This window comes from Streptococcus didelphis DSM 15616 (assembly GCF_000380005.1).
GTDB classification, from domain to species: domain Bacteria; phylum Bacillota; class Bacilli; order Lactobacillales; family Streptococcaceae; genus Streptococcus; species Streptococcus didelphis.
On sequence record NZ_KB904198.1, the window covers coordinates 1 to 57,671 of the forward strand.

The 57,671-nt window shown below is 38.5% G+C and carries 52 protein-coding genes and 3 pseudogenes (1 of these 55 running past the window's edge); 17 read left to right on the top strand and 38 right to left on the bottom strand.

Annotation, left to right across the window (positions count from 1 at the left end):
* A pseudogene (locus A3GU_RS10110) lies at positions 1–582 on the bottom strand (IS3 family transposase); the annotation flags it as partial.
* 128 nt (positions 583–710) lie between these two features.
* Here A3GU_RS10110 and A3GU_RS0107740 point away from each other — a divergent pair.
* Positions 711–1,283: a hypothetical protein gene (locus tag A3GU_RS0107740; protein ID WP_018366973.1), complete on the top strand. Its 573-nt coding sequence runs from the start codon at positions 711–713 to the stop codon at positions 1,281–1,283.
* A gap of 97 nt (positions 1,284–1,380) precedes the next feature.
* Complete coding sequence (locus tag A3GU_RS0107745) at positions 1,381–1,890, top strand: phosphatidylglycerophosphatase A family protein (protein WP_018366974.1); 510 nt, start codon at positions 1,381–1,383, stop codon at positions 1,888–1,890.
* Between the two features lie 133 nt (positions 1,891–2,023).
* On the opposite strand, the gene A3GU_RS0107750 is transcribed toward A3GU_RS0107745, so the two are convergent.
* From A3GU_RS0107750 to A3GU_RS0107765, 4 genes are read right to left on the bottom strand one after another with little or no spacing between them, the layout of a single operon-like run.
* A complete protein-coding gene (locus A3GU_RS0107750; protein ID WP_018366975.1) occupies positions 2,024–3,082 on the bottom strand; it encodes a HAMP domain-containing sensor histidine kinase in 1,059 nt (352 codons plus the stop codon).
* Positions 3,069–3,758: a response regulator transcription factor gene (locus A3GU_RS0107755; RefSeq protein WP_018366976.1), complete on the bottom strand. Its 690-nt coding sequence runs from the start codon at positions 3,756–3,758 to the stop codon at positions 3,069–3,071. The genes A3GU_RS0107750 and A3GU_RS0107755 overlap by 14 nt, the downstream gene beginning before the upstream one ends.
* Before the next feature lie 45 nt (positions 3,759–3,803).
* Positions 3,804–4,478, bottom strand: coding sequence for an ABC transporter ATP-binding protein (locus tag A3GU_RS0107760; RefSeq protein WP_018366977.1), 675 nt, complete (start codon positions 4,476–4,478; stop codon positions 3,804–3,806).
* A gap of 1 nt (position 4,479) precedes the next feature.
* Entirely contained in the window at positions 4,480–5,571 is a 1,092-nt protein-coding gene (locus A3GU_RS0107765; protein ID WP_018366978.1) for an ABC transporter permease, read from the bottom strand.
* Between the two features lie 249 nt (positions 5,572–5,820).
* On the opposite strand from A3GU_RS0107765, the gene A3GU_RS0107770 reads away from it, so the two are divergent.
* A complete protein-coding gene (locus A3GU_RS0107770) occupies positions 5,821–6,876 on the top strand; it encodes an aldose epimerase family protein (RefSeq protein WP_018366979.1) in 1,056 nt (351 codons plus the stop codon).
* Between the two features lie 249 nt (positions 6,877–7,125).
* Here the strand turns inward: A3GU_RS0107770 and A3GU_RS0107775 are convergent, their stop codons facing one another.
* Complete coding sequence (locus tag A3GU_RS0107775; RefSeq protein ID WP_018366980.1) at positions 7,126–8,418, bottom strand: adenylosuccinate synthase; 1,293 nt, start codon at positions 8,416–8,418, stop codon at positions 7,126–7,128.
* A gap of 365 nt (positions 8,419–8,783) precedes the next feature.
* On the opposite strand from A3GU_RS0107775, the gene A3GU_RS0107780 reads away from it, so the two are divergent.
* Entirely contained in the window at positions 8,784–9,635 is an 852-nt protein-coding gene (locus A3GU_RS0107780) for a hypothetical protein (RefSeq protein WP_018366981.1), read from the top strand.
* A 19-nt stretch (positions 9,636–9,654) separates the two neighbouring features.
* Positions 9,655–10,905 carry a toxic anion resistance protein gene (locus A3GU_RS0107785; protein ID WP_018366982.1) on the top strand — a complete coding sequence of 417 codons (1,251 nt, stop codon included), beginning with the start codon at positions 9,655–9,657 and terminating at the stop codon, positions 10,903–10,905.
* Between the two features lie 61 nt (positions 10,906–10,966).
* Here A3GU_RS0107785 and A3GU_RS0107790 read toward each other — a convergent pair whose 3' ends face one another.
* Both A3GU_RS0107790 and A3GU_RS0107795 read right to left on the bottom strand, forming a co-directional pair.
* Complete coding sequence (locus A3GU_RS0107790) at positions 10,967–11,524, bottom strand: DUF6036 family nucleotidyltransferase (RefSeq protein ID WP_018366983.1); 558 nt, start codon at positions 11,522–11,524, stop codon at positions 10,967–10,969.
* Positions 11,517–11,801: a hypothetical protein gene (locus A3GU_RS0107795; RefSeq protein WP_018366984.1), complete on the bottom strand. Its 285-nt coding sequence runs from the start codon at positions 11,799–11,801 to the stop codon at positions 11,517–11,519. Before A3GU_RS0107795 ends, A3GU_RS0107790 begins: the two co-directional genes overlap by 8 nt.
* Before the next feature lie 256 nt (positions 11,802–12,057).
* Between A3GU_RS0107795 and gshAB the strand changes: the two genes are divergently transcribed.
* Entirely contained in the window at positions 12,058–14,328 is a 2,271-nt protein-coding gene (gene gshAB, locus A3GU_RS0107800; RefSeq protein ID WP_018366985.1) for a bifunctional glutamate--cysteine ligase GshA/glutathione synthetase GshB, read from the top strand.
* 168 nt (positions 14,329–14,496) lie between these two features.
* On the opposite strand, the gene A3GU_RS0107805 is transcribed toward gshAB, so the two are convergent.
* Positions 14,497–15,621 (bottom strand): Fic family protein, encoded by a 1,125-nt coding sequence (locus tag A3GU_RS0107805; protein ID WP_018366986.1) that lies wholly within the window; start codon positions 15,619–15,621, stop codon positions 14,497–14,499.
* Between the two features lie 284 nt (positions 15,622–15,905).
* Here A3GU_RS0107805 and A3GU_RS0107810 point away from each other — a divergent pair, with 284 nt between their 5' ends.
* Positions 15,906–16,463, top strand: a complete 558-nt coding sequence (locus A3GU_RS0107810; RefSeq protein WP_018366987.1) for a RelA/SpoT-related domain-containing protein — start codon at positions 15,906–15,908, stop codon at positions 16,461–16,463.
* 132 nt (positions 16,464–16,595) lie between these two features.
* Here A3GU_RS0107810 and A3GU_RS09750 read toward each other — a convergent pair.
* The 4 genes and pseudogenes from A3GU_RS09750 to A3GU_RS10605 form a co-directional block, all read right to left on the bottom strand.
* A pseudogene (locus A3GU_RS09750) lies at positions 16,596–17,692 on the bottom strand (HigA family addiction module antitoxin).
* Positions 17,685–18,025, bottom strand: a pseudogene (locus A3GU_RS10630) (type II toxin-antitoxin system RelE/ParE family toxin). Before A3GU_RS10630 ends, A3GU_RS09750 begins: the two co-directional pseudogenes overlap by 8 nt.
* Positions 18,026–18,191: 166 nt before the next feature.
* Complete coding sequence (locus A3GU_RS10520; protein WP_018366988.1) at positions 18,192–20,162, bottom strand: transglutaminase domain-containing protein; 1,971 nt, start codon at positions 20,160–20,162, stop codon at positions 18,192–18,194.
* 124 nt (positions 20,163–20,286) lie between these two features.
* Positions 20,287–21,585, bottom strand: a complete 1,299-nt coding sequence (locus A3GU_RS10605; RefSeq protein ID WP_018366989.1) for an LPXTG cell wall anchor domain-containing protein — start codon at positions 21,583–21,585, stop codon at positions 20,287–20,289.
* A 447-nt stretch (positions 21,586–22,032) separates the two neighbouring features.
* Here A3GU_RS10605 and A3GU_RS0107835 point away from each other — a divergent pair, with 447 nt between their 5' ends.
* The 4 genes from A3GU_RS0107835 to A3GU_RS0107850 are packed head-to-tail and all read left to right on the top strand — an operon-like array spanning position 22,033 to position 26,073.
* A complete protein-coding gene (locus A3GU_RS0107835; RefSeq protein ID WP_018366990.1) occupies positions 22,033–23,529 on the top strand; it encodes an AcpB/EbpR/MafR family transcriptional regulator in 1,497 nt (498 codons plus the stop codon).
* A 48-nt stretch (positions 23,530–23,577) separates the two neighbouring features.
* The gene (gene hslO / locus A3GU_RS0107840) at positions 23,578–24,450 is read left to right on the top strand and encodes an Hsp33 family molecular chaperone HslO (protein ID WP_018366991.1); all 873 of its coding nucleotides are present in this window, start codon (positions 23,578–23,580) and stop codon (positions 24,448–24,450) included.
* Positions 24,437–25,414: a tRNA dihydrouridine synthase DusB gene (gene dusB, locus A3GU_RS0107845; protein ID WP_018366992.1), complete on the top strand. Its 978-nt coding sequence runs from the start codon at positions 24,437–24,439 to the stop codon at positions 25,412–25,414. The genes hslO and dusB overlap by 14 nt, the downstream gene beginning before the upstream one ends.
* Positions 25,415–25,431: 17 nt before the next feature.
* Positions 25,432–26,073, top strand: coding sequence for a deoxynucleoside kinase (locus A3GU_RS0107850; protein WP_018366993.1), 642 nt, complete (start codon positions 25,432–25,434; stop codon positions 26,071–26,073).
* A gap of 374 nt (positions 26,074–26,447) precedes the next feature.
* Here the strand turns inward: A3GU_RS0107850 and A3GU_RS0107855 are convergent, their stop codons facing one another.
* Complete coding sequence (locus tag A3GU_RS0107855; protein ID WP_018366994.1) at positions 26,448–27,377, bottom strand: albumin-binding GA domain-containing protein; 930 nt, start codon at positions 27,375–27,377, stop codon at positions 26,448–26,450.
* Between the two features lie 554 nt (positions 27,378–27,931).
* Between A3GU_RS0107855 and A3GU_RS09765 the strand changes: the two genes are divergently transcribed.
* Positions 27,932–28,882 (top strand): DNA/RNA non-specific endonuclease, encoded by a 951-nt coding sequence (locus tag A3GU_RS09765; protein ID WP_018366995.1) that lies wholly within the window; start codon positions 27,932–27,934, stop codon positions 28,880–28,882.
* A gap of 143 nt (positions 28,883–29,025) precedes the next feature.
* On the opposite strand, the gene A3GU_RS0107865 is transcribed toward A3GU_RS09765, so the two are convergent.
* The 6 genes from A3GU_RS0107865 to A3GU_RS0107890 form a co-directional block, all read right to left on the bottom strand.
* Positions 29,026–29,421, bottom strand: a complete 396-nt coding sequence (locus A3GU_RS0107865; protein WP_018366996.1) for a single-stranded DNA-binding protein — start codon at positions 29,419–29,421, stop codon at positions 29,026–29,028.
* A 235-nt stretch (positions 29,422–29,656) separates the two neighbouring features.
* Positions 29,657–30,478: a hypothetical protein gene (locus A3GU_RS0107870; RefSeq protein WP_018366997.1), complete on the bottom strand. Its 822-nt coding sequence runs from the start codon at positions 30,476–30,478 to the stop codon at positions 29,657–29,659.
* Entirely contained in the window at positions 30,460–30,978 is a 519-nt protein-coding gene (locus A3GU_RS0107875; RefSeq protein WP_018366998.1) for a Panacea domain-containing protein, read from the bottom strand. The genes A3GU_RS0107870 and A3GU_RS0107875 overlap by 19 nt, the downstream gene beginning before the upstream one ends.
* A gap of 240 nt (positions 30,979–31,218) precedes the next feature.
* Complete coding sequence (gene ytpR, locus A3GU_RS0107880) at positions 31,219–31,839, bottom strand: YtpR family tRNA-binding protein (protein WP_018366999.1); 621 nt, start codon at positions 31,837–31,839, stop codon at positions 31,219–31,221.
* A 19-nt stretch (positions 31,840–31,858) separates the two neighbouring features.
* Entirely contained in the window at positions 31,859–32,176 is a 318-nt protein-coding gene (locus A3GU_RS0107885; RefSeq protein WP_018367000.1) for a thioredoxin family protein, read from the bottom strand.
* Positions 32,173–32,457 carry a DUF4651 domain-containing protein gene (locus A3GU_RS0107890; protein WP_018367001.1) on the bottom strand — a complete coding sequence of 95 codons (285 nt, stop codon included), beginning with the start codon at positions 32,455–32,457 and terminating at the stop codon, positions 32,173–32,175. The genes A3GU_RS0107885 and A3GU_RS0107890 overlap by 4 nt, the downstream gene beginning before the upstream one ends.
* Positions 32,458–32,695: 238 nt before the next feature.
* Between A3GU_RS0107890 and pepA the strand changes: the two genes are divergently transcribed.
* Positions 32,696–33,763: a glutamyl aminopeptidase gene (gene pepA, locus A3GU_RS0107895; protein ID WP_018367002.1), complete on the top strand. Its 1,068-nt coding sequence runs from the start codon at positions 32,696–32,698 to the stop codon at positions 33,761–33,763.
* 18 nt (positions 33,764–33,781) lie between these two features.
* Positions 33,782–34,552 carry a pyrroline-5-carboxylate reductase gene (gene proC, locus A3GU_RS0107900; RefSeq protein ID WP_018367003.1) on the top strand — a complete coding sequence of 257 codons (771 nt, stop codon included), beginning with the start codon at positions 33,782–33,784 and terminating at the stop codon, positions 34,550–34,552.
* A 100-nt stretch (positions 34,553–34,652) separates the two neighbouring features.
* Here proC and A3GU_RS0107905 read toward each other — a convergent pair whose 3' ends face one another.
* A complete protein-coding gene (locus A3GU_RS0107905) occupies positions 34,653–35,303 on the bottom strand; it encodes a CPBP family intramembrane glutamic endopeptidase (protein ID WP_018367004.1) in 651 nt (216 codons plus the stop codon).
* 137 nt (positions 35,304–35,440) lie between these two features.
* Here A3GU_RS0107905 and A3GU_RS0107910 point away from each other — a divergent pair, with 137 nt between their 5' ends.
* The gene (locus A3GU_RS0107910) at positions 35,441–36,205 is read left to right on the top strand and encodes a CPBP family intramembrane glutamic endopeptidase (protein ID WP_018367005.1); all 765 of its coding nucleotides are present in this window, start codon (positions 35,441–35,443) and stop codon (positions 36,203–36,205) included.
* A 220-nt stretch (positions 36,206–36,425) separates the two neighbouring features.
* On the opposite strand, the gene A3GU_RS0107915 is transcribed toward A3GU_RS0107910, so the two are convergent.
* The 13 genes from A3GU_RS0107915 to pbp1b form a co-directional block, all read right to left on the bottom strand.
* Positions 36,426–37,622, bottom strand: a complete 1,197-nt coding sequence (locus A3GU_RS0107915) for an acetate kinase (RefSeq protein ID WP_018367006.1) — start codon at positions 37,620–37,622, stop codon at positions 36,426–36,428.
* Between the two features lie 55 nt (positions 37,623–37,677).
* The gene (locus A3GU_RS0107920; RefSeq protein WP_018367007.1) at positions 37,678–38,634 is read right to left on the bottom strand and encodes a class I SAM-dependent methyltransferase; all 957 of its coding nucleotides are present in this window, start codon (positions 38,632–38,634) and stop codon (positions 37,678–37,680) included.
* 44 nt (positions 38,635–38,678) lie between these two features.
* A complete protein-coding gene (gene comGG / locus A3GU_RS09770; RefSeq protein WP_018367008.1) occupies positions 38,679–39,062 on the bottom strand; it encodes a competence type IV pilus minor pilin ComGG in 384 nt (127 codons plus the stop codon).
* Positions 39,049–39,495 carry a competence type IV pilus minor pilin ComGF gene (gene comGF / locus A3GU_RS0107930; RefSeq protein ID WP_018367009.1) on the bottom strand — a complete coding sequence of 149 codons (447 nt, stop codon included), beginning with the start codon at positions 39,493–39,495 and terminating at the stop codon, positions 39,049–39,051. Before comGF ends, comGG begins: the two co-directional genes overlap by 14 nt.
* Entirely contained in the window at positions 39,455–39,754 is a 300-nt protein-coding gene (gene comGE / locus A3GU_RS0107935; protein WP_018367010.1) for a competence type IV pilus minor pilin ComGE, read from the bottom strand. Before comGE ends, comGF begins: the two co-directional genes overlap by 41 nt.
* Positions 39,726–40,154 carry a competence type IV pilus minor pilin ComGD gene (comGD, locus tag A3GU_RS0107940; protein WP_026216491.1) on the bottom strand — a complete coding sequence of 143 codons (429 nt, stop codon included), beginning with the start codon at positions 40,152–40,154 and terminating at the stop codon, positions 39,726–39,728. Before comGD ends, comGE begins: the two co-directional genes overlap by 29 nt.
* Entirely contained in the window at positions 40,114–40,440 is a 327-nt protein-coding gene (gene comGC / locus A3GU_RS0107945) for a competence type IV pilus major pilin ComGC (protein ID WP_018367012.1), read from the bottom strand. Before comGC ends, comGD begins: the two co-directional genes overlap by 41 nt.
* Positions 40,441–41,526: a competence type IV pilus assembly protein ComGB gene (comGB, locus tag A3GU_RS0107950; RefSeq protein ID WP_281167242.1), complete on the bottom strand. Its 1,086-nt coding sequence runs from the start codon at positions 41,524–41,526 to the stop codon at positions 40,441–40,443.
* A complete protein-coding gene (comGA, locus tag A3GU_RS0107955; protein ID WP_018367014.1) occupies positions 41,408–42,349 on the bottom strand; it encodes a competence type IV pilus ATPase ComGA in 942 nt (313 codons plus the stop codon). The genes comGB and comGA overlap by 119 nt, the downstream gene beginning before the upstream one ends.
* Before the next feature lie 81 nt (positions 42,350–42,430).
* A complete protein-coding gene (locus tag A3GU_RS0107960) occupies positions 42,431–42,796 on the bottom strand; it encodes a DUF1033 family protein (protein ID WP_018367015.1) in 366 nt (121 codons plus the stop codon).
* 119 nt (positions 42,797–42,915) lie between these two features.
* Entirely contained in the window at positions 42,916–46,536 is a 3,621-nt protein-coding gene (rpoC, locus tag A3GU_RS0107965) for a DNA-directed RNA polymerase subunit beta' (protein ID WP_018367016.1), read from the bottom strand.
* An 87-nt stretch (positions 46,537–46,623) separates the two neighbouring features.
* Positions 46,624–50,193, bottom strand: coding sequence for a DNA-directed RNA polymerase subunit beta (gene rpoB, locus A3GU_RS0107970; RefSeq protein ID WP_018367017.1), 3,570 nt, complete (start codon positions 50,191–50,193; stop codon positions 46,624–46,626).
* 261 nt (positions 50,194–50,454) lie between these two features.
* Positions 50,455–52,770, bottom strand: coding sequence for a penicillin-binding protein PBP1B (pbp1b, locus tag A3GU_RS0107975; protein WP_040805668.1), 2,316 nt, complete (start codon positions 52,768–52,770; stop codon positions 50,455–50,457).
* Between the two features lie 86 nt (positions 52,771–52,856).
* Between pbp1b and tyrS the strand changes: the two genes are divergently transcribed.
* Complete coding sequence (gene tyrS, locus A3GU_RS0107980) at positions 52,857–54,113, top strand: tyrosine--tRNA ligase (protein ID WP_018367019.1); 1,257 nt, start codon at positions 52,857–52,859, stop codon at positions 54,111–54,113.
* A gap of 72 nt (positions 54,114–54,185) precedes the next feature.
* Here the strand turns inward: tyrS and A3GU_RS0107985 are convergent, their stop codons facing one another.
* Genes A3GU_RS0107985 through ispE form a run of 4 tightly spaced genes read right to left on the bottom strand, consistent with a single transcriptional unit; the run spans position 54,186 to position 57,056 of the window.
* Complete coding sequence (locus A3GU_RS0107985; protein WP_018367020.1) at positions 54,186–55,001, bottom strand: metal ABC transporter permease; 816 nt, start codon at positions 54,999–55,001, stop codon at positions 54,186–54,188.
* A complete protein-coding gene (locus tag A3GU_RS0107990) occupies positions 55,001–55,702 on the bottom strand; it encodes a metal ABC transporter ATP-binding protein (protein ID WP_018367021.1) in 702 nt (233 codons plus the stop codon). The genes A3GU_RS0107985 and A3GU_RS0107990 overlap by 1 nt, the downstream gene beginning before the upstream one ends.
* Before the next feature lie 4 nt (positions 55,703–55,706).
* Positions 55,707–56,150 carry a zinc-dependent MarR family transcriptional regulator gene (locus tag A3GU_RS0107995; protein WP_018367022.1) on the bottom strand — a complete coding sequence of 148 codons (444 nt, stop codon included), beginning with the start codon at positions 56,148–56,150 and terminating at the stop codon, positions 55,707–55,709.
* Positions 56,151–56,210: 60 nt separating this feature from the next.
* The gene (gene ispE / locus A3GU_RS0108000) at positions 56,211–57,056 is read right to left on the bottom strand and encodes a 4-(cytidine 5'-diphospho)-2-C-methyl-D-erythritol kinase (RefSeq protein WP_018367023.1); all 846 of its coding nucleotides are present in this window, start codon (positions 57,054–57,056) and stop codon (positions 56,211–56,213) included.
* 211 nt (positions 57,057–57,267) lie between these two features.
* Between ispE and A3GU_RS0108005 the strand changes: the two genes are divergently transcribed.
* Positions 57,268–57,671, top strand: partial view of a polyprenyl synthetase family protein gene (locus tag A3GU_RS0108005; protein ID WP_018367024.1) — the 5' end (the start) only. The gene runs 574 nt beyond the window's last position; 404 of the gene's 978 nt are visible here — the first part of the coding sequence; its start codon is at positions 57,268–57,270; its stop codon lies beyond the right edge, outside the window.

Sequence of the window (57,671 nt, forward strand, 5' to 3'; positions counted from 1 at the left end):
TGCCTCTGGAATGTGGTTTGAAGGTGGCTTTCTGATAAACAGAAACCAAATTGAGTCGCTTCATAATGCGTCGAATCCGACGACGTGAAAGTGTAATACCTTCGTTATTCAAGCATATTTTGATTTTTCTGGATCCGTATCTGGCCTTACTTTCGAGAAAAATAGCTTTGATATTTTCTTCAAGTTTCGCTTCAGATACTGGCTCTACAGCTTTGTAATAATAGCTAGAACGAGGAATGTTCAACCAACGACACATGGCTGAAATGCTATATTTATCCTTGTTTGCAGTGATTACTTGTCTTTTCGTGCCATAATCACTGCCGCTTGCTTTAGGATGTCTAATTGCATTTCGAGTTCTTTATTGCGTTTTCTGAGTTGAATCAGTTCCCGTTGTTCATCTGTCATATTATCAACAGACTTGAAGGAACCCGTTAGTTTGGCTTGTCTAACCCACTTATCGAAGGTTGAGGGCGTTAACTCATATTCTTTGATAAGCTCACTTCGTTTCATTCCAGCATTGTGGAGGTCAACAATTTGTTGCTTAAAATCATCGGTGAAGTGGCGACGTATTTTTCTAGACATATCTGTTCTCCTGTTTTCTTTAGTGTAGAACACTTTATAAATTCTGTCTAGTTTAGTGTAACCGATTCATTAATAACAATTTTGTCTTTACCAATTCTTATATTTTTCTACAAAAAGAAATCCCTCACTTGGCTGACAAGCTAAGCATCCACCTCTACAATCAACAACTCTTAATTAGTAAAATTCACAACGGAACCTTTCTTTTTCCTTTTAATGTTACCCACAACAGCAATCTTTTAGAGTCAAAAAAGTTTCGTTTTATCACAAAACAAGAAAGTTACCTACCCCTTGATACTAAGAGTATTATTTCTTTTTTAGAAAGTTATTTATACTACATTGATAAAGCCCAAGATGAACTACTCCTTGATCATCTTATGTTTATTATCCTTTCGGTTTGGGAGGATTTGCTCTTTCAAGCTTCCTTGAAAATAAGCATTTCAATTGGAGTTATCAGCACCCTCGGCTATTTCCACAGCAAGATGTTAGCTGATTACTTGAAACTCTTCTTTAATTCTAACCAGATCAAAATTAGAGATGTCAAAAACAGAAGCGATTTGGCTGGAAATTTTAATATTGTTATTTCTAACTGTTCTATCCCAGAAAATGCCCTAAATGCTAACCAGGTTAGCCTTGTTATTAATAATTTCCCAAGTAAACAAGACATTAAACAACTACAAAGTATCATCTTAGATCTTTTGTAAGTCTTGCAAATATAGATGAGACAGGTCCCTTAGGCCTGTCCTTCTTTTTATAGCTTTCTAATCAGTATGGTATAATAAGTCTAAAAGGAGGTTCTTTATGAAGAGTAACTTACCATTACAAGAGGTGGCCTATCAGCTTTTAAAAGAGCGTGGTATTGGCTTAGCTGACATGGCTGATTTGGTCATGTTTTTACAAAATAAATATATTCCTCATTTAACCATTGAAGAATGTCAGGATAATATCTTAGCTGTCTTAAAAAAACGTGAAGTCCAAAATGCCATCATCACAGGTGTTGAATTAGACAAATTAGCTGAAAAAAATCAACTATCACAACCTCTCCTCGACATCTTAAAGACAGACCAAGGCTTATATGGTATTGATGAAATCCTAGCCCTTTCAATTGTCAATCTGTATGGCTCTATTGGTTTCACCAATTATGGCTATCTAGATAAGGTAAAGCCAGGCATTATTGCACAATTAAACCTAAAAGATGGCAAAGCCTGCCACACCTTTTTAGATGATATCATCTGTGCCATAGCAGCGGCAGCAGCCAGCCGACTTGCCCATAACGACCCCGATAAAAGTGCCATCACCAATAAAAAATAAGCAGCTTTTTATACTGCTTAGACTGAAGAAATCTTTTATTTAGAGCTAGACCTCAACAATTAGGTAGAGAACAACTAATTGTCGAGGTCTTTTTTATGAAATTATCTGACAATATCACTCCAGCCCCTAGTTTTTATGTTTTTAGGTTGGGAAGATAGATGGCAAAGCTAGTACCTTGATTAAGTTGGCTGTCAACTTTTATTTGACCACCAAGTAAGTCTACTATCTTTTTAACAATAGCAAGTCCTAGGCCATTGCCTTCTTGTAAATGGGAGTGATCACTTTGATAGAATTGTTCAAAGATTCTTCTTTGAGCTTGTTCTGAGATACCATATCCCTTATCTTTAATAGTGACTAGGGCTCCATCTTTTCTGTCTTCCAAGCTTATTTTCAAGCTGACTTGTTGAGGGGAATACTTGATGGCATTATCTAAGATATTCAGCCAGACCCGCATGGTCAAGTCAGCCTCAGTTAATAGGGTCAGACTTTGACTATTATAGTCTAAGCTAATAGCCTTATCCTTCCATTTCTCAGTCAGTAAAATAACTGCTTGTCGCAGCTGCTCATCAATCCTAACAGGACTTGGACTGATGTTTTCTTGCTTATCCAGACGAGATAAGTTCAAAATATCATCACAGAGCCTGCTTAGGCGCATAGTTTCAGCCTGCATAATGTCCAGCAAGTCAGCTTCTTCTTCATTGCTTAATTGGTCTTCTAATAAGAGTTCACTAATTCCTGCCAGAGAAGCAACTGGTGTTTTTAATTCATGGGAAACATTGGAAATAAAGTCTTGGCGTAGTTGAGCAATAGTTTGCAGATCTTCTGCCATTTGATTGAAATTTTGTGACAATTCATCAATTTCATTATGATAGAGACCCTGATCTTTGGGATAGGCTTTTCTACTTATTTTAACTGAAAAATCTCCTGAAGAGACCCGCTTAACAGCCTCATTTAGGTCACTGATAGGCTTGGTTAGGTGAATAGATCCCTGCCACATCATCAGGCCCCCCATACACATAATAAAAAAAGTATAAAGAGCAATCCAAAAAACAAGGCCAGCCTTTATCCCTACTAGTTCTTTTAAGAAAGCAAGGAGTAAAAGCCCTAGCAAACACGTCACAGCTAAAATGCCAATAAACAAGACCACAAAATAAGAACGAAGGGAATAGTGTAGCTGTCTAGTCTTCTTCATTTTCTATTCTTCCTTTATAACCTAGGCCCCTAACAGTAACGATGTCAAAGTCTTTATTATCCTTAAACTTATGCCTAATTCTTTTAATGCAGGCATCCACCAGTCGCTCATCACGCTCATCTTCCATCCCCCAAATCTCATCTAATAAATCAAGACGGGTATAAATTTTTTCCGGATGGTTTAAGAGCTTATAGAGGACGTAAAATTCTTTTGGGGGTACCTGGGTGACCTCTTGGGTCTCCAAATTGGTCAAGGTCAAGGCTTGGTAATCAAGCTTGCTTGTCTTTAAAAACAAGATGTGGTCTGCTTCAAGCTGAGCCCTCCTTAAAAGAGCCTGAACCCGCAGAAGAAGTTCTGATAGACGCAGAGGCTTAACCAAATAATCATCAACACCTAGCTTAAAAGCCTGCTCCAGTGACTCCATTTGTGACCTTGCCGTGATCATTAAAACAGGCAATTGATAACCCGCTGCTCGTAGATCAGACAAGGTTTCATAACCATCCTTACCAGGCATCATAATATCGGTAATCAACAAGTCAATATGCTGCTCAGCCATTAAATCTAAGGCTTCTTGACCATCAAAAACAGAAAAAACCTGATAATGAGCCTGCTTTAACTTGGTGGATATGATTTTATTCAAAGACTTATCATCTTCTGCGACCATTACTTTAAACATAATAACTCCTTTTGCCCTATTATATCACAGCTAAAGACACTAGACTCAAAGTTTAAGCAAGGCCCCATCCTTTAATTCATAAACAGTATCAACAAATTCTAAAATATTGCGGTCATGCGTCACCATGAGGGCGGCCTTTTCTTTACTCTTGACTTCTTTTTGAATAAGCTGCGCAATAACTTTACCTTTTGCAGGGTCCAAGCTAGCTGTCGGCTCATCAGCGAGAATCAACTGAGGGTCCCCGATAAATGCACGCGCAATAGCTGCCCTTTGTTTTTGCCCTCCTGACATATGATTAGGATGCTTATCCTGACAATTACTAATGCCTAACTCTGACAAGAGCCTGTCAATTTCCTTATCCATTACTGCCTTAGACATACCTTTCATCTTAGCAACCATTTGTAATTGCTCTTTGATTGTCATAAAGGGTAAGAGTTGATGGTCTTGAAAAATAAAGCCTAATAATTCCCGACGTTTCTTGGTCCACTCCTGTTGCTTCAAGTGCGACAAGTCCTGATTAGCAATCTTAAGCTGTCCACTATCAGCTGAAAGGAGTAAACCGGCAATAGATAAAAGAGTAGACTTACCTGAGCCAGATGGTCCTAAGATTGCCACGAATTCATTTTGCTCAAGACTTAGGTTTAGATTATTTAGTACCTCTTGATAGTCTTGACCATCTTGAAATTTTTTTGTAATACCTTGTAATTCTAAAATTGCCATCTTACTCTCCATTTCCACCAATTACTTCTATCGGATCAACCTTGCGAACTTTCACTAGTGACAAAGCGCCACACACTACTGCAATGACTAAAAAGCTGATAAGAACCAAGATAATCTTATCCAGACTTAAAAAGAAGGGCATGCTGGCTGGTAGAATACTAGTTAAAAGAGTAGTTATTGCCAGTGCAAGCACTGCACCTAAAATAGCCAAAATAGAAATTTGTGACAACTGAATAGCTGCTATCTTTGTCATGGACATACCAATAGCCTTTAAGAGCCCAAATTGTCTTAATTTTTGAAGGGTTAAGATATAGAAGAAAACTCCCAAAATAGCTGAAGAAACAATCAATAAGACCCAAGTTATCATTGATAAGGTCATGTGTTCTGCCTGATAGCCCGGAATTTTCTCAATGATTTGCTTTTGATTATAGGCTTTTAGTGAATCTTTCAGGTGACTTTTTGCCAGCTTATCATCTTCTGTTACATAGGCTTGGGGACGCCATTTGTAGCTAGGCATATTGACTTGACGGATGGCTTCAAAGGTCTTAGGGCTAATAAAGCCTACAGAACTGTGACCATATTTAGCATCTGGGGCAAAGCCTACTACTTTTAATACTTTTTCTGACCCATTATCCCTAATGCTATCTCCTTTTTTAATGCCCTTATCTTTAAAGGAAGCGTCAAGAATAATCTCAGCCTTGTTGCCAGACAAGTCAGTTCCTTCTACTAATTTTGGCTTTAATAGTGAACTGTCTTCAATGGCAAAGTAGGTAATATCTTTGCTTTCTGCGTCAGCATTTTCCTTGATAGCTGATCTTTGAATGCTGAGGCCTGCCTTGTTTTTTAAGTCTAAGGACTTTACCTCTTTTAAGGATTGATCTGTAAGGTTGGAAAAGCTAATCACTCCTTCTGCATCATCTGATAAGAGATAAGTGACCTTGCCATAGTTTTCAATCTGAGCACTCACTGCCCGACCCAAACCATTGGTTAGGCCTGTTAAAAAAATGACCATAACCATCATCAAGATAATCAATAATTCAACCAAGAAAAATTTTTTTGGTTGGAACCTTATTTCACTCCATGCAATTTTCATCTGTTTCACTCCTTTTTTATTCTTGACCAGTATACAGCTCAATTGTGACCTCAATGTGACCTCAAGAAGAAAAGGTGACAATCTGCTAAGTTTTTGTCACTAAAAAGTAGCACAGCCTTGGTTTAAGCTCACCAAATAGCTTAAGCATAGACAAAATAATGAAAAGGTTTTACAATACTGTGTGATAGGGTAAGGCTTATCAGCTTTGCTTTTTATAACTAATAATAAAAAAGAATAAGGAGAGATTCTATGGCGCTTGTAAGGACAAGTCAGCTCTGTTCAAAGGGCAGGCTAGAAACCTATAGTCTTAGTAATGATTCTGGTCTGCAAGTGGAGATAATCAATCTTGGAGCTAGTATTAGGCGCTTTTTGGTGCCTGATAAAAATGGCGACTTAAGAGATATCGTTTTGGGCTATGAGCAGGCCCAGGATTATTTTCAAAATACAGAGACCTTTTTTGGAAGTACGGTGGGACGAAGTGCTGGGCGTTTGGCTGGGGGCCGTTTTTCCCTGCATGGTAAAACCTATCAGCTAAGGCAAAATCAAGGGGAAAACAATCTCCACAGTGGACCTAATGGCTATCAAATAAGGCTCTTTCAATTAGTCCCTGAAGAAACAAGTGAGACCCAGTTGACCTTGTCTCTAGAGAGTCCTGATGGAGACCAAGGCTATCCTGGCAATCTGACATTTTCAGTAAGCTTTGAACTTAATCAGACGAATGAATTGACCATTACATATAAAGCTATCAGTGACCAGGACACCCTCTTTAATGTTACCAATCATAGTTACTTTAATCTTAATGGTCATGAAAGTGGCTCTATTGAGGCCCATTCTTTGCAGCTTAAGGCTAAAACCTTTACCCCGCTTGAGAATGAGGCTGCTATTCCTAGTGGAGAGATTAGAGAGGTTACAGGAAGTGCCTTTGATTTCCAAGAGGCTAAGCCTATTGGCCGTGATATTAATGCTAAGGAGCAACAAATCCTCTATGCTGGGGGCTATGACCACAATTGGATTCTGACAGAACCTTCCTTACTTAAACCCTTTGCTAGAGCTATAGGAGACCAGACTGGAATCCAATTAGAAGTCTTTACTGACTTGCCAGGAGTACAAGTCTATACAGGTAATTTCATTGACAATGAAAAAGGAAAAGACGGGACTATTTATGGAAAAAGAGCTGGCTTTTGTCTGGAAACTCAGTTTTATCCAAATGCTGTCAATTTCCCTCACTTTCCCTCTCCGATCATCAAGGCTAATCAGGAAGTAAGACATAAAACCAAGTATCGGCTAAGTTTAAGAGAGTTATAAAAAGATATCAATCAAAAGTGATAATGTCCTAGCTAGGTTGAAAGCAAGCCTGCATGATATAATGATAAATGCTGAAGCTAGCCCGACACTGAAAAAAAGCCCCTAGGGAAGTAGGCTTCCTTAGGGGCTTCAGTGTGCTTGTGCACTATATTTTCGTAAGTTCATTCTATCATGCGAGATATTGAATGTCAATTTTATGAGTAAGTGCGAGAAAAATCTAACACCTGAGACGTCTTTTCTTTTACTTTTTTAAATATTTGCCCAAACGCTTTCTAAGATGTTTGTTTGTTCTCTTCCTGGTCCTACTGAGAAGGTTGAGATACGAACACCAACGAGTTCACCAACACGGCGGACATAGTTACGGGCATTTTCAGGAAGGTTTTCTAGGCTACGGACACCTGTAATATCTTCTTGCCAACCTGGTAATTCTTCATAGATTGGTTTACAACGGTTTAAGGTTTCTAGACTTGCTGGGTAGTAATCAATACGCTCACCATCAAGGTCATAGGCCACACAAATCTTAACGGTATCAAGGCCTGAAAGAACATCAATCGAGTTGAGAGATAGGTTGGTGATTCCTGATACACGGCGGCTATGGCGCATAACAACTGAGTCAAACCAACCAACACGGCGTGGACGGCCTGTGGTTGTGCCATATTCATGACCAACTTCACGAATACGCTCACCAACTTCATCAAAAAGTTCAGTCGGAAATGGTCCATCACCAACACGGCTAGTATAGGCCTTACATACACCAACAACCTTGTTAATCTTGCTTGGACCAACACCAGAACCGATAGTAACACCACCAGCAACTGGGTTAGATGAGGTTACAAATGGGTAAGTTCCTTGGTCAATATCTAGCATAACCCCTTGGGCGCCTTCAAAAAGCACACGTTTTCCACCATCAAGGGCGTCATTTAGGATAACAGAAGTGTCTGTGACATATTTTTTAATCTCTTGACCATAAGCATAGTACTCTTCAAAAATGCTGTCAAAATCAAGAGCTGTGCTATCATACATTTTTTCAAAAAGACGGTTTTTTTCAGCTAGGTTAATTCTAAGACGTTCAGCAAAAATATCCTTGTCTAACAGATCAGCAATCCGAATACCAACACGCGCAGCCTTGTCCATATAAGCTGGACCAATCCCTTTGATGGTAGTTCCAATCTTATTGTCACCTTTAGAATCTTCCTGCAACTGGTCTAGTTTGATATGGTAAGGCAAGATAACATGGGCACGGTCAGAAATTCTAAGATTATCTGTTGTAACCCCTTCTTCATGCAAATAAGCCAATTCCTTCACCAAGGATTTAGGGTTAACCACCACACCATTACCAATAACTGAAATCTTCTCTGGGAAGAAAATCCCTGATGGGATCAAATGCAATTTAAACTTCTTACCATCAATAACGATAGTATGGCCAGCATTATCACCACCTTGATAACGTGTAATCACCTCTGCATCTGCAGATAAAAAATCAGTGATCTTACCTTTACCTTCATCACCCCACTGGGTACCAACAACTACTACTGATGTCATAATAATTTACGATAGGACTCGCCTTTCAAAGACTGAAAGCTGGTCCTCACCTTTCTTGAAAAACATGGCAGGAATCTCACCTACGAGTTTGTCTTACAACTTATTATAGCAAAAAATGATAATTCTTTCCATATTTAGACCAAATATTAAGAAAAGAATCAGGCTCTTATTTTATTTTTAGTCAAAAAAATACAAAAACCGAACAATCAGGCTAGCAAGTTTAGAAAACCATAATTTCTGAAAACAGGCCCAAACAAGCTAGCTGAAAATCAAGATAAACCCTTTAAGAATCAGCAATTTTAAGGTAAAATAAGAGTAGATAAAAGACCAAAACCCACCCAAGACTAGCTATAGAAAGAGAAACGATGTCATCAAAATTTGATACTATTATTCAGCACCTTCCAAAACTCCCCCCTTGGACCAGCCTATGGACCTTCTTCCTTGCTTTGATTTTCTTTCAATCCTTCCTATCGGAAGAAATAGCCCTGCTCTTAGCAATTGCCCTAGGCATAGGAGGGCGTCGAGTGAAAAAAAGACAGCTAGAACTTTACAGCCAAGAAAGAGCTAAGCGCATCCAGAATTTAAAAGATACTGTCCACCTAGCAGACAAACAAAGCCAGTTGCTGAGCAAGTACCTGCTTGAACAAGATATCCAGAATTTCCAGCTACTTGCCCAACAGCTTTTACCCAAAATCCAGTTTATCAAGGAAGAATCCTACCAACTAAAACCCTACATTCCTCAAGATGTTTATAAACGTATCAACCAAAAAGCTGATAACGTTAGGGTTGATACCGTCTTGCAACTAGAACAAGCTCAAATAGACAGCAAGATGAGCCAAGAATTGGTCCTTGATAAACTTGTCAGTCAAGATGCCCCAGAAGTAACCAAAATCTATAAAAGTGTCCTCAAGGATAGCGAGGCCATCATTGAAAAAATTAAGCTTGCCGACAATAGTGCTGAACTAGCAGCTATCCATGAAAGCAGCATGCAGCATTTTTATGACATCCTAAATGGTTACCTGAAAATCAAGGCCTCTCCTAAAGACTATTACAATGCCCAAGAAAGGCTAGACCAAGCTCTTGAAGCTCTGAAAGAATTTGATTTAGACCTTGATGAAACCTTGAGAAAATTAAACGAAAGTGACCTCAAAGATTTTGACATCAGCCTACGCATAATACAAAAACAGTCACAAAATCCTGACACAGACCTAGAGTAGTAGAATAAAGGAGTTTCCCATGTCTGATTTTAATTTTGATATTGACCAAATAGCTGATAGTACCATCAGTAAAAGCGACAAGACCACTGAAATCCTAAAAAATGAGGCTGATCCCTCAGGCAAACCTATTTCCTTTTTTGCCAAGTTAAGCCCTGAGCAACAAGCTAAGATTAGCTCTAAAGTGCCAGCCTTAGTGGACTCTTTCATGACAGATCAAAACAAACTGCTTGATTTTGGCCAATCAGCCGTAGAAGAAGTTAACAGCACTGTCAACCATATCCTCAAGGAGCAAAAGAAAATCCAAATCCCCCAAGTAGATGAGCTCCTGAAAAAAACCAATCAAGAACTCAAAGGCTTTGTGGCCAAGTACAAGGATGTGGGCCCTGCTGATTTGCAAAAGAAACCCAACCTCCTACAAAAACTCTTCAAGCAAGGGAAAAATACCCTTGAGGAATTCTATTTTGATGCCCAAAGCATTGAACAAAAGATGGACGCAATGGCTGCTGCTGTTGTTAAGCAAGAAGATACACTAGCCCGTAATATTGTTTCAGCAGAACTCCTTATTGAAGACAATAGCAAGTCTATTGAAAAATTGGTGGGGGTTATTGCCTTTATTGAAGCTAGCCAGAATGAGGCTTCTCAGCGAGCCCAGCTTTTACAAAAAGAATTGGCTAGGCTAGACTCAACTACACCAGATTATCAAACAAAGAGCAACCAGCTAGCTAGAACCACTGAAGTGGTCAATACCCTTGAGCAGCAGCACACAGAGTATGTCAGTCGTCTTTATGTCGCTTGGACAACAAGTCCTCAGATGCGCAACCTCGTCAAGGTTTCTTCTGACATGCGTCAAAAACTGGGAATGTTACGTCGCAACACCATTCCAACAATGAAATTATCCATTGCCCAGCTTGGTATTCTGCAACAATCTGTCCAGTCGGGTCTGACAGCTGACGCTATTGTAGGAGCTAATAATGCTGCCCTAGAGATGCTTGCTGAAACTAGTAAAGAAGCTATACCTGTTATTGAAAGATCAGCCCAAAATCCAACCCTATCTATCCAGTCAGTAACAGCCCTCGCAGAAAGCTTGGTCCAACAAAATAATGGCATTATTGAGGCCATTGATGCTGGCCGAAACAAACGAGCACAATTAGAAAACACCATTATCCAATCAGCCCAAACCATTAACGACTCTGTCAAACTAAGAGACAAAAAAATAGTCCAGGCACTCCTAGACCAAGGTCTTGAGACACAGGAGGAAATGGAGAGGTAGCCACAAAAAAAGATAGCTTCTAAATTAATGGGAAGCTATCTTTTTTATGGTCGATTGATTATCAGTAATAGTGACTCAGTTGATCTTGGTTTTCTTTAAAAAATTCTTCTAGCCACCTTATACCATAGGCATAACTAAAACCTTCTAGAAGGACAGAAAAATCAATATTTTCAAAACCCTGCTTTTTTAAACTATCAAAAGTATTAAAAGGGGAATGGAGATGCTTATACTTAATAATAGCAGCAATATCTTTTAAATCTTGTTCTCTACTACTTACCATTTTCATTCCCAAAACATATTCAATTGGAGCTATTAAAACAATTAGGTTCTCAAAGTAATATACGGTTTCACATAACTCAATTGGTGGCTGTCTATTCATATTAGCCACATTATTATTTAGCCACAGTTCTTCATGAGTATTGAGGCTAAATTGTTGTCCTACCTTAGCTATAATCTCATTAATTTTTTGATTCTCTTCATAAAAAGCATCTACATCTTGGGTGGCTCGTAAACCATGATATTCTAAGACATAACCACCCACACAGATAATTGTTAAGTTCAAATTAGCTGCTATCAATTCCTTGTTTAAGGCTTCAAAAACAGGTTTCATTTTATCCATGCTTATATTTCTCCATCATTTTTTGGACATTGCTTAATTTTGCAGGCTTGTTTAAAGAAACTACGTAGGCATGTGTAGGGGTATGCTCTTGAACAGCATATTTCAAACTGACTTTTTGAAAGTCTGTTAATTCTTCCGAAGCTAATAGACGTCTGACATCATCATCCGTTAAATAAGAAGAGTCTTCAAAAATAACTTTTCTCAAGTAACGAAACCAATGACTGGCATTGAAACGTGATTGTTCAGAAGCATTTATCATATAATCATACCAATCCATTTGTCCCTTCCTCCTTAAAGATTTATATACCTTACTATTAATAGTCATCTCTTTTTCCCTTCATTATAACCTAACCATTCACTAGTGTAAAGCTAGACCAAGGTCTTGAGACACAGGAGGAAATGGAGAGGTAGCCATCTTAATTGAAATCACTTCCAATACAAGTGATTTTTCTTTTTTTGCGTGTTTTAAAATTGTATTTTTAGGGCTGAAACTGTAAACTGGAACAAAAGAAAGACAGTTAAGGAGACTAGTAATGGTCCTAGATTTTTTACTACAAAAATTATCACGAACAACTAATATCTTAGATGCAAGCTTTGGTCTTGAAAGAGAAGGCCTTAGGATCACAAGCAGAGGGAAAATTGCCTCAAGTGACCATCCCCAAGTGCTGGGTTCTCGTTCCTTCCATCCTTATATTCAGACTGATTTTAGTGAGCAACAAATGGAATGCATCACCCCTGTTTCTCAGTCTACCACAGAAGCAAGGCGCCGCCTCATGGCTATTTTTGATGTGGCACAGAGTTCCCTAGACAAGGACCAGTATATCTGGCCCCTTTCCATGCCACCCCATGCTAAGGAAGAGGATTTTCAGATTGCCAAGCTAGAAGATCCCGCTGCCCTTAGCTATCGAAAGAAAATCAGCCGCTCATATGGCGTCTTGCGTCAAGCTATTTCAGGCATTCATTATAATTTCGGGCTAGGTGATGACCTCATCCAAAAACTTTTTGAATTAAGTGATGAAGAAGATAAAATAAACTTCATTAACCTTCTTTATATGAAACTAGCCCGCCAATACCTCCGTTATCAGTGGCTATTAACCTACCTTTTTTCTGCCAGCCCCTTGGCTGAAAAAGGATTTTATGAAAACGGTCCCCAGAAAATCGTGCGTGGTTTGCGTTCTAGCCAAGCTTATGGCTACATCAATAAAAAGTCCGTCCAGGTCTCCTATGACTCCTTAGAGGCTTATATAGACAGCTTAGAAAAGGCCATAGCAAGTAAAGAGCTCTCACGGGAACGTGAATTTTATTCAGCTGTCAGATTGCGTGGCAGTCAGCACAGTCGTGACTATTTAACAAAGGGAATTACCTATTTAGAACTTCGCAATTTTGACATTGACCCCTTTGATGATCTGGGGATTTCCCAAAAAACCCTTGATAGTGTTCATTTAATCCTACTGGCCCTACTCTGGTTAGATGATAGTAAAAGTGATCACCAGTACCTTGAGGACGCAAAAACTTTAAATGAGGAAGTTGCTCTTTCTGACCCTCTTGAAAAGCTGCCCCACCCTGCTAAGGCAGCTGAGCTTATGGAGGCTATGACAGCACTTATTGAGCATTTCCAATTGCCTGACTACTATCGTGAGCTCATACAAGCTATGGCGGAGGCTATTTCTGACCCCAAACTAACCATTGCTGGCAAACTATCCACCCAGATCACTGATCATTCTTTGGCCGCCTTTGGCCTTTCAAGAGCCCAAAAAATCCACTTGCAAAGCACCTCAGCTCCCTATGCCCTAGCTGGCTATGAAAGCATGGAACTATCCACCCAGATGATCATGTTTGATGCCATCCAAAAAGGGATTAATCTGGAAATTTTAGATGAAAATGACCAGTTTCTAAAGCTCTGGCATAAAAAACACCTGGAGTACCTCAAAAATGGCAACATGAGCTCCAAGGACAGCTATATCGTCCCCCTAGCCATGGCCAATAAAACCGTCACCAAAAAAATCCTCCATCAAGCTGGCTTTCCAACTCCTAAGGGACAGGAATTTGCCAAGAAACAAGAAGCCCTCAACTACTACCCCCAACTAACCGACAGCCCCATGGTGGTCAAACCCAAATCCACTAACTTCGGCCTAGGCATTTCTATCTTCCCCAAACCAAGTAGCCAAAGCGACTATGAAAAAGCTCTCGATATCGCCTTTGCGGAAGATTCCCATGTCTTAGTTGAAGAATATATAAGTGGCACCGAGTACCGTTTCTTTATCCTAGATGGCAAATGTGAAGCCGTCCTGCTGCGCCTAGCAGCCAATGTCGTTGGTGATGGTATCCACACTATCAAAGAATTAGTCGAGATCAAAAACCAAAACCCTCTCCGAGGCAGAGATCACAGATCACCCCTTGAAAAAATCCAACTAGGAAAGATTGAAAAACTCATGTTGGCCCAAGAAGGCTACACTGAAAATAGCTTGCTGGAAAAGGGCAAACAAGTTTTCCTTCGTCAAAATTCTAATATCTCAACAGGAGGAGATTCTGTCGATGTCACCGACCAGATGGATCCTTCTTACAAAAAGCTAGCCGCTCAGATGGCCGAAACCATGGGAGCCTGGGTCTGCGGTGTGGACCTGATTATCCCTAATATTCAGCAAAAAGCTAGCCTTAAAGAGCCAAACTGCCATTGTATCGAAGTTAACTTTAACCCCTCCATGTACATGCACACCTACTGCCAAGAAGGCCCCGGACAAGTCATTACTCCAAAAATCCTCCAAGCCCTCTTCCCTGAAGTCCCAATCTATAAAGAGGATTAAAAAAGACAAACACAAGTGATAAGTTTATTACTTGTGTTTTTTATCTCCACTTAAATCAGGAAATTACTCTAGTAGGCTCTGTTTTCACTTAGTCTGGATATTTTTAGTCTTGTACATTTTTTGTTAAAAGCTAAAAAACTATCCAGATTTAACTGGGCAGAATTAGGGTTAATAATGTTGTATGGCACGAATCAAATCATAATTGTAATAGGGTACATTTCTTTTCACTGAATTGTCTTTATCCAGAAGTCCTTTTCCAACTAAAAAGTCCAAGGCTTTTTTTACCGTTGCTGGATGGAAATTAGTTGCCTCTGCTAATTGTTTGGCAGTTGACACAGGCAAGCTAAAGGTACTAAGCCAAACTGTTTTTTGTGTTTGCGTAAGACAAATAGAAAGCCCCTTTTTGGCATGTTCATCTGCACTTTGAATTTTTGTAAGAATATTATTAGCCATTTGTTCACTAGCATTCAAAAAGAGATTAAGCCATAGGTTCCAATCTGGATTTTTTCCTCTGGTAGCATTAAGTGCATTATAGTATCGAATCCTCTCCTTCTCTAGTTCTTCACTAACGAAAAAGATTGGATGCTTTAGAAGTCCTTCTTTAACAGACATTAAGGCAATAAGAATACGCCCAAGGCGACCATTCCCATCTAAAAAAGGATGTATTGACTCAAATTGTGCATGCGCAACTGCAATTCTTAATAAAGTATCGCTATCAAAGGTAATCACTTCTTGATTGTCTTCACATGCTAAGCTGGAATGATACTCACCATTGATAAAAAATTCAAGATTAGTCATAAAGGCGCCAATTTCATTTGCTGAGACTGGGATATAAGAAGCATTTTCGATATTCTTATCTGGTCCAATAACATTTTGAATCTTCCTGAATTCTCCTCCGTTAGAAGTTGTTCCCCTAGCCTCATCAGACATCAAAAGGTGGTGCAATTCTTTTATTAAACGTGTCGATATGACCTCACCTTCCTTAATTTTATGAAAACCAAAGTCAATGGCTCTTTTATAATTAAAAACTTCTCTTTGTTGCCAATTTTTGGCACCTAGCTTAGCAGTTTCCATGATTTCATGAAAAGTGACTTGAATTCCTTCTATTCTTGTCGATTGCACTGATTCATTATAAGAAAGTAAACTAAGAATAGACGAGTTAATAATAGATGACTCCAAGACAGCATCTAATTTCCCTAAAACCTTATTTACTCTTGCCAGTCGCTTATAGAGACTCAAGGCTTGCTTATCTTCCAGCAAGACTGGTAATTTTTGAAGACCCTGTAATGCCATAGCTCTACTCCTTATACTATTTTTTAGACTTTTCTATATTATAAAGATTTTTATTTCAAAAAACAAGGAAAATTATAATATAATATCCCTAATTAGATTTTTATCTTACTTTTTAGAGTAGATACATATGACCTGTCCTATTTTATATTGTGTCACTATATTTTTTACTATATAATAGCATTGTAGGGTGGCTTCCTCTGACAGAATAAGAAAGCATGTAAGTAGTCACAAAAATAACTCTAGAATTATCAGAAATGATATTAGAATTTCTAAGGAGAAATAATATGCTAGAAAAAGTTGAACGATTAATTTCAGAAATTAATAGAATCCACCTTGCTTATTCACAAGACTATTTTGAAACTGGTAAGGTTGAAAAAATTAACCTAAAACATACTTTTTCAAAAGTGCCTGTTCAAGCTATTTTAGACTATCGCTTAAACTTACATGAATCGATCAACGACTATTTGATGAAAGCAGATATTAAAGACATACCATATGTCTATCGTGTTAAGACTTCAGAAAGTATCCTAGCTAAAATTGAGCGTTTTTCAAAAAGACAAGATGGTTATCCCGTGAATTCTATTCTCAATGACATTTTTGGAGCCCGTATCATTCTATCATCAGAAGATATCGCAAAAGTGATGGAAGAACTTGACAATTGGAAAGAGACCTTTGACCTCAAAAACTGGTATTTACGAGATAAAGACAACTACACAGGAATACATATTTATTTCAAGAACAAGAGTAATCACTACTATCCTTGGGAACTACAAATCTGGGATGAGAAAGATCTTGACCACAACATTGAAAGTCATAAATTATTTAAACGTAACTTTGTCTAAAAAGCCTCTATTTCATCCCTCTAGAAAATTCCTATAAATATATCCTAAAATACATAACCCCCTTAATCAAATGACCTGTCAATCCCATTAAAGGAACAGTTCAAAAGATTAGGGGGTTAATTGTTTTTAATCTTATTCTTCTACTTTAGTAGCTTGTTTTATCATCATATTATAGTTAATCTTTAGTTCTGAATACTTATGATAGTCTACTAGCTTTTCTTTTTGTAATCTGCCAAGGACGATACTAGCATGAATCTTTATTTCTTGTGCAAATGTTTCAATAGCATGCTTGCTGAAGTCTCCTTTTTCTACAAACTCCCTATAGGAATCGACAGGAATCAATAGGTTCTGAGCAAAAATATCTGCTTTGTCTTCCTTAGCTCTGTAGGCTTCCTTATCTTCAATATCTGAATGGAAATCACCATGGATAATATGTCCTAGTTCATGAAAGAGGGAAAACCAAAAAATATCTGAGCGTTTATTTCTATCTGTTAGTAACAATAAGATACTCCCGTTTTTAAAACGTCTTGTAGCACCATTTAAGCTGGCATTCTTTAAAGCGGGTAAGCCAACAAGTATAATACCACAAGCTAAGAGTTTCTCTTGTAATTCCTTATAAAAATAACTATCCTTACTTTGGGTCATAGCTCTTAAGTCAGGTAATATGTTTAAGAGTTTTGCCTCGTCATATTTTTTTCAGTCTTATTCTTGGCATAGTTAGCTGCAAGCTGTAGCATAATATTAGAATTAATAATAGCTGTTTCTGAAAAACCTTGCGTATTCCGATAACTTACAGAGTTCTTAAATGTTAACAAATAGGTTAAGCTAGAAACTTTTAGAAGCTTTCTTAATTCTTGAATTTTCTCTTTCATCCTATATGTCTTATTAACTACAAAGCCATTGTCCTTAAAATATTTAAAATGGATCTGCTTACAAATAGCTTCTTCATCATCTTGATCTTGATTTCCCATTTCAATAACTTTTAAGTCATAGGCTTTTTGAAGATTTATCCAAGTTGAAACAGATACCCCCGTAAGTTTAGAAAGCTTATTTGCAGTTTCATTACTAATTGATTCTTTTCCATTAACAAGTTTACTAATAGTCTTAGGTGAAACCCCTAATCTCTCAGCAAACTCTTTTTGCGTTATATTCAGATCTTCAATAATGTCTTCAATATAAGATCCTGGATGAAAGGCAATTAGGTCTTTATAGATAAGATTATTACTCATAATGTTTACTGACCTCCTCAATTCCTATTACATTTACAGATGTGGATTGTGAAAAAATAAGCTCAGAATCTTCATCACGAAACTCAACAATTAACCTGTAAGAACCTTTTCTTCCATCTATATCTAGGGAATACTGTCCCCCTTCTTTTACCTTTTAGAGCATGAAAATGATAGAATTTAAGTGCCGTAAGGTCCGATAAACTCTCTGCACATTCAATAAAATTTATCAATTTATGTAACTTTTTGGCAACTTTGTCAGAAAAATCTTTTTTTTGCTCTTTTAAAATCTGTACATTGCTTTTTAACAGTAGTATTACCAAACTTTATTAACACCAAGACCTCCAACAAATTACCTTTTTGGTAATTTTATGATAGAGATACATTTGCTTTTTGTCAACTTTTAAAAGCCTCAATATAAAGACATCAAGCTAAGGTAAGACTGATGTAACTTACCACCCACCAAAAAAACAAGTAGTGCTTGGCTACTTGTTTTTGTTTTTTAGGCAACTCTTCGTCTTGCTTGTTTGAGCCACTCATCTACGGGGCTTTTACGGTAGGTTGAGGTGTTGCTTGTGTTTCGGTTTACACCTTGTCTTCTTGCTGCTGGTGCTTGGTAGCTTTCATAGTTTACTGGCACTGGGCGAGAAGCTGTGCTTGGTGCTCGTCTTGTGTAAGGAACCGTGCTTGGTCGGCTGTAGCTAGCTGGACGTGAATAGCCTGGATAATCCACATCAGAAATCTCATAGTCAGCTTTCCAACGGTGAGTCTTGTGCATAAAGTTATTCCCACGTAGGGTATAGGTGCGGTTCTTACTTGTTGCGTCAATGGTATCGTTCCAGGTTAGGTCGATATGGTAGAACTTACCACCCACTTTAACAATATTCCAAGCGTGCAGACTGTTGCTGCCCATATAAGGGTCGCCAAAGCCTTGGATATAGTAAACATCTAGACCTGCCTGATGTCCCATGTCCTTAAACATCTGAGCATAGGCCTGACAGACAGCCTCACTATCCTTCAAGAAGGCATAAGGGGTCTGAACGGAAATACCTTGCTTAGTATAACCACCAACACCTGCTGTACGGGCATAGTGATAGTTGGTCATGATATAATCTTGAATCTTTTCAACTTTTTCAAGGTCTGTATCCGTTGAATAGATATTTTCACGTGTCCACTTTTGAATATGCTGTAAATATTCTGTATACTGGTCACCTGTCATGTAATATTTAGGAGTCAAGGTAACTGTTACTTCATCTTCTCCTTTAAACCCTTGCATACTCCACGAGAAAGCTTGAGAGACGCCACGGGCGTTAGGGGTTTCTGTCACATTGAGGTTGATAAAGCGGGTGATACCAGCTGAAATATCCTCACCCATTTCTGAGAGCTTAACCGTAAAGAGGATCTGCTTAGCTCTGAGACGATAAGCCTCATCTGTACGCTTTAATAGCTCCTCTTTATCACTAATACCCGTCAGATTAACGGAATCTTCATAATAACCAGTGAGGTTTGTAAACTTGTAGTTCTTACTCTCAGAGTTATAGCCACTGTTTTTAAACTCCTCTAAAGTTGGGCCTTGGCGGCTTGATCTTGGTTGAGGCAGGTGGCGTTTAACCCTTTTTGCCTCCTCACGTCTGCGAAGATCTTCCTGAACGATTTCCAGGTTTTTCCTAATATTTTGCTCAGAGTCTACCAATATCTGAACATTGTTATTGTTGGTGTAGGCGTTTTGGTTAAGGTGTTTTACCAAGTCCGAGTTTAAGCGCTGAATACCATCTGTTAAGCTTTCTAGAGTAGTGTTAATCCATCTATAATCTCTTGAATAGCTGTTTTGGAGCTGGCTTTTACGCTCCTTATCTAGCCTATCTAAGTCCTGAAAAGTGTAATAATGTTTAACTTTAAAGTCTTCTGGTATATCAATCTTACTGAGGTTTTCCTGATAGGTAGAAAACTGTTCTTTAAGCTTAGCAGAATTTCCATGATAATCTTCTGTATACTGACTTGTAGCTTGGTTAACTTGCTCTCCTAAGTCAGCAGCCTCTGATTTAAGCTTTTCTAACTGTTGACTTGACTCTGGGGTCAGTTGGCGTTCCTCATTGATGGTTTTGAGGCGTTTGTACTCTGTGATGAGGGCTTTGCGGTTAGCTTCTAGTTGCTGATAACGTGCAAGCTCTTGGCTATTATAATTTTCTCTATAAGGAGAGCTACTATAATAATCCCTATTAGAACTTCTATAGCTATCTTCATATGAAGGGGTTTCTCTATAGTTTCTTCTACTATAAGTATAAGCTGAGTCATCGTTACTATAGCTATCTTGAGGGGTTGTGGGAGTGTTGCGTAGGCCATAATAGCTCGTGTAGTTAGTGGTATCAGAGGTATTGTAATCGTAATCGGCCTTGATGTCCCTTACTGAGAGGGTGAAAATAGCCGTGGCTAGGGCTAGGAGGCCTGCCTTTATCCTAAAATTTTTCTTCATCTCTCTTGTCCTTAATGGTCTAATCTCTCCTTTTATCCCTGGCTTAATAGCCCCCAGGTAAAAATACCTAGCCTGGGAGGACTAGGTATTTTTTTGTCTTAAAGGGGTAGGATAAAATGTAAGATTAGTTTTCTTTACGTTTACGTCCTGCTACTAGGGCACCTGCGCCTACCAATACTGTCATAGCTGCTGCTGTGAAGAATGGGTTAGCTGCTGAATCACCAGTTGATGGTAATTCTTGCTTGTTAGGGTTAGCCTGACCATTGTGGTTAGCATCCTTGTTCATGTTAGCGTTAGGAGCAGTTGATCCGTTGTTATTACCTTTTGAACCACTGTTTAAGTTTTTCATTGCAGCTTCAAGATCTGCTTTCAGACGGCTGATTTCTTCTTGAAGTTTAGCTTTGTCCTTATCAGAAAGTTCTTTTTGGTTAGCCAAGTCTTTTTCAAGTTTAGCAATCATCTCATCTTTAGCCTTAATAAGGGCTTCTAGTTCTGCTTTTGCTTTGGCATGCTCTTCTTCCATCTTAGCGATAGTTGTCTTAAGCTCTTCAATCTCTTTATTAGCAACAGCAAGTTTTCCTTCAAGATCAGCATTTTGAGCCTCTAAGTCTGCAACTTCTGCATCAAGTGTTGCTTTTTCTTCTGTTAGTGTTGCGACTTGATCCTTGAGTTCTTTCACTTGTGCTTCAAAACCAGCAAGCTCTACATTTGCTTCTTTAAGGTCTTTTTTAAGGCCATTAATTTCTTGATCTTTTTCCTTGATTGTTTCATTTGCTGCTTCAGCTTCATCATGGACTTCTTTAACCATATGCTCAGTCATTTGAAGGCGTGACATTACATCTGTTAATTTTTGGCTTGCTTCTTCAAGTTCTTTTGTTTTTGATTCTGCTTTATAGCTAGCTTCTTTAAGCTGTTCTTCAACTTTCTTATGAGCAGCTTTCGCCTCTTGAGCTAAACCTTTCATTTGCTCTAATTCAGCAGTTGTCTTCAGCATATCACCCTTCAATTTAGCTTCATTAGCAACTCTACTTTGAACTTCTTGAACTAGCAAAGAGACGAAAGTAATAGCTTCTTGTTTCCAATCACTACCTTCATATCTAAAAGAACCTACCAACTGATTAAAAGTATTTAAATCGTTATATGGATACCCTAGACGTCCTTGATCTAAACCTAACAATAATTCTTGGAGTTCTTGTGTTGATAGCTCTTTTAATAACGTTTTAAGCTTCTTTAATATTTCTTCATCACCATTTCTTCCATTGTATGTATTGATATTTCTTTCTGCTACAATTTCAACTAATTTTTCTGACATCTCATTAGCGTTTACTACTCCTCCAAATGCTGAGAAGGCTGTTCCTGCAAGTACTGCAGCTGTGACTGCTTTTCTGAGGGCGTGTTTACGGGCTTTAATTTTTTTAGCCATTTTCTAATGTCTCCTTAAGTTTCCTCTATTTATAGTAAATTAGCTTTATTCGGCTTGTTTTCGCCCCTAAAGCAGGAGGATACAGAGCAAATCTAAAGCTTTGAATTAATTATATATGAGTAATTGCTTAGAATAAAGACCATATTTTAAATATTTTATATAATAAATGACTCATTAATTTACAATTAATATTGTTTTTTATCTAATTTATTTTTCTTCCTATTATATGGGTTCTATATTTGTATCTATGAAAAAGTTACTAACTTCATTTGAAGAATGGCATGAGATGGGAGGAGAAGCTCCCTTACTTGACATTGCTATAAGTTTAGACTATTTTTAATGAGGAGGTTTATCAACTTATTTGTAATATAGTAAATAAGTTGAATACCAGTTCTGAAAGTCTCAGGTACCGCTACTGGGTCTTTCATATAAAGGAGAGAGACGGACATGCCATTTAGTAAGGCACTTTTTACCAACCAACAAGCTCGTGAGCTACATTTGGTGGACCTTTTAAAAGAGCAGAAGTTTTGTGATTACAAATCGATTTGTAATCAACTAGACTGCTCATTTTTAACCCTGCAATCAGAAATTTCTAATCTTGAAAACTTTACTGAAGTTAAGGATGTTACCTATGTGTCATCACATTTAGATATTTCTTATCATGATCCCTATGGACCAAAGAAGTTTTATCAGAGCATCCTTTTGGAAGCTCCCTCATTAAAATTATTAGAGCTACTTCTTTTTTCAGCTTATGATTCCATGGAGGAACTAGCCGAAGAACTCTTCATTAGTCTATCAACATTAAAGCGACTCTTAAAAAAAACAGGCCAATATCTTAAAGAACACTTTAATCTTTTTATTGATCTACGCACTCTAGATTTTAAAGGGGATGAGAAAAATATTCGCCTGCTATTTCTAAAATACTTCTCAGAAGCCTACGACTATCATCATTGGCCTTTTGAGGGTTATTTAGATGAGGAGTGGGTTAATAATCTTATTAATACCATCACTTTAAAAGGTAACGTTGAAATTGATTTTTCCTTATTTAGTCACCTCAAATTACTAGTAGGAATTAATCTGCTGCGCTATTCTAAAGGAAATAAGGTTGGTACTATCTACTCTAACAGTAAGAAGCTAGCAAAGCTCTTAAGTAGAGATAAAGAAGGTCAGAGGTTAAATCAAGAATTTGAAAATCATTATTCTTTAAGTTTAGATAGTCTAACTCTGTCTGAACTCTTTTCAAACTATTTGAAAGAGGGATTGATTTTTAGGCAAAATCACCAATATGAGCTCTTACTATTAAGAGCAAAAACTAGGAAGCTAACCCTTAGACACTGGGAGAGGAATTTTCGTCAACTAGAAAGTAAGACTAATATCCCACTTACTAAGAAGCCAGATGTTGCTTGTAAGCTTCATAATGCAATTATCTTACAGGAAGAAGACTACCATCTTAACTTCTTAGTCTATGATTACCGTCAGGACTTTTTAGGCTATTTTAAAAAGGATTTTCCCCTCTTTTACAAGGATGTAACTGAAACCATCCAAGACCTACTCCCGAGGGATGTAGAACAGTCTGACCGGCTTATTGAAAATCTGACTTATATTCTCTTAATTACCTGGGATAATCTCTTTACCCATCTAAGCACTATTATTGCTAAGCAGAGAGTCTTGGTAGTGGAAAAAGGTTCTTGTAATGTAGGGCAGTTTCTAGAAGCCTTTGCTAGTAAGTTCTATGATATTACAGTCTTTAAAGAAGCTGATCTTAAGGCTGTGGATATAGCTCAAAACTTCGATATTGTACTTACAGACACAACCTTAGAAGTGGTTGATGGGGTAGCTATCTACTTCTTTGATCATCTCGTTCCCACCTTGGCACTGAATCGTCTGCACCAACATCTAAAGGAAAGTTTGCAAAAACAAATCATTGAAAATGCCTCAGTTTAAGGGTGATTATAGGAGTCAGAAACTGGTCTTTGTGCTATAATATGAGTTATGGATAAAATTATTAAATCACTATCAGTATCTGGTTCTTTTCGTGCCTTTATCCTTGATAGTACAGAAACAGTTAAGAAAGCTCAAGCCTTACACGGGACCTTATCGTCGTCTACAGTTGCTCTTGGTCGGACCCTGATTGCCAACCAGATTTTGGCAGGCAATCAAAAGGGTGATAGCAAGATTACCGTCAAGGTGATTGGGGACTCCTCCTTTGGTCACATTATTTCTGTGGCCGATACCAAGGGACATGTCAAGGGCTACATCCAAAATAGAGGGGTAGATATCAAAAAAACAGCAAGCGGCGAAGTCTTGGTAGGTCCTTTTATGGGCAATGGCCACTTTGTTACGATCACTGACTATGGCACAGGCAAGCCCTATACGTCTACCACTCCCCTTATTTCAGGAGAGATTGGCGAAGACTTTGCCTACTACCTAACTGAGTCGGAACAGATCCCTTCAGCTGTGGGCCTCAATGTCCTTCTAGATGAGAATGATAAGGTCAAGGTGGCTGGTGGTTTTATGGTCCAGGCCCTACCTGGAGCTTCAGAGGAAGAAATTGCCCGCTATGAGGAACGTCTACAAGCTATGCCTGCTATTTCAAGCTTGCTAGCTAGTGACAACCCTAGTCAGGCCCTTTTAGATGCCATCTATGGAGATGAAGCTTATAAATGTCTTTCTGAGGACAGCCTAAGCTTTAGCTGTGACTGCTCTAAGGAACGTTTCAGATCAGCCCTAGTAAGCCTACCTGTAAGTGACCTAGAAGACATGATAACAGAAGATCAGGGAGCAGAGATTGTCTGTCAGTTTTGTCAGATAGCCTACCAGTTCTCAGTAGAAGATTTGGAGGAGATTATCAATGACAAAGCTTAATTCATCTTTTATGATTGGAAGTGTTGAGATTCCCCACCGGACGGTGCTTGCTCCCATGGCTGGAGTTACCAACTCGGCCTTTCGGACCATTGCCAAGGAATTTGGGGCTGGCTTGGTTGTGATGGAGATGATTTCTGAAAAGGGACTCCTTTACAACAACGAGAAAACCCTGCACATGCTCCATATTGACGAGACAGAACATCCTATGTCTATCCAGCTTTTTGGGGGAGATGCCGAAGGCTTGAAACGAGCTGCCGACTTCATCCAGACCCATACCAAGGCCGATATTGTTGATATTAACATGGGGTGCCCGGTAAATAAGGTTGTCAAAAATGAAGCCGGGGCTAAGTGGCTAAAAAATCCTGACAAAATCTATCACATCGTTTCAGAGGTGACCTCTGTTTTGGATATTCCTTTGACGGTTAAGATGCGGACTGGCTGGGCTGATAGCTCACTGGCTGTGGAAAATGCTCTGGCTGCTGAGTCTGCTGGGGTGTCTGCTCTTGCCATGCATGGGAGGACCCGTGAGCAGATGTATACGGGTACTTGTGACCACAAGGCCCTGGCTCTTGTTTCTAAGGCTATCACTAAGATTCCTTTTATTGGGAATGGGGATATCCGCAGTGTGCAAGATGCTAAGTTCATGATTGAGGAAATTGGTGTGGATGCGGTGATGATTGGTCGCGCAGCTATGAATAATCCTTATCTGTTTACCCAGATTAATCATTTCTTTGAGACGGGGCAGGAGTTGCCAGATCTTCCATTTTCCAAAAAATTGGATATTGCCGAGGATCATTTGCAACGTTTGATCACACTCAAGGGTGAAATGATTGCTGTCAGGGAATTTCGTGGTTTGGCGCCCCATTATTTGCGGGGAACTGCTGGGGCTGCTAAGGTTCGTGGAGCGGTATCTCGTGCTGAGACTTTGGCTGAGGTCAAGGCCATTTTTGCACAGGTGCGCTAGGGTTTTTAAGGAGAAACATGTTGATTGTACTAGCCGGAACGATTGGGGCAAGTAAGAGCTCGCTGGCTGCTGCCCTAGGAGAACATTTGGGAACTGAGGTTTTTTATGAAGCTGTGGATAATAATCCTGTGCTTGATTTGTACTACCAAGATCCCAAGAAATATGCCTTTTTATTGCAAATTTTCTTTTTGAATAAACGTTTTAGATCCATTAAGGAAGCTTATCGGGCTGATAATAATGTTTTAGACCGTTCTATTTTTGAAGATGAGCTTTTCTTGACCCTTAATTATAAGAATGGCAATGTGACCAAGGCTGAACTGGAGATTTATCAGGACTTGCTGGCTAATATGCTGGAAGAACTTGAAGGCATGCCCAAGAAAAGACCTGACCTATTGGTCTATATTGATATTTCCTTTGAGAAGATGCTAGAACGCATTGCAAAACGCGGCCGAAGCTTTGAACAAATCAAGGATAATCCCGACTTGGAGGCCTACTACCTACAGGTCCATGATGAATATCCCACTTGGTATGAGAACTATAACGCCTCACCCAAGATAAAAATTGACGGTGACTCCTTGGACTTCATCCAAAACCCAGCTGATCTTGATGTTATCCTTGAAATGATCGACCAAAAACTCAAAGAACTGAATTTGATCTAAGAAGAAGAGAACCCGACTAGGGGCTCTGAATAGTAAGAGGAAAAAAACCTAGATGAGTTCTGGAATCTGAGTTGAGAAAAAAGTCTCGACTAAGGACTCTGTACTGGACTATGAAAAACGGGGCTCTAAACGAGATTCTGTGTCCTGAGTTGAGAAAAACAGAACTTAACTGATATTTTGACTTAACATAAAACTTTAACCCCTCTTTACAGGATAAAACTTGCAAAGAGGGGTTTTTGATGTGGGAGATTTTGACTTTATAAGCTTACAAAAAAGAGGACACTTAAGGTCCTCTTTTTGTCTTCTTGTAACTCTATCCTAAAAATACTTTAGATTTTCTAAGATAATGATAGACTGTTAGCTATTTTGTTAGCTTAGTCTTTTTTACGTTTGCCTGCTACTGTTGCTAGGCCAGCACTTGCCATAATTGATAGGGCTGCTACTGTGAAGAATGGGTTCGTTTGGTCACCAGTTGCTGGAAGTTGAGCCACTTCTTTTTTAGCTTCTTGCTTGTCAGCAGCTTTAGAAGCCATAGCTTCTTCTGCTTTTACACTTGTTTTAGGTGCTGGTGTTTCAGTTTTTTCTACTTTGTCAGTAGTTTCTGATTTTTCTGTTGGTTGAGCCGGTGTTAATGGCATCATTGGAACTGTGTCTTCATCTTCTTCAACTGGCTCAGCTGGAGTTAATGGTGTCATTGGTACTGAATCTTCTTCAGGTTCTTCGTCTTCAGATTTTACAAGTGCTGCTAAAACATCAGCCTTAAGTGATTCTACACCTTCTACTGTATTAGCTTTGCTAATTAAGTTTTTGAAGAAATCACTTGCACCAGCTTCATCTAACTCTTTAAGAGCTGCCTCTTTAGCTTTTTCAAGTTGGGCTGCCTTAGCAGCAGCTTCCCAAGCATCAACAGCTTCTTCTTCAGCAGTGATAGCTGAATCTTTTTCAGCTTCTGCAGCAGCCGCTAAATCATCAGCAGCTTTCTTTTCAGTTCTGAAGTTAGGTAGAGCCTTAACAGCTTCTTCGTAAGCTTTCGTTTTAGCTTCAGCTTCAGCTTTTTTAGCATCATAACCAATTGTCATCTTAGTTTCATTGTACAAAAATGATCCTGGAACCATATCTTCTAACATAGCTGCCGCTTCATTAAAAGCATTAATAGCAGCAACTTTCTCTGCATATGCTTTATCTGTTACTGAATCAGCACTTACATTAGTTGCCATAGTACTTGCCATAAGAGCTGCTGCTGATACGGAAGCAAGTCCGATAACTGATTTTGTCAAATATGACTTGATGTGTTTGTTTTTCATCTGTTTCCCCTTTAATTATGAAAAAATATTATGAACCTTTTAATGTTCATAATGCTATCCTACTCTTTTAATTATAATTTCTCATCCTTTTAATGTCAAGCCTTAAGGTTAAATTAAAATATTATTTTTTCTTAATGCCTTTTTTAAATTCAACAATAGAGAAAAAACCTTGAAAATAGCTATTATCAAGGTTTTTTACTTTATTTAGTGATGCTAATAACTAATAATTATTAAAATTTTTTTCTTTCCTCTAAATATTAGCAAGATAATTAAAAGATTTACTCTTCTCATTTACAGATTGCCATGAGAAAGATTATTAATATTTTTTTAAAATAAGAATCTCCTAACTTAGACTTAATTTCTTATTTTTGAACTTTTACTAACTAAAAGTTCCCTAATATTGCTTTTTGGGGGCTTTTTAAGAACTTTATGAGCTTATATTTAGGTTTAAATTGTCTAAAAGTGAACTTTTTATTATTTTTCAGTAACTATTATTAGACTAAAATTCAATTTTTTAGTAGAATATATAAAAAATGAATAAGGAGGGCCATGATATGCCTAGAAATTTTAAAAAATTCCACTTTTCTTCTCTTTTGATGACTCTCGTTAGTCTATGCTTGGGTATCGGTTCATTAACCACACCTGATATAGTACACGCTCAAGATCCAAGCCCTGTATGGACAATAGGGCAATACCCCAACTATTACCGTGTTGAAGGTTCAGCCAACATCAACCCTGCAGAATTTCCTAAAATCTATACAACTACTGAAAAAGTTTATAACAACAGTGGTAGAAGCACCAAACGGGTCACAGTTTCAGATATTCAGTACAGTGTCTTAGATGGTTATGGCAGATCTGGCCAAGCCTTTGGTGTCATCACTAAGGACATGATCGATATGGCAGCCGGCTATCGTAAAAAATGGGAAAGTAATCCTGAACCAAGTGGTTGGTATTCTTATTCCTTTAAAGATACCGGTGCACCAGCTCGTGAAGCTGATTATAAACATAGTCCAAGAAAAGTTAAACGTCTCCCTAATAATCTAACTGGAAGCATCTTCCTAAGCAATGGCAGAGTCCACAATGGTTACCTTTTTGACCGCAGCCACTTAATCGCTGACAGCTTAGGTGGACGTGCCTTTAGAAATAACCTTATCACAGGTACCCGCACACAAAACGTCGGCAACAACGATCGCAGAGGTGGCATGCAGTACCTAGAAGCTAAGGTTTATGATTACATTAATAGAAACCCTTCCGTTTTTGTTTACTACAGAGCCCGCCCAGTCTACCTTGGCAATGAGCTCCTACCACGCTATGTTCTAGTTTCTGCCCTTTCATCTGACGGAGCCATTAACGAAACTGCTAGAGTCTTTAATAGCGCCAATGGCTTTAACATCAACTATCAAACTGGCGGCCTCTTAAATGTGCCGGGCTTGAAAGCTAACGACTCTGTTGACGACTCCGTCCAGTACCAAGCAGTTGATGTCGAACTAAGAGCAGCAGCCTAAGATATTAAAAGAACTAAACCCAAGCTAAGATCAAGCAGAATCCTTGCAAGATAAAATCCTTCACCCTCAAACTTTTACCAGTGGAAGTTAGTAAAGGCTTGAAGATGACTTAAAGCTAATAATCTATTGATGAGCTTCTCTTTTTAAAAGGGAAGCTCATCTTCTTCTAGCAATAAATCAGCTAAATCATTAGCCAGATTGTTTTCTCGCATGGCGCGTTGCGCTCGGCTCTCTAATAGTTGAAAAGACTGGCAGAGCACTTCTGTCACAAAAGTGGTATGACCTTCTTTTTCATACTTTCTGGTTCTAAGTTCACCATCTAGAGAGAGCAAACTTCCCTTGCTAGCATAAGAGACTAAGGTCTCAGCTAGCTTTCCCCAGAGAACTAGATTGATAAAATCTACCTGCTTCTCACCATCAGCATTTTTATAACGCCTATTAACAGCCAAAGAAACTCGACAAACTGACTTATCCTTTGGGGTTTTAATTAACTCTGGATCGGCAACCATTCTACCAATCATAATAACTTTATTGTACATTTTTATCCTCCTACTTATATATCCGAGAAAAAATTTCAGTTTACAGATTTTAAGTAAAAAAATAACAAGAATTTGGAAAAAAGTCTGACACTACACATAAAAAGCCAACAAGTATAGCATTCTGACTAAGAGAAAACTATCCTTGTTGGCTTTTCTATAGGCTGATTAATTTCATAGAGCTAAATGGTAATGTATTTCTAAAATGACATCTTTTTGTTCCTGATCAGTTTATACACTAAAAGAATAAATGGCTAATCATAGAAATCACTGTTAATAAAATTAGTATACCAAAGAAAAAACTATGCCGAGAAAATATATGTTTGACATTAGAGCAAGCATTACTTACACATCCTTCACTAGGACATCTTCCGAAATCTTTACCCGTTATACTTGCAAGCCAAAGAAGCAAAGAATACATAAGTATTAGCATCCCAATCATCATGAGACTAGCTATGGTAATCATCCTTGATAAATCCATGGTTTGTAAATCATTACCAATATCAAATATAGCTCTTGCTATATTAATACCAGCAAACATCACAAAAACAAAGGTTGAAAAAACACCAAGAATAGCTATAAAATCGGTGTATATTTCAGACTTAGTAGTTTTAAAGCTATCTATTTCCTTTGCTACCTTATAGGTATTAGCTTCTATTTCTTTTGTTTGCCGCTCTAAATTAAGTGCGGTACGCTTAAACTTTTCTAGGGAATTATGTGCTTTTTTTGTATTATCTATAATAAATTCTTTCTGAATTTGAGAAAGGGTATAATTATTTTTAATTTTATCAAGATTTTTTTCTAAAACTTTTTTGTCTTCTGAATTACCTTGAAATCTAGAAATAATAGCATTAATTTTCAAATTCAGTATTTCATTATTTTCGTTACTTTTTTCATTTTGGTAGACATATTCTGCAATTTTATCATATGGAATAGTCAGATCTCTATCAATTAAGTATAAATAATAAGTATTTAATATTTTTTTCTCAATAGGATTATAGTAATCTTCGATAATATCATCTAATAATAAATCAATAATCTTTAAGGGGATAGAGCCCATAGTTGCTCCTCTGGATGATTTTTAAAATAATCCATAATTTCTTCAATAGTATACGTGATTCCTTTTATCCCCCTCTTGATACTAGCTTCATCTTTTTGCCAAGGTTCATGTGTGTGAGTTATATCAACAAGTTCAAGTGAGCCAAAGCTAGAAAAGGCATCAATAGTAGACTTAATTAACTCTTTATTGTCTACTTTTTCAGAATCATATTCAGTAATCTCTAAATTAAAGGGCTTTGAAGTAAATTCTATATACTCTCTAATCATCTTATCAGTTGTTATAGAAAAAGCACCAAATCGCTTATACTCATGGTAAACGTTTGGGACAACTGGTCCGTATTGCCATTTTTCCATACTTTCTTCAAATAAAGGACGACCATTTTCAAGAATATTTCTGACATTGACGAAGTATAACAACTTTTGCAATTTTAAATTATTAATGTCATAACCTTTTTTATTTGAATATTCAATGATATAGTTTGCAACAAATAATGCATGCATTATAAGAACACCCCCTTTTTTCTTAATTAATTATATCATATCTATCTCATCTAAATTTTCTTGCCTTTATTTTTTTATCATGTAAAAGCTTATTTTCCCTAGCTGTTTATTCCTTTTTACCCTCCTACTTATATATTCGACATACAAACTCAAAATTAGAGGTTTTGAGTAAAAATTTTTAAAAAAACGTTTGGGACTTGAATGTCTCAAACGTTTTGGTTTTCTAAAGTGGTTTTAGGCTTACCAGTGTTTTTCAGGATCAAAAGCTTCTCCTACTTGTGCTGAATCGGCTAGTTCAATAATGCCTCGTTTTTGAGGGGCATTTGCTAGGGCTAATTCTCGAGGGGAGCACATCATGCCATAACTGTCTTGGCCACGAAGTTTACCTGGGAAAATAAGGTTTCCACTTGGCATCATTGCGCCTGGTAGGGCTACTATTGTTTTCAGACCCAGCGCAGTATTGGGCGCGCCAGCGACGATTTGGATGGGCTTTTCTTGACCTATGGCAACTTGGCAGATGTTGAGGTGGTCGCTGTCTGGATGGGCTTTCATGTCTACAATTTGGCCAACTAGAAAGACGGGTTCTTTTGTAGTACTTAGTTCTTCTTGGAAGCCTTCTTTGGCAAGTTCTTGGTTTAGGACTTGGATGTCGGCTGGGCTAGGGAAGACTTGGCCTTTTCCTTGGAGTGAGATGAGAGTAGAGGCTTCAAAAATATTCCAAGCTAGGGTTTTTCCACTTTCTTGGTCATAGACACGCGCTACTTTTCCTTTTCTCTCAACAGTTTTTTTGACTTCTTTCTTATCTGTCAAAATGACCATTAAGACATCTCCGACTTGTTCCTTATTATATGCAAAAATCATCTTATTTCCTTTTCTGTAATTACTTATAAGCAGCTAAAAATTGGTTGATTTCAGCCTTTGTTTTTCTTAATTTGTTGACTAAACGCCCTACTTCTTGGCCTTTTTCAAGGACTAAAAAACTTGGAATCCCAAAAATATCCCATTTTTGAGCTAAATCCATAAAGTCATCTCTGTCTACTTTGACAAAGGTCAAGTCAGGGTTTTCTGCTTCTATTTCGGGCATGACGGGATAGATAGACTGACAGTCTGGGCACCAATCAGCCGTAAAAAAGAGAAGGACTTTCTGCTCCTTGTCAATCACTTCTGCCAATTCTTCATATGACTTTGGAATAATCATTTTGTCTCCTCCTGATAGGTAAGGTCCCCTTTTTGATAGCTAAAGCTAAATTCTCTATCATCAGCCATGACAATCCCACCTCTGACACAGGAGGCATCTGATTGCGCTTCGTTAATATAGAGCACAGAAATAGCTCCTATTTCTGAAAAAAATTGCCTAATTTCAGCTATCATCTTAGTTTTTTGATAATCTTGATATTTCTCCTTAAACACCAGAGCTGTCACCATAAAAGCAGACAGACCAAGCAACTTTGAAAGGCTCTTATACTTGTTTTTATTCATACCTCTCATTTTATCATAAAGTAGGGGAAATAAGCTAGCGCTAGAAAGGATAGTTTTTTACTGCAAGCTAGATAGCTAGATTACCCAAGCAAAATAGCCAGAAGGCTCTAAAAATGATAAAATAGAAATGATAGAGGGCTTGGAACTGTTAGAATTCAAAAGCCTGTAGGCCATAAGAATGCCTATTAAAGTGCTATTCTTAGGCAAGTTTAGCAAGATTCATGATTGGAGAAGTTTAATGACAGACTTGTTTGCAAAAATTAAAGAAGTAACCGAATTAGATGCCATAGCTGGCTATGAACATCCTGTGCGAGATTTTCTACGCCACAAAATAACACCCCTAGTCGACCGAGTGGAAACAGATGGTCTGGGAGGGATTTTTGGCATTAAAGAAAGTAAGACTGAAAATGCACCCCGCATTCTTGTAGCAGCCCATATGGATGAAGTTGGTTTTATGGTCAGCCACATTAATGCTAATGGCAGCCTGGGTGTTGTTGGAATTGGTGGCTGGAATTCCCTTGTTGTGAGCTCACAACGCTTCACCCTGTACACCAGACAAGGTCAGGCTATCCCTCTTATTTCAGGTTCAGTACCCCCTCATTTTTTACGGTCTGGCAATGGTGCATCTCAACTGCCTTCTGTTGACGATATTATCTTTGATGCTGGTTTTTCAGATAAGGCTGAAGCTGAGAGCTTTGGGGTGACTCCTGGTGATATTATTGTTCCTCAAACAGAAACCATCCTTACAGCTAATAAAAAGAATGTGATTTCCAAGGCCTGGGATAACCGTTATGGGATTCTTATGGTGACTGAATTATTAGAAAACCTAAAAGATCATACCCTAGACAACACCCTAATTGCTGGGGCTAATGTTCAAGAAGAGGTTGGTCTACGGGGTGCTCATGCTTCTGCTGGAACATTTGACCCTGAACTCTTTTTTGCAGTTGACTGTTCACCTGCTGGCGATATTAATGGTAATCAGGGAGCTATTGGTGATGGAACCCTGATTCGCTTCTACGATCCAGGCCATATCATGTTAAAAGATATGCGTGATTTCCTTCTTACAACTGCTGAAGAAGCTGGGGTTAAGTACCAGTATTACTGTGGCAAGGGCGGAACTGATGCTGGTGCTGCGCACCTTCAAAATGGTGGGATTCCCTCTACAACTATTGGGGTCTGCGCTCGCTATATTCACTCACATCAAAGCCTCTATGCCATGGACGATTTTCTACAAGCACAGGCCTTCTTACAAGCTATTGTGAAAAAACTAGACCGATCAACAGTTGATCTCATCAAAAATTACTAAAGATTTTAGGAGTAAACTATGAAAATAGGATTTATTGGCGTCGGGAAAATGGCTAGCGCTATTATCCAAGGCTTAAAAGAAACATCACATGAGCTTATCATTTCCGGCTCATCACTGGAACGCTCTAAAGAAATAGCCGAGCAATTGGGATTAGCCTATGCTGAGTCGCACCAAGCATTGATTGACCAAACCGACTTTATTATCTTGGGCATTAAGCCACAGATGTTTGAGTCCGTCTTGCAGGATTTGCAATTTCATCAACCCCTTATGTCGATAGCTGCTGGCATTAGCTTAGCAAGACTTGAAGAATTAGTTGGTCAGAATTTGCCCCTTTTTAGGATTATGCCTAATATGAATGCACAGATTTTAAAAAGTACGACTGGTCTTTGTTACAATGGCTTGGTTGACCATGCCTTATTATTGTCTGTCAAGGAAATGACTGATAGTTTCGGGAAAACGTTTGAGATTGCTGAGAAAGATTTTGACACCTTCACTGCTTTGGCTGGGTCAAGTCCTGCTTACATTTACCTCTTTATAGAAGCAATGGCTATGGCTGGCCTTAAAAATGGTCTACCAAAGGATAAGGCTTTAGAGATTATTAGCCAGACTGTCCAAGCCAGTGCCCAACAACTGTTAGCAGGTCAGGAAAAGCCCAATGATTTAATTGATAAGATTTGTAGCCCTGGCGGGACAACTATTACTGGTCTGATGGAGCTTGAAGCTCAGGGTCTAAGCCATGCTATCAGCTCTGCTATTGACAAAACCATCGAAAAAGCAAAACAATTGTAAAAAGTCAATAAGACTTAAAAACTCTGAAAGCATTGCGCTGTGCCAAAAAATTAGATAAAGATCTAGGGCTTGGGTGGCAGTTCAAAACTTTCAGAGTTTTTTATTTGAGAAGGGTTGAGGCTATCATGAAGAGAGCAGCAAGGCTGTTGCTAAGGCAATGGATACCCATGGTGTAACTTAATTTATTGGTTTTATAGTAGACAAAGCCAAGCAGAAGGCCAGTACCTCCGTAGATGACCCAAGAACCTATGTCTGTTGGACTGTGCAGGAGACCAAAGAGGAAACTGCTGATAATGAGGCCTGGGATAGAACGGTGATTAAAAACCTTTCCCATCAAAAGTCCTCTAAAAACTGTCTCTTCGACAATGGGTGCCACAATGCTAAGCAAAACAATCAGTAAAACAGGGTTAAGCAATATTCCATTCAAGGTGTCTTGATTGAGTGTTTTTCCATTGCCATTTTGTAGGACAAGAATAATTCCACCCAGTATTTTAACAAGGGTCACGCCTAGAAGACCCATACCAATCCAAAAAGGGGCACTGTGTTTTTGATCATCTTCTTTCTTATAAAGAAGTCCTACTTTTTTAGCAATGAGCCATGTTCCCAAGCTGATAGCAAGCATAAGGAGGATAACCAGACTTAATTTTCCTACAGATTGGGAGCCTTTTAGAAGTAACAAGGCTGATTGTTCAACTACTACGATGGCAAAAACTAGTAAAATCCACTTTACTTTATTTAATATTTTATTCATTTTATTCTCCTAGATGCGTTTGTTATAGTCAAGATTGTCTTGTTCACTTTGTAAGAAAGGTTTTACTTTTAATAATATTTGTGTTACATCAGATTTATTGTTACAAAATACACAATTTTTATTAGGAAGGTCTCCTTATGAAACTTAAAAAAGAGTCATTTTTACTAAAAGTAGTTGGTTATATCTTTATTATGGCTATTGCTAATGCAGCTATTCTACATATTTTTCACTATCGCTACCAAGACATTGGTTTTGGTCATCTCCTCTTTTTCTTTGAGGTGATTTTGAGCTTTTATGCACTTTGGGTCTATAAGAAAGAAACACCTATTGTTCGCTTAAAAGATTTTCGCATCACACCTTGGTTTATCCCGTCACTACTAGTTATGGGTGCAATCCTTATCATTCATCTACTTGCTAATCCCTTCGCTAAAGATGCTATGACAATTCTCAAGTTAATGATGACCACAATCTTAGTTGGTTTTTCAGAAGAAGTCCTCTTTAGGGGATTTATGCTAAATAATCTGATAAAGCGATATTCAGCTATCAAAGCTATTTTGATTAGTTCAGTAGCATTTTCACTACTTCATGCTGTTAACATACTGGGGGGTGAGCCATTCTATGCTGTATCAGGGCAATTGGTAAATACCTTTATTGCAGGACTATTTTTTGCTGCTATTTACCTCCAAGGTAGATCACTCATTCCTTTAATTATCTATCATTTTTTATATGATTACCTACTTCTTGTGAATAGTCTGGTTAATGCCCCAATTATGAAATTAGTTGAGGTGGAATTTATTCTAAGATTAGTCATGATGCTACCACTCTTATGGTTTACACATCAAGCCTTTAAAAAACCAGATAGTCAAGGAAATAAGTATTTTAGCTCAGAAAATAAGTACTGACTCTTTTTCTAAGCTAGTCGCTAAAAATGAGACTTCTTAGGCTGAGCTGAGGATATTCCTATGCTCACTTACTCTGCTAGCAAAACAGCTCTTTGTTAATTTAAATGGTTAACAAAGAGCTGTTTTTTAGTCTACCTCGGTAAATTACAAAGGAAAAACACAAGCATGCTAGACATTTGCTTTACTTATGCTTTTATCCTAGGAGCTTACTTAGGTCAGTTTAATTTTTATGTCTTAGACGTTCTACGTCACGTGCAATACACAATTCTTCATCAGTTGAAATAACGAGTACTTTTACTTTTGAATCTGGTGTTGAAATGTCTCCACGGTAGCCGAAAACGTTTTTCTCTGGGTCAATTTCAATACCAAACCACGATAGGCCAGCAATAACATCTTGACGCATTAAGGGTGCATTTTCACCCATACCAGCTGTAAAGACTAAAGCATCTGCTCCATTTAGGACAGCAAAGTACTGACCGATGAATTTTTTAATACGGTCAACAAAGATTTCATAGGCTAAAATAGCATCTTGATTACCAGCTTCTAGGCCAGCTTCAATATCTCTCATATCACTTGAGATACCTGATACACCACCAAGACCAGATTTTTTGTTAAGCATATTAACAACATCTGCAGCATCTTTCATTTCAGGATCATTAGCAATGATATAAGGAATGATAGCTGGATCGATATCACCTGAACGGGTTCCCATCATAGGACCTGCAAGTGGTGTGAATCCCATAGAAGTGTCAACAGATTTACCATAACGGTTAGCTGTAATAGAGACACCATTGCCTATATGGGCTGTGATTAATTTTAATTCTTCTAAAGGACGATTTAGCATTTTTGCAGCTTCTTGGGCTACATACTTATGGCTTGTTCCATGTGCTCCATATTTACGAATCTTGTAATCAGTGTAGTATTTTTGTGGAATTGGATATAGGTAAGTATGTTTTTCCATAGTTGTATGGAAAGATGTGTCAAAGACGCAAACACTAGTAATATCTGGAAGTAAATTGCGAAAAGCGCGAATTCCAGCTACTGCACCTGGATTATGTAATGGAGCTAAGGCAGATAATTCTTCAACTTGCTCAACAACTTGGTCATTAACCAAGACAGATTCCTTGAAATATTCACCACCAGCAACGATACGGTGACCTACACCTGTAATTTCATCATAAGAAGAAATAATATTAAAATGAATTAAATCGTTTAATAAAATCTTTACTGCTTCTGTATGATTAGGAATATCAGAAATTTCTTCTTCTTTATTACCATCAAATTTTACAGTTGAAATAGAATCTTTTAATCCAATACGTTCAATAATACCTTGTGCAAGAACTTTTTCTTCAGGCATTTGATAAAGTTGCCATTTAAGACTTGAACTACCAGCATTAATTGCAATTGTTTTCGACATGTTTTACCTCTCTTGGAATCGTTTTCTGTAATACTACCTTATTATATCAAAAATGTTATGAAAAAACATTATCTTGTTTCCATTTTTTGAACTCCTCCATGAAATGACGAATATTGTCAGGAGATTGTAAGTCTTTGATGGGGTAAACGAATGTTTCACTTCTTTTTTCTGAATGTTTTTGTAAAATAATGATTGATTTTGCATTAGATGGATGACCAAAAAGGGTCTCCGGTAGGGTAATAACAGCCCTCACCTGCGCATAGTCTTTTAGCCAGCCTTTTAGTAAGTCGCTTTGTGAAGTCTCAAAAAGATTTCTAGGAGCAAGGAAAATAGCAAAACCACCTTCTTTTAAATACTTTAAAGACTGCTCCATTAGTAAATGATGTGCAAAGGTATGCTCTTTTTCAGAAAAAACATGATAACGTTTAGCAATTTTATCCTCAGGATAAAATCCCACTGGTAGGTCACTAATAATTAGCTGACTTTCTTTTAAGAGCTGTGGTCTAACGGCATCTCCTTGTACAAAATGAGCAGATGATTCCATTATTTCAGCGATACTTGCTGATAAGTCAATCAAAAGGTCGTCCACTTCGATACCTAAATAATCAAGGTCTCGACAAGTATTATTAAGGATTGTCTGAGCAAGATTTCCTGTACCACTACCAATCTCAAGTAGCTGTAAAGACTCTGAAGAATCCAGGGTCTCAATCAAGAACAAGATCAGAAATCCTAGGCTATCTGGCGTAAATTGATGATTGGCCTGTAACTTCTGTGTTTGGGCTATCTTGATAAAAACAAATTGGAAGGCTCTGCGCCATTCTTCTTTAGTCAGATTCAATAACCGTAAGTTTTTATTATTTTCTTCAATTGTTTGATTGGGACCTTTTGCTCCCAAATAATAAGCATTCTGCTCTATTAAGGAATCATAAATGTGAGTTTTTAAGTCTGTTTCAATCTTTTGACTATTTTCTAATATAAGCTCGTAGGCTTTTTCAATTTTTTCAAAATCCATGCACCTATCATAACAAAATAAAGTCTAAAAAGAAAGAATCTCTTCTATTTGTAATTTTTGTCCTTTTGAGAATCACTTGCTGGCATCTTAGCTTCTTTTTGAGCCTCTTTTTGAGCTTCTTTGGGGTATGGGTATTGAAACTGATATTGATAGTGGTCACCTATTGCAACTGATACCTCTAGGACTTGTTCTTTTCTCTGATAACTTGATTGTCCTCCATTAAAATCTACCTGTCCTTCCTGCTTTAGCTCTTTTTTCCTTAAGATTTCTGCTAGCAAATGGGCCTTGCTATAAGCTAGATGAGCCTTGTATTCTTTTTTAAAATCATTAAGATGAGTCAGATAGCTCTGAAGCATTAAGGTAAAGACAGCAGCCATTAAGATTGCATAGAGCAAGACCCCTGCCCTTACTCTTTTACTTAAAATCATAGATAAAATACCTCACTAAGCCACTTTTCCAGCTTATTTTTATAGTCACTTTTTCTTCTTGGGCACTGATAGAAGCATCCGCTAAGTCTAGTAACATGGGATTATAGCCATAACCCTTGGCAGAGCTTTTCCTAAAATCCTTCTTTTTGCTTAAACCAAAGGCTATTTCCTTGCCATTTTTTAAGAGGTAAATTTTATTGTGCTTAACTTTTTCTAGCTGAGCTCCCATGAATTCTGCTCGTAATTGATGGGAAAATAAGAGCCACCTGTCCTGGTCACTTGGTTTCAAATAGGCTATATTACTAAATACTGCATGGCTTAGGCCCTGATAAACCAATAATACTCCTGAAATAAGCACTAAGGCTATTAAACACTCTAACAGGGTAAAAGCCTTAAGGCTGACTAATTTCAACTGTAAATATTTCTTTGCCATTTTCGATAATCCTAATATCATCTTGACTCCTAATCACCTGAATCTGACAGCCATTTATAGTCAGTGATTCTTGGTTTGTTTGGACAGCCATTAAGGCAGCTGTTAGGACTTCCTCCTTATGTCTAGCATGGTTTATGAAGGCCTGATTTTCCTTAAAAGCTGCTAGTAAGACACTTACAATGAAGATTAAAATTGCTAAAGCAAACAAACTTTCTAGTAAGATATAGGCCTTAACTCCTTGTTTTTTGATATGTTCCACTCCCTAAATGTAATTGATAGGTAACAATTTCTTTAGCTGTTTGAAATTGAATTTTTGCCAATGAATGATTACCTCCTATTTTATTTAATTTAATCTTATTTCTGTAGACTACTTTTATATGTTTTGGAACTCTTAACTGTCGCTTGCCAAAACGAATACTCTGATCATCAAATTCTAGATAGCCTTCCTCTTGCTGTAAGACGCTTAATTTTTGACTAGTCCGATAAAACTGTTCAAAATCAATAAAAAATAAGCTGGCTTCAATCTTAGGGTAAATAGTTGTCAGAGGGCTTGATAAAAGGATAATCATTGAAGTGACGATAAAAAGGCAGATAAGACTTTCCACAAGGGTAAAGGCTTTAATCTTGTACCTGACGAGTCTGTTTTTTATTTTTAGCATAATAGTCTTGATAGGCCTTTACTTGTTTGTCATTTAAGCTCCCATTCTGGACAAGTTGAGTTAAAGTGGGGCGACTGCCTTGGTTTAATTCGTAGATGTCGGCTTGGCTCTCAACAATTTTAACAACAGCAGCATTGCCAGCCTCTGCCACCTTGGCCTTTTGTTTGCTTAAATTAGGGATAAACAAGAGCATGAGCACACTAATGATGAGAATCACCATTAACATTTCTAGTAAAGTGAATCCAGAGACTAGACTCTTTTTGCTTTTGATAAGATAAGTTTTCATTTACATATTTCCTCCGATTATTTGATACATGGGTAAAAGCATAGCAGCATAAATCATGACAATAATGACTGCTACGAATAAGAAGATAAGGGGTTGAATGAACTGGGTTGCCTGCAAGAGTTTCCGAAAAAACCTCTCCCAACTGACCTGAGCATAGATTTCAAGTTCCTGACCTAGTTTAGATTTTATTTCCCCATATTCAATCATCAGGCTTAACTCCTTTTTAAAAAAGGGATAGCTAGCAATCGTCTTTGAAAAGGATGTTCCTGCCATGAGGGATTGCTGCAAGTCCTTGCACATTTCTTGCATTAAATATGATTTTTCCTTTAGCATGACCTGCAAGATGGTTGCTAAATCTAATCCTTGACCAATGAGGTTGCCCCATTCTCTGGCATAATAGGCTGTCATATAAAGGCTGATATAAGTCCCTATCAGGGGCAATCTGCTGTACTGCTTGATTTGCTTCATACGAGGATACTTCTGCCACCTCAGATAAAAAGTAAGGCCTATTAGAAGCAAGAAAAGTATAAAAATAAAGCAAAAGCTTGGAAAATAAGTCAAGAAAAATGTTAAGCCATTGTTTTGCTCCATTTGGGGAAGTAAATAGTGGCGCAAGCCTAGCATGATAACCATTAAAAAAGAAAGCAAGATGAGGGGATAGGTGATTATTTCAAGTGTTTTTTTCCTGAGATAGGAGAGGTTTTCCAGATAATTTTCAATTTTTTTTAGGCAAGTTTCAGTATTTCCATGACTATCAGCCAGGCTAAGCTGGGTGACAATTGCATCTGAATAGCCTAAACGGCTAATCATTTGAGCCAGACTATAACCGTTTAATAAATCACTTGTCATTCTTTCTAGGTAGATTTTTTCTAAAAGGTTACTTTTTTCTAGAAAGGCTACCATTTCTGCTAAATTAAAGCCACTTGCTATGAGGTTATGAAAAAGTTGGATTAATTGATATTGTTTTTTAAAGGGTAATTTTTTCAAACTCCGCTTGGGTCTCAGTGAGATGTCCTTCTTTAAGAAGGCTATCAATTTTTTGGTTCCACTCTTGATGGGTGTGGTTTTGGAAGTCCTTGCTTGCAAAATCTATGAGTCCTCCTTGGGCAATAAGTCTTTGGTACGTTACTAGGGTTAGTGTATTTTTGATTTCCTCTTTTTGGATGCCTAACTCTAGCAATCTGGCATAAACTCCAGGGATGCTTTTGGCATGGATGGTAGAAAAGACCATCGCTCCCGTTAAGCTGGCTCTGATAACTGCCTTGGCAGTTTTGCTATCTCGGATTTCTCCAATAATAAGGAGGTCAGGTCGATGCCGCAAAGAGAGTTTTATAAGCTGATCGTAGGTCATCCCGATACTTTCATTGACCTGCAATTGAAGGAGCTGGTCATTTTTTATCTCCACAGGATCCTCAATGGTAATAACTTGCTTTTCTCTTGTTTGTTGAGCAATTAGCTGGTGCATAAGGCTGGTTTTTCCAGAGCCAACTGGTCCTGAAAAGAGGTAAAGTCCTCGTCCTCCAAGTTGCTGAGCTAGTTTTTCATCATCCTTAAACCAGTAATTTAAGTCTTTTTGACTGCTATATAAAAGACGAATAACTAGACTTTCAAGACCTCGATAGTCACCAACACTTGATAATCTTAAGGATATTTTTTGCTTGTCATCAAGTGGATAATCACAGGCCCCCAACTGACTACGTCTTTTTTCACCGACATTCATACCAGCTACAAATTTAAAGTGGCTAATCAGGTTGGCTGCCTTTTCTTTGTCAAAGATATCACTGGTTTGACTTTGGTCTCCAGATCGTAGTATTACGTGATATTCTAAGCCATGAGGTAAAATATAAATATCTTGGACCTGCAAAGAATTGGCTTTACTGATAATATATTTTCCTAATTCTGGTATCATTTCAACCTCCTTACTTTTTTATTCGAAAAAAGAGCTAAGTTTTTTCAACTTAACTCTTTTTCTTTATTTTTTTGTTTAAGGTTAGAATTTTAATTTACATGTATAAGGAGGGGTTATGGTGTCGTTTCTTTGTTCATAGCTTAGGATATACTTTTCTTTTGGAACGATATCTTTGTCTTCGAGTAAGAGGATGGAATGGAATTGTTGCAGTTCATCATCGCAATCTTCACACCATCTGGCTTCCGACTTTGTCCAGAAGGTAGCTAGGAAATTTTTCTGGCTATGGTAACTAGGGTATTCGTCTTGTAAGCTCTGCCATTCTTTTTGGTAAAAATCCAAGGCTTCCTGCCAGTCTTCAAACTCTTCTTCTAAGACGATATCTTCTTGCCAGCCTTCAATAAACCACCAGGGTTCCCAATCTCCATACATTTTTATTACTTGATACATGTTAGTTCTTACCTCTTCTTTAAGCCTATTATATACAAATAGAAACCTTTTTTAAAAACATCTGCTCATAAGACACAAAAAAGAGCCCGAAGGCTCTTTTGGGGAGGAAGTTTTGTAACTTATACTTCTTCTGTGAGGCTTGGTGCCTCGATAATTTCCACTTCATTAATGGCTTGTGGTTCAATGTTGCGGTAGCGTGCCATACCAGTACCTGCTGGGATGATTTTACCGATAATAACATTTTCTTTAAGCCCAAGAAGATGGTCTTTCTTACCACGGATTGCAGCATCTGTAAGGACACGTGTTGTTTCCTGGAAGGATGCAGCTGATAAGAAGGAATTGGTTTCAAGGGAAGCCTTGGTAATTCCCATAAGTACTGGACGAGATGTTGCTGGAATACCACCTGAGATAACAATGTCTCTGTTAGCTTCTGTGAAGTCAGCAATATCAAGTAAGGTACCTGGAAGTAGTTCTGTGTCACCTGGATCCATGACACGTACTTTACGAAGCATTTGGCGAACCATAACTTCAACGTGCTTGTCACCGATTTCTACCCCTTGGCTACGGTAAACTTTTTGAACCTCAGCTAATAGGTAAGTTTCTACAGAAAGTGTATCTCTAACTTCTAACAAGCGTTTTGGTTGGATAGAACCTTCTGTAAGAGAAGCTCCACGGTTTACCTCATCTCCAACTTCAACCTTCATACGTGCTGTAAATGGTACCACGTATTCGCCTTTACCAGTTTGACCTTCAACATAAACTTTCTTAGTACGTGTTGAAGCATCTTCTTCAATATCAACAACTCTACCTTTGACCTCAGTGATAACAGCTTCCCCTTTAGGGTTACGTGCTTCAAAGATTTCTTGGATACGTGGAAGACCTTGAGTGATGTCGGTATTTGAAGCAACACCACCGGTATGGAAGGTACGCATTGTAAGCTGGGTACCAGGTTCACCGATAGATTGTGCGGCAATTGTTCCGACTGCTTCACCAACTTCAACAGCATCACCTGTTGCTAGGTTGATACCATAACAGTGACGGCAGACACCATGGCGTGTTGCACAGGTAAATACAGAACGAATAGTAACTTCTTCAACGCCAGCTTCAACAATTTTGCGAGCCTTGTCTTCAGAAATTAATTGGTCAGCACCAATGATAATTTCACCAGTTTCAGGGTGTTTAACTGATTTACGTGTGTAACGACCTTGTAAGCGTTCTTCAAGTGTTTCAGTAACTTCTTTACCATCAGTGATGGCTTTGACAAGTAGACCACGATCAGTTCCACAGTCATCTTCACGGATGATAACGTCTTGGGCAACATCAACCAGACGACGAGTAAGGTAACCTGAGTCGGCCGTTTTAAGGGCTGTATCAGTCATACCTTTACGGGCACCATGGGTTGAGAAGAACATTTCCAAAACAGTCAAACCTTCACGGAAGTTTGAAAGGATTGGTAATTCCATGATGCGTCCATTAGGCGCAGCCATCAGACCACGCATACCAGCAAGCTGTGAGAAGTTTGAGATATTACCACGAGCTCCTGAGTCCATCATCATAACAATTGGGTTCTTAGGATCTTGTGTTTCAATCAGACGTTTTTCAAGGGCTTCTTTAGCTTCACGCCAAGTTGTTGTAACAGCAATGTAGCGATCATCTTCAGTCATCAGACCACGACGGAAGGCCTTGTTAATTTCTTCAACACGATGGTGGGCTGCTTCAATAATTTCAGCCTTGTTATCAATAACTGGAATATCAGCTATACCAACGGTTAAACCTGCCAGTGTTGAATGGTAGTAACCTAAGTCTTTCAAACGGTCAAGAAAGGCTGAGGTTTCTGTTGTACGGAAACGTTTAAAGGTTTCTGCGATAATATTACCAAGATTTTTCTTCTTGAATGGGACATTGGTTTCAAGACTATTTATTAAGTTTTGAATTTCTTGACCAGGTTCAAGGAAGTATTTATCTGGAGTTCCTTCAGTTAAGTTAGCATTATTTGGTTCTTGCAAGTAAGGAAGATCTTCTGGCATGATGTCATTAAAGAGGATCTTACCAACTGTGGTAACCATAATTTTATGTCTTTGGCTGTCTTTCCAAGGCTTATTAGGCATGCTATCAACAGCTATACCAACACGGCTGTGCAAGTGAACTAGACCATTTTGATAAGCCATAACAGCTTCGTCCTTGTCCTTGAAGATCATGCCTTCGCCTTCGCGTCCGGCATCTTCCATTGTTAGGTAATAGTTTCCTAAAACCATGTCCTGTGAAGGCGTAACAACAGGTTTTCCATCTTTAGGGTTAAGGATATGTTCCGCGGCAAGCATTAGCAAACGTGCTTCAGCTTGTGCTTCTTCTGAAAGAGGAACGTGGATGGCCATTTGGTCCCCATCAAAGTCGGCATTGTAAGCTTCACAGACAAGTGGGTGAAGACGTAATGCTTTACCGTCAATAAGAACAGGTTCAAAGGCCTGAATACCTAGTCTGTGTAGGGTAGGTGCGCGGTTAAGTAGTACTGGGTGTTCTTTGATAACATCTTCTAAAATGTCCCAGATGCGTTCGTCACCACGTTCAACCATCCGTTTTGCTGCTTTAACGTTACCAGCAAATTCACGGGCAACAATTTCACGCATAACAAAGGGTTTGAAGAGCTCGATAGCCATCTCACGTGGAACCCCACATTGATACATTTTAAGGGTTGGACCAACAGCAATAACGGAACGGCCTGAGAAGTCTACACGTTTACCAAGTAAGTTTTGACGGAAACGACCTTGTTTACCCTTAAGCATGTGACTTAAGGATTTTAGCGGACGACTACCTGGTCCTGTGATTGGACGACCTCGGCGACCATTGTCAATTAGGGCATCTACTGCTTCTTGAAGCATCCGTTTTTCATTCTGAACAATGATTCCTGGAGCATTCAATTCCAACAAACGTGCTAGACGGTTATTACGGTTAATAACGCGGCGATAAAGATCATTCAAGTCAGAGGCTGCAAAACGACCACCATCCAATTGGACCATAGGACGTAAATCCGGTGGAATAACTGGCAAGATGTTAAGTACCATCCATTCAGGTTTATTGCCTGATTTATGGAAAGCATCTAAGACGTCTAAGCGGCGAACTGCTTTGATACGTTTTTGTCCTGATGCAGACTTAAGTTCTTCTTTTAATTCAGCAATTTCAGCTGGTAAGTCTACACGTTTCAAGAGGTCTTGAATAGCCTCGGCACCCATTTTAGCAACAAATGAGCCATAGCCATATTCTTGAACTTTTTCACGGTATTCACGTTCTGTTAGGAGTGATTTTGGTTCAAGAGGAGTATCCATTGGGTCAATGACAACATAGGCCGCAAAATAGATGACTTCTTCCAGAGCACGTGGGCTCATATCAAGAGTTAAGCCCATACGAGATGGAATTCCCTTGAAGTACCAGATATGTGAGACTGGAGCTTTTAATTCAATATGTCCCATGCGTTCACGACGCACTTTAGCACGGGTTACTTCTACACCACAACGGTCACAGACGATTCCTTTATATCTGATACGTTTATATTTTCCACACGCACATTCCCAGTCTTTTGTTGGGCCAAAAATGACTTCATCAAATAGGCCTTCACGTTCAGGTTTCAATGTACGGTAGTTGATTGTTTCAGGTTTTTTAACTTCACCATAAGACCATGAACGGACTTTGCTTGGTGAGGCTAATGTGATTTGCATACTTTTAAAACGATTTACGTCAACCACTAGTTTTACCTTTCTTCGATTTAACAACATACCAGCAACTAGAGCTAAAAAGCTCTAGACTAGTAAATTAGCTTGTTTCCTAAGATTTTATAAATTATCTTCAGTTACTTGAGTGACTATACTTGGTTTTTCAACATGTTTTTCGCGCGCTTTTTCTAAATCATCAACGTGCATAACATCGTCATCTTCACCTTCGTCAAGGTCGCGAAGTTCTACTTCATTATCATCTTCATCAAGAACACGCATGTCAAGACCAAGTGATTGTAATTCTTTGACAAGAACTCGGAATGATTCTGGCACACCTGGTTTTGGAATTGGTTTACCTTTTGTGATGGCTTCATAGGCTTTCAAACGGCCATTGACATCATCAGATTTGTAGGTCAAGATTTCTTGAAGAACATTAGAAGCACCATAAGCTTCAAGGGCCCAAACCTCCATCTCACCAAAACGTTGTCCACCAAATTGTGCTTTACCACCAAGGGGTTGTTGGGTAACAAGTGAGTAAGGTCCTACTGAGCGGGCATGAAGTTTATCATCAACCATGTGGTGAAGTTTAATCATGTACATGACACCAACTGAGACACGGTTATCAAAAGGTTCTCCGGTACGGCCATCATACAGAACTGTTTTAGCATCTGAGTCCATACCAGCTTCTGTAACTGTTTCCCAAAGGTCTTCAGCTGTAGCACCATCAAAGACAGGCGTTGCAATATGAATACCAAGGTTACGTGCAGCCATACCTAAGTGAAGTTCCATAACTTGTCCGATGTTCATACGAGATGGCACCCCAAGTGGGTTCAACATGATATCAACGGGTGTTCCGTCTGGTAGGTAAGGCATATCTTCAACAGGAACAATGCGGGATACGACACCCTTGTTTCCGTGACGACCGGCCATTTTATCACCGACCTTGATTTTACGTTTTTGGGCAATGTAGACACGCACTAGCATGTTAACGCCAGATTGTAATTCATCACCATTAGCACGGGTAAAGATTTTCACGTCACGAACAATACCGTCACCACCGTGAGGAACACGTAGAGAGGTATCACGTACTTCGCGTGATTTATCACCAAAGATAGCATGTAATAGGCGTTCTTCAGCAGATAGGTCTTTTTCTCCTTTAGGAGTTACTTTACCAACTAGGATGTCGCCTTCTTTAACTTCGGCACCAATGCGGATAATACCCATTTCATCTAAATCTTTAAGGGCTTCTTCACCGACATTTGGTACTTCACGGGTAATTTCTTCAGGTCCAAGCTTTGTATCACGTGTTTCTGATTCAAATTCTTCTAAGTGAACTGAGGTATAAACGTCTTCTTTAACCAGACGTTCACTCATGATAACAGCATCCTCAAAGTTGTAACCTTCCCATGTCATGTAGGCAACAACTGGGTTTTGTCCAAGAGCCATTTCCCCGTTTTCCATAGATGGGCCATCAGCGATAAAGTCGCCTTTTTCGATGGTATCACCAACTTTAACCAGGGTACGTTGGTTGTAGGCTGTCCCTGAGTTTGAACGACGGAATTTTGTGATATGGTAAACATCAAGCGAACCATCTTCACGACGAACTTCAACCTTTTCAGCATCTGAGAAGACGACCTTACCATCATGCTGAGCGATAACAGCAGCTCCTGAATCGTGGGCTGCTTGATATTCCATACCAGTACCAACAAATGGTGACTTAGGATCAATCAATGGCACAGCCTGACGTTGCATGTTGGCACCCATGAGGGCACGGTTTGAGTCATCGTTTTCTAAGAAAGGAATACATGCTGTCGCAACGGCAACTACTTGTTTTGGTGATACGTCGACAAAGTCAACAGAGCTTGCTGCAAATTCTTGGTTATTACCTTGATGACGACCCATGACAATTTCTTCTGCGAAAGTGCCGTCTTCATTTAATTTAGAATTTGCCTGTGCAACTGTATATTCATCTTCTTCATCTGCAGTTAACCAGACAATCTCATTGGTTACAACACCATTTTGACGGTCAACCTTACGGTAAGGAGTTTGGATAAATCCATACTTATTCAAGTGACCAAATGAGGACAAGTTATTAATCAATCCAATGTTTGGTCCTTCTGGTGTTTCAATAGGACACATACGACCATAGTGAGTGTAATGCACGTCACGTACTTCATAACCAGCACGGTCACGAGTCAATCCACCAGGTCCTAGGGCTGATAAACGACGTTTATGTGATAATTCAGAAAGAGGGTTATGTTGGTCCATGAACTGTGATAGCTGTGAAGAACCAAAGAATTCTTTAACAGCAGCTGTAACAGGACGGATATTAATAATTTGTTGTGGCGTTAAGGCATCGTTATCTTGAACAGACATACGCTCACGCACGTTACGCTCCATCCGAGCTAGACCAATACGGAATTGGTTGGCAAGCAATTCACCCACAGCACGAATACGACGATTACCTAAGTGGTCAATGTCATCTACTTTTCCAATACCTTCAGAAAGGTTTAGGAAATAAGACATCTCAGCCAAGATATCTGCTGGAGTTAAAGCGCGAACCTTGTCATCTGGATTTGCATTTCCTACTAAGGTGACTACTTTATCAGGGTCAATCGGTGAAACTACCTTAAATTTTTGCAGAATAACAGGCTCAGTAACAACAGCATAGTCATTTGGTGTGTAGGCAAATTTATTAAGGTCACCGTCAAGATGTTCTTCAATAGATTCAATCACATCACGAGTCATTTCTGTTCCAGCTTCAACCAGAATTTCCCCTGTTTCACTGTCAACAAGGTTTTCAGCAATGATTTGGTTCAAAAGACGATTCTTAATGTTTAGTTTTTTATTGATTTTATAGCGACCAACAGCAGCCAAGTCATAACGACGCGCATCAAAGAAGCGCGCAATCAATAAGCTACGTGAGCTATCAGCTGTTTTAGGTTCACCTGGTCTTAAACGCTCGTAGATTTCTTTAAGGGCTTCATCAGTTCTTGAATCACTTGGATTTTTGTGGATATCTTTTTCGATAGTATTGCGAACGAGGTCACTTTCACCGAAAATATCCACAATTTCATCATCACCAGAAAATCCTAAGGCACGAACTAGCGTTGTAAAGGGAATCTTACGTGTACGGTCAATACGAGTGTAGGCAATGTCTTTGGCATCTGTTTCTAATTCTAACCAGGCACCACGGTTAGGAATAACTGTTGAACCATAGCCGATTTTTCCATTTTTATCTACTTTGTCATTAAAGTAAACACCTGGAGAGCGAACTAGCTGAGAAACGATAATCCGTTCACCACCATTGATGATGAAGGTACCCATCTCTGTCATAATTGGGAAATCACCAAAGAAGACTTCTTGGGTTTTAATTTCACCAGTTTCTTTGTTGATTAATCTGAAAGTCACAAAGATTGGTGCTGAGTAACTCGCATCATGAATACGAGCTTCTTCGAGTGTGTACTTTGGTTCCTTGAATTCATAACCAACAAACTCAAGTTCCATTGTGTCGGTAAAGTTAGAAATTGGAAGTACATCCTCAAAAACTTCCTTTAACCCAGCATCTAGAAAATCTTGGAATGAGTCAGTTTGAATTTCAATCAAATTTGGTAAATCAAGAACTTCTTTGATTCTTGAAAAGCTACGACGTGTACGGTGTTTTCCGTATCGAACTTCATGTCCTGCCAAGTTTTTAGCTCCTTTTTCTTTTTAGCATTTGCATTGTGCAAATAGGTCTATTATATAACTTGTCCTTGATGTGAATTTTTAGAATCTTTAAATTTATGTAACAACATCTTTTTAAAGCAAAAATAGGCACAAAAAGAGCAGCTAAATCTGACTGTATCAGTATGATTTAACTGCTGTTCTTCCTAGTTGGACAATATTTCAACTAGATTGGACGACAAATAATTGTTGCTATTGTACCTTATTTTTACTTAAAAAGCAAGCTTAATTTCGTATATTAAAACTTGACCAAGCTTTTTGATAATCGCTATCGGTTCCACCAATTCCAAATTTATAGGTCATTGAACCTGGACCATTTTTGGCCCAAAGGCTGGTTGTCATTTCCCCACCAATTGTCATTTTTGTACCGTTAACTGTAACAGTTCCTGGTTGTAAGCCAGTTGCCTTCAAGACATTAGCCTTAATTACCCCCTTATCAAGAGAGAAGCGCTGGTTGACACCAAAGGCATTAGGATCAGCTTGATTAATAGCATTGACCAGATGGGCCATATAATCTGAATTATTGTTATAGCCTGTCAAAGGCGCTAGAGAATTGTTATTATCATGACCTGCCCAGCCCCCCAAAGTCACTTTTGGAGTAGATAACATTAACCAAACGTCTGAATAATTCTCAGTAGTCCCTGTTTTCCCGATCCAATCAGCCTTGGCAAGGGAAGGATTGATAGCTGTAAGACGGTTTTTAAAGGTTGTTGTTGAGCCAGAGTCAATTGGTCCTCGTAGCAATTGCTGTAAAATAGTGGCTGTTGGAGCTGAAAAAACTCTAATCGGTTTATTGTCGTGCTTATAAACCACAGTGCCATCACTGGCTGTTATTTTCTCAACCAGATATTGCTTTTGGAGAAGCCCATTATTAGCCACCATTTGATAAGCACTGGTCTGAGTGGCTACTGAAACATCCACACCTGCTCCTAATGGTAAACTTTCAATAGAATAATCTGGAATGTGGTAGCCAATCTTAGAAAGATAGCCTTCTACATCAACATTTTTTTCCCTTAGAAGTTTTTGTGTCCAAAAGGCTGGAATATTCCAAGATGTATTAAGAGCTTCTTGAAGCGGCATCATGGCTGTACCTTCACTGTCTACGTGCATGATTTTTTGACCACTAGAATAGGTTGTTGGGTAGTTAGAAAGAACACTGGCACTTCCCATCAAACCTTGATCAATTGCTGGTCCATAGGCAATAATCGGCTTAATACTAGACCCGGGTGACCTGGTGGTATTAAAGGCATGGTTATTTTGATTGGTCTCATAATTTCTACCACCAATAAAGCCAAGTACTGCCCCACTTGTATTATCTGTTAGGACATTTCCTACTTGAACCGTTCCAGTCCCATCATCTAGGAGACCACCATATTTACTTGCGGCATCCTGCATGGCATTATAGATTGTTCTATTAATGGTTGATGTGACGGTGTAGCCACCCTCTTGTAATTCCTTTGTAGCCAAGCTTTCATAAGAAGCTCTTGTTTCATCATTTTTCAAATCATGATCTGTAATCTTATCACGTTTAACGAGATAATTAAACATAGCTTTTTTAGCATCAGCCATAACAGCATAGTAAAGGAAATCATGTTTGTTTACAGTAGCTGCTTCTGGCTTAATAAAGTCATTTTTTATAGGATAAGCCTTATAAGATTGGTAGTCCTTATCACTAATCATACCTGCCCTATACATATTATAAAGAACATTTTGCTGCCTTTTTATCCCATAAGCAAGCTCTTTTTCTGCCTTAATCTGACCTGTAGATGAATAAGGAGAATAGACAATGGGACTTTGTGGTAAACCTGCTAGAAATGCCGCCTGAGGAATGGTTAAATCTTTAGCCGCTACCCCAAAAATCCCACGCGCAGCCTCTTCAATCCCTGCTATATTTTGCCCCTTATTATTTCGACCAAATGGAGACACATTGAGATAGCTTGATAAGATGTCATCTTTGGAAATGTAACGTTCTAAAGCGAGAGCATAGATGATTTCTTTTGATTTTCTTTTAAAGGTAGGATCATCTCCTAAAACCTGTTGTTTAACCAGCTGCTGGGTAAGGGTAGAACCGCCACTTGACTCACCAAGCCCTAGAACAGAAGTTAAGGTTGCCCTAAAAACAGCCTTGGGGACAACCCCTTTATGCTCATTAAAATTCTCATCTTCTGTTGAAATAATAGCCTTTTTAACATTTTCTGAAATAGCATCATTAGCCACTGGAGTTCGCAATAAATCCGTATCAATACTTGAAATCACACTATTATCGGAATAATTTAGCTGTGAAATCATACTAATTGACTTGACCTGTTTGACAAGGCTAGTCTTACTTGGTACCTTGACCGAGTCTATCTGACTTGCCAGATAGCCAAAAGCCACCCCAACTCCTAGTATTCCAAAAAGCATGATAATGATATAGAAAAAATTGGAAACTAACTTTAGGGTGCGTAAGATAATAGACGCCAAATCTCGATAATCTAAATGGTGATGTGTAGTCTTTTTGTTATGATTTTTTGCTTTCACTATAAATACCTCATTTCTCATTATACCAAACTTTGATAAAGCTTGCATAGGACTAAGTATTTTTGCTATAATGATTCATAAAACTATAAAGAATTTGGAGAAAGCCTATGAACATTTTTGAAGAACTCAAAGCTCGTGGCTTGGTCTTTCAAACGACCGACGAAGAAGCCCTAGTCAAAGCATTAACAGAAGGGCAAGTATCCTATTACACAGGCTATGATCCAACAGCAGACAGCTTACACCTAGGCCATTTAGTTGCCATCTTAACCTCTCGCCGTTTACAAAGAGCAGGGCACAAACCTTATGCCCTAGTTGGGGGAGCTACCGGTTTAATCGGTGATCCATCCTTTAAAGACGCAGAGCGTAGTCTCCAAACAAAAGATACTGTGCTTGAGTGGAGTGATAGAATTAAAGGACAACTGTCAAACTTCCTTGATTTTGAAAATGGGGACAATAAAGCTGAGATGGTCAACAACTATGACTGGTTCTCAGAAATTAGCTTTATCGATTTCTTAAGAGATGTGGGTAAGTATTTCACCGTTAACTACATGATGAGTAAGGAATCGGTTAAAAAACGTATTGAAACAGGGATTTCTTACACAGAATTTGCCTATCAAATCATGCAGGGTTATGACTTTTATGAATTAAATGCTAAGCATAATGTTAGCTTACAAATTGGTGGCTCAGATCAATGGGGAAATATGACAGCTGGTACTGAATTACTCCGTAGAAAAGCTGATAAGACTGGTCACGTGATGACGGTTCCCTTGATTACTGATTCTACCGGTAAGAAATTTGGTAAATCTGAAGGCAATGCTATCTGGCTTGATGCCCAGAAAACATCACCATACGAAATGTATCAATTCTGGTTAAACGTCATGGATGACGATGCTGTGCGATTCCTTAAAATCTTCACCTTCTTATCCCTGGAAGAAATTGCAGATATCGAAAAAGCATTTGATGCTGCCCGTCACGAACGCTTAGCCCAAAAAACCTTGGCGCGTGAAGTGGTCACTTTAGTCCACGGTCAAGCTGCCTACCAAGAGGCATTAAACATTACGGAGCAACTTTTTGCTGGCAATATCAAAAACTTGTCTGCTAAAGAATTGAAACAAGGTTTAAGCAATGTTCCTAACTATGCTGTTCAAAAAGAGGAATCCTTAAATCTAGTTGATATCCTTGTTAGTGCAGGTATCTCACCTTCAAAACGTCAGGCGCGTGAAGATGTTACAAATGGCGCTATCTATATTAATGGCGACAGAGTCCAAGATTTGAACTACCAATTAAGTGATGATGATAAAATTGATGATCAATTAACTGTTATTCGTCGTGGTAAGAAAAAATACGCTGTTCTTACTTACTAAATTATTTTAAACCATAACAAAACCCACAGGTATGATGATCTGCGGGTTTTTATATTACTGTCTCTGTGAAGGCTAAGCTAATTTATGTCGAATAAAGGAAATAATATTAAGAATCAAGAAGATACTAATAAAAATTATGGTAATGGTTGCACTGGCCGGTGTTTCCCAGAAGTATGAAAGGAAAATCCCAGACAACATGCCAATAAAGCCAATAATGATTCCTATCACAATAACAGATGTAAAGTTTTTACCCAACTTCATGGCAATACTTGCAGGTAAAACCATAATGGTTGAGACTAAAAGAGCACCTGCTGCGGGAATGGTTAAGGCAATAGCAACTCCCGTTACGACATTAAATAGCACCGACATGAGACGCACTGGTAAGCCATCAACAAAAGCCGTATCCTCATCAAAGGTCAAAATATACATAGGCCTGATAAATAACAGGGTTAGAACCAATACGATAAGAGCTATGACAAAGAGGGCTATGACTTGTTGCATGCTGATGGTGACAATAGAACCAAAAAGATACTGTTCCAAGCTGACATTAGAAGAACTATGAGATTTACTCATCACAATTAAGGATACAGCAAGCCCCATTGACATTAAAATCGCCGTTGAAATTTCCATGTAGTGTTTATAGACAACCCTGAGATACTCTAAAACCACTGCTGCAATAACAACAACTAGAAGGGTTGTCCAAGTTGGATTAACACCTAAAACAACACCAAAAGCTACCCCAGCTAGGGAGACGTGGCTCAAGGTATCACTCATCAAGCTCTGCCGTCTTAAAATAAGAAAAATCCCCAAAATAGGAGCAAAAAGACTAATTGCAATAACAGCTAAGATTGCACGCTGCATAAAATCATAAGATAAAATATCAAGCATTAGTGACTCCCTTCATTTTCATTGTCATGAATGTTAAAACAACGCCAAGGGAGTTCTTGATTAAGGACCAAATGAATATTGCGGTCTGCATAGGCCTTAACTTCTTCTGGATCATGGGTAATCATCAAAACAGATTTACCATGTTTATGAGCACTGTGGTTCATTAAATCATAAAAGGTTTTAGTGGTACTGCTATCCATTCCTGTTGTTGGTTCATCAAGAATAAAAATATCAGGATCAGAGGCAAACATTCTAGCAATGACAACTCTCTGCTTTTGACCACCAGATAAACTACCGATTCGCTTGTGGCGATTTTCCCACATGCCAACGGATTCTAGACTGACTTTAATATGTTCTTCATCATGCTGATTAAGCTTTCTAAACCAACCACTTCTTGGGTAACGGCCTGATTTGACGAATTCATAGACGGTAGAAGGAAAGCCTGCATTAAAGCTTGCAACTTGTTGCGGTAAATAGGCTATTCGCAATTTCTTTCCTTCGCTATTTTTTTTAGCTATGGTCACACGACCAATTTTGGGCAACAAAATACCGAGAGTAGCTTTTATCAAGGTTGTTTTTGCAGCTCCATTTTCACCTGTTAGGGTGACGAATTCTCCACTATCCAAATGATAATTAATCCCTTCTAGGACAGGATCACTTTCATAATGGAAGGAGAGATTTTCTACTGTTAAGTATCTCAACTGCTTACCTTTCTAATTCTTTCGAAAATACCTGTAAGAATTTGTCAACTACCTCCATTTCTTCCTTGGAGAAATTTTCCAATAATCTGGTATAGACATTTAAGGTTTGGTCATGATGATGGGTGTGTTCTTCTGCAATAGGTCTTGCTGAAGGGGTCAACTCAAAATAAGTGACACGCGCATCTACTGTATCTCTTGAAGCAGCTAGCATATCTTGTTTTACTAAAGATTTAATGGCCTTAGTCACTGCTGCCTGACTAATATTTAGTTTTTTAGCCAGATCCGTATTTGTCAACTTAGCCTGTGACAAAAGCATGAGAATGTGTTCCTGAGTATTAGTGAGCTTGACATTGCTTTGGCAGTTCCCAAATAATAGTTCATGCTGATTTTCAGCCTTTAATAAAATTTGGTTAACCAAACCATCAATTTTCATTTCCAAAGTTTCCATTTTAAACCTCATTTTCTTAACCAGTTAATTATAGCAAAAAGACCACTAAGAAGCAACTGCTCAAAGTGTTCTTACTTTATAAACTTCCTTACAAAAACCCTTGACACTATTGACGACTCGATTGGCCTGCTTTTCGGTTTTACAAAGAGCAAAAACTGAAGGTCCACTACCTGTCATCATAGCAATATCTGCTCCAGATTGCATCATCTTATCCTTTATTTTTTGAATAAAGGGCTTTTTAGCAATGGAAATGTCTTCTAAGGAATTTCCCATCTTCCTAAGTAACTTTTGGTAATCATCTTCTTCAAGAGCTTTTACGATAGATTCAATATCAACGCGAGAAATCTCTTGGCAATCAATACTAGGAAAAACTGTCCGCGTTGAAATACCAAAATGTGGCTTAGCCAGCACAACCCATGAAGATAGGTGACCTACAATAGGTTGTACAATCTCTCCTTTACCCCTAATGTGTGCACAGCCCGCCTGAATACAATAGGGAACGTCACTACCTATTTCCATGCCAATTCTAATCATGTCCTGATAAGATAAATTGAGATTCCATAAGGTATTTAGGGCACGAATTGTTGCCGCAGCATCACTGGAACCTCCCCCCATACCAGCACAGACAGGGATTTTTTTCGTTAAATGAAGGAAGACCCCTCTTTGAATATTAAACTCTTTTTTTATTAACTGCGCTACCTTGTAGACATCATTATTCTGGATAGGCATCTTGGGGCAGTCTGACTCAAATTGGATTATATCCTCATCCAAATCCTCAGCAGTAATATAATCACACAAGTCCACACTCATCATCACCATAGACAGGTCATGATAGCCATCTGTGCGCTTGCCCATAACGTCTAACCCTAAATTAATTTTTGCTGGCGCTCTTTCAATAACTGTCACTCTTTCCCTCCTTACCTGTCCCACCATATCATTTAAAATATACACAAACTTAATGAAAAATTCAAATAAATTATATTTTAAGCAGAGCCATCCCTCAAAAGAAACATGCTAGCAAAAAGCCTAATCCTCCTTGACCCCAGAATGATTATTCTAGCATTCATCAGCTAATTAAGGTAAAATAGATAGGTAATAGCAAGCAAGGAGAAGCAAAATGTCAAGCTACTGGAGCAAGTTCCCGGAAATTCAAGCACAAATTAATCAGGTCTGCAACTTTATGGGCCAAAAGATTCAAGTCCCTAACCCTGAGATTGAAAAAGCTCTTATCCAATTAACTAGTTCTGGCGGAAAATACCTACGTCCTGCCTTTTTCTTTTTATTCTCCCGTTTTGGACAAGCTAAGGTAGATGAGCAAAAAATGGTTACCATAGCCGCTTCATTAGAGATTCTACATGTAGCAACTCTGGTTCATGATGATGTTATTGACGACTCCCCCCTTCGTAGAGGTCACACCAGCATTCAGTCTGCCTTTGGCAAAGATGTGGCGGTTTACACAGGAGACTACCTCTTCACCCTCTTCTTTGAATGCCTCTTAGAAACCATGGAAAATACCCCCTA

Bases quoted from the DNA above. Each gene is read 5' to 3' on its own strand.
- A3GU_RS0107745 (WP_018366974.1), top strand. From the start codon at position 1,381: ATGAAGAGTAACTTACCATTACAAGAGGTGGCCTATCAGCTTTTAAAA.
- A3GU_RS0107750 (WP_018366975.1), bottom strand. From the start codon at position 3,082: ATGAAGAAGACTAGACAGCTACACTATTCCCTTCGTTCTTATTTTGTG.
- A3GU_RS0107755 (WP_018366976.1), bottom strand. From the start codon at position 3,758: ATGTTTAAAGTAATGGTCGCAGAAGATGATAAGTCTTTGAATAAAATC.
- A3GU_RS0107760 (WP_018366977.1), bottom strand. From the start codon at position 4,478: ATGGCAATTTTAGAATTACAAGGTATTACAAAAAAATTTCAAGATGGT.
- A3GU_RS0107765 (WP_018366978.1), bottom strand. From the start codon at position 5,571: ATGAAAATTGCATGGAGTGAAATAAGGTTCCAACCAAAAAAATTTTTC.
- A3GU_RS0107770 (WP_018366979.1), top strand. From the start codon at position 5,821: ATGGCGCTTGTAAGGACAAGTCAGCTCTGTTCAAAGGGCAGGCTAGAA.
- A3GU_RS0107775 (WP_018366980.1), bottom strand. From the start codon at position 8,418: ATGACATCAGTAGTAGTTGTTGGTACCCAGTGGGGTGATGAAGGTAAA.
- A3GU_RS0107780 (WP_018366981.1), top strand. From the start codon at position 8,784: ATGTCATCAAAATTTGATACTATTATTCAGCACCTTCCAAAACTCCCC.
- A3GU_RS0107785 (WP_018366982.1), top strand. From the start codon at position 9,655: ATGTCTGATTTTAATTTTGATATTGACCAAATAGCTGATAGTACCATC.
- A3GU_RS0107790 (WP_018366983.1), bottom strand. From the start codon at position 11,524: ATGGATAAAATGAAACCTGTTTTTGAAGCCTTAAACAAGGAATTGATA.
- A3GU_RS0107795 (WP_018366984.1), bottom strand. From the start codon at position 11,801: ATGGATTGGTATGATTATATGATAAATGCTTCTGAACAATCACGTTTC.
- gshAB (WP_018366985.1), top strand. From the start codon at position 12,058: ATGGTCCTAGATTTTTTACTACAAAAATTATCACGAACAACTAATATC.
- A3GU_RS0107805 (WP_018366986.1), bottom strand. From the start codon at position 15,621: ATGGCATTACAGGGTCTTCAAAAATTACCAGTCTTGCTGGAAGATAAG.
- A3GU_RS0107810 (WP_018366987.1), top strand. From the start codon at position 15,906: ATGCTAGAAAAAGTTGAACGATTAATTTCAGAAATTAATAGAATCCAC.
- A3GU_RS10520 (WP_018366988.1), bottom strand. From the start codon at position 20,162: ATGAAGAAAAATTTTAGGATAAAGGCAGGCCTCCTAGCCCTAGCCACG.
- A3GU_RS10605 (WP_018366989.1), bottom strand. From the start codon at position 21,585: ATGGCTAAAAAAATTAAAGCCCGTAAACACGCCCTCAGAAAAGCAGTC.
- A3GU_RS0107835 (WP_018366990.1), top strand. From the start codon at position 22,033: ATGCCATTTAGTAAGGCACTTTTTACCAACCAACAAGCTCGTGAGCTA.
- hslO (WP_018366991.1), top strand. From the start codon at position 23,578: ATGGATAAAATTATTAAATCACTATCAGTATCTGGTTCTTTTCGTGCC.
- dusB (WP_018366992.1), top strand. From the start codon at position 24,437: ATGACAAAGCTTAATTCATCTTTTATGATTGGAAGTGTTGAGATTCCC.
- A3GU_RS0107850 (WP_018366993.1), top strand. From the start codon at position 25,432: ATGTTGATTGTACTAGCCGGAACGATTGGGGCAAGTAAGAGCTCGCTG.
- A3GU_RS0107855 (WP_018366994.1), bottom strand. From the start codon at position 27,377: ATGAAAAACAAACACATCAAGTCATATTTGACAAAATCAGTTATCGGA.
- A3GU_RS09765 (WP_018366995.1), top strand. From the start codon at position 27,932: ATGCCTAGAAATTTTAAAAAATTCCACTTTTCTTCTCTTTTGATGACT.
- A3GU_RS0107865 (WP_018366996.1), bottom strand. From the start codon at position 29,421: ATGTACAATAAAGTTATTATGATTGGTAGAATGGTTGCCGATCCAGAG.
- A3GU_RS0107870 (WP_018366997.1), bottom strand. From the start codon at position 30,478: ATGGGCTCTATCCCCTTAAAGATTATTGATTTATTATTAGATGATATT.
- A3GU_RS0107875 (WP_018366998.1), bottom strand. From the start codon at position 30,978: ATGCATGCATTATTTGTTGCAAACTATATCATTGAATATTCAAATAAA.
- ytpR (WP_018366999.1), bottom strand. From the start codon at position 31,839: ATGATTTTTGCATATAATAAGGAACAAGTCGGAGATGTCTTAATGGTC.
- A3GU_RS0107885 (WP_018367000.1), bottom strand. From the start codon at position 32,176: ATGATTATTCCAAAGTCATATGAAGAATTGGCAGAAGTGATTGACAAG.
- A3GU_RS0107890 (WP_018367001.1), bottom strand. From the start codon at position 32,457: ATGAATAAAAACAAGTATAAGAGCCTTTCAAAGTTGCTTGGTCTGTCT.
- pepA (WP_018367002.1), top strand. From the start codon at position 32,696: ATGACAGACTTGTTTGCAAAAATTAAAGAAGTAACCGAATTAGATGCC.
- proC (WP_018367003.1), top strand. From the start codon at position 33,782: ATGAAAATAGGATTTATTGGCGTCGGGAAAATGGCTAGCGCTATTATC.
- A3GU_RS0107905 (WP_018367004.1), bottom strand. From the start codon at position 35,303: ATGAATAAAATATTAAATAAAGTAAAGTGGATTTTACTAGTTTTTGCC.
- A3GU_RS0107910 (WP_018367005.1), top strand. From the start codon at position 35,441: ATGAAACTTAAAAAAGAGTCATTTTTACTAAAAGTAGTTGGTTATATC.
- A3GU_RS0107915 (WP_018367006.1), bottom strand. From the start codon at position 37,622: ATGTCGAAAACAATTGCAATTAATGCTGGTAGTTCAAGTCTTAAATGG.
- A3GU_RS0107920 (WP_018367007.1), bottom strand. From the start codon at position 38,634: ATGGATTTTGAAAAAATTGAAAAAGCCTACGAGCTTATATTAGAAAAT.
- comGG (WP_018367008.1), bottom strand. From the start codon at position 39,062: ATGATTTTAAGTAAAAGAGTAAGGGCAGGGGTCTTGCTCTATGCAATC.
- comGF (WP_018367009.1), bottom strand. From the start codon at position 39,495: ATGGCAAAGAAATATTTACAGTTGAAATTAGTCAGCCTTAAGGCTTTT.
- comGD (WP_026216491.1), bottom strand. From the start codon at position 40,154: ATGCTAAAAATAAAAAACAGACTCGTCAGGTACAAGATTAAAGCCTTT.
- comGC (WP_018367012.1), bottom strand. From the start codon at position 40,440: ATGAAAACTTATCTTATCAAAAGCAAAAAGAGTCTAGTCTCTGGATTC.
- comGA (WP_018367014.1), bottom strand. From the start codon at position 42,349: ATGATACCAGAATTAGGAAAATATATTATCAGTAAAGCCAATTCTTTG.
- A3GU_RS0107960 (WP_018367015.1), bottom strand. From the start codon at position 42,796: ATGTATCAAGTAATAAAAATGTATGGAGATTGGGAACCCTGGTGGTTT.
- pbp1b (WP_040805668.1), bottom strand. From the start codon at position 52,770: ATGAGAAATGAGGTATTTATAGTGAAAGCAAAAAATCATAACAAAAAG.
- tyrS (WP_018367019.1), top strand. From the start codon at position 52,857: ATGAACATTTTTGAAGAACTCAAAGCTCGTGGCTTGGTCTTTCAAACG.
- A3GU_RS0107985 (WP_018367020.1), bottom strand. From the start codon at position 55,001: ATGCTTGATATTTTATCTTATGATTTTATGCAGCGTGCAATCTTAGCT.
- A3GU_RS0107995 (WP_018367022.1), bottom strand. From the start codon at position 56,150: ATGGAAACTTTGGAAATGAAAATTGATGGTTTGGTTAACCAAATTTTA.